This window comes from Aeromonas sp. S19(2024) (genome assembly GCF_041402625.1).
Lineage (GTDB): Bacteria > Pseudomonadota > Gammaproteobacteria > Enterobacterales > Aeromonadaceae > Aeromonas > Aeromonas caviae.
The window spans coordinates 1-56,296 of record NZ_JBGLQU010000008.1; the positions used below are offsets into that span (position 1 = coordinate 1).

At 62.5% G+C, this 56,296-nt stretch carries 53 protein-coding genes, 2 tRNA genes and 1 pseudogene (1 of these 56 cut by a window edge); 34 read left to right on the top strand and 22 right to left on the bottom strand.

Annotated features, from left to right (window positions below; all coding sequences use genetic code 11):
* Positions 1–32: 32 nt before the first annotated feature.
* The 4 genes from ACB037_RS15410 to yjjG all read left to right on the top strand — a co-directional run bounded on the left by ACB037_RS15410 (position 33) and on the right by yjjG (position 2,625).
* Positions 33–109, top strand: a tRNA-Met gene (locus ACB037_RS15410).
* A 96-nt stretch (positions 110–205) separates the two neighbouring features.
* Positions 206–282 (top strand) — tRNA-Met (locus ACB037_RS15415).
* A gap of 144 nt (positions 283–426) precedes the next feature.
* Positions 427–1,911, top strand: coding sequence for a leucyl aminopeptidase family protein (locus tag ACB037_RS15420; protein ID WP_180906907.1), 1,485 nt, complete (start codon positions 427–429; stop codon positions 1,909–1,911).
* A gap of 33 nt (positions 1,912–1,944) precedes the next feature.
* Positions 1,945–2,625 (top strand): pyrimidine 5'-nucleotidase, encoded by a 681-nt coding sequence (gene yjjG / locus ACB037_RS15425; protein ID WP_042879264.1) that lies wholly within the window; start codon positions 1,945–1,947, stop codon positions 2,623–2,625.
* A 70-nt stretch (positions 2,626–2,695) separates the two neighbouring features.
* Here the strand turns inward: yjjG and ACB037_RS15430 are convergent, their stop codons facing one another.
* The 4 genes from ACB037_RS15430 to elyC form a co-directional block, all read right to left on the bottom strand.
* Positions 2,696–3,952, bottom strand: a complete 1,257-nt coding sequence (locus ACB037_RS15430; protein ID WP_371175534.1) for an amidohydrolase — start codon at positions 3,950–3,952, stop codon at positions 2,696–2,698.
* A 1,308-nt stretch (positions 3,953–5,260) separates the two neighbouring features.
* Positions 5,261–6,232, bottom strand: a complete 972-nt coding sequence (pfkA, locus tag ACB037_RS15435; RefSeq protein ID WP_010674852.1) for a 6-phosphofructokinase — start codon at positions 6,230–6,232, stop codon at positions 5,261–5,263.
* A 143-nt stretch (positions 6,233–6,375) separates the two neighbouring features.
* Positions 6,376–7,131, bottom strand: a complete 756-nt coding sequence (gene tpiA / locus ACB037_RS15440) for a triose-phosphate isomerase (RefSeq protein ID WP_371175535.1) — start codon at positions 7,129–7,131, stop codon at positions 6,376–6,378.
* Between the two features lie 135 nt (positions 7,132–7,266).
* Positions 7,267–8,052 carry an envelope biogenesis factor ElyC gene (elyC, locus tag ACB037_RS15445; RefSeq protein ID WP_336569493.1) on the bottom strand — a complete coding sequence of 262 codons (786 nt, stop codon included), beginning with the start codon at positions 8,050–8,052 and terminating at the stop codon, positions 7,267–7,269.
* 128 nt (positions 8,053–8,180) lie between these two features.
* Here elyC and cmoM point away from each other — a divergent pair, with 128 nt between their 5' ends.
* From cmoM to ACB037_RS15495, 10 genes are all read left to right on the top strand, one after another.
* Entirely contained in the window at positions 8,181–8,957 is a 777-nt protein-coding gene (cmoM, locus tag ACB037_RS15450; RefSeq protein WP_263308922.1) for a tRNA uridine 5-oxyacetic acid(34) methyltransferase CmoM, read from the top strand.
* Positions 8,958–9,071: 114 nt separating this feature from the next.
* Positions 9,072–10,391 (top strand): chromosome partition protein MukF, encoded by a 1,320-nt coding sequence (gene mukF, locus ACB037_RS15455; protein WP_039040724.1) that lies wholly within the window; start codon positions 9,072–9,074, stop codon positions 10,389–10,391.
* Positions 10,372–11,109, top strand: a complete 738-nt coding sequence (mukE, locus tag ACB037_RS15460; RefSeq protein ID WP_029314572.1) for a chromosome partition protein MukE — start codon at positions 10,372–10,374, stop codon at positions 11,107–11,109. The genes mukF and mukE overlap by 20 nt, the downstream gene beginning before the upstream one ends.
* A gap of 45 nt (positions 11,110–11,154) precedes the next feature.
* Positions 11,155–15,582, top strand: coding sequence for a chromosome partition protein MukB (gene mukB / locus ACB037_RS15465; RefSeq protein ID WP_371175536.1), 4,428 nt, complete (start codon positions 11,155–11,157; stop codon positions 15,580–15,582).
* A 150-nt stretch (positions 15,583–15,732) separates the two neighbouring features.
* Positions 15,733–16,119, top strand: coding sequence for a septal ring lytic transglycosylase RlpA family protein (locus tag ACB037_RS15470; RefSeq protein WP_042017161.1), 387 nt, complete (start codon positions 15,733–15,735; stop codon positions 16,117–16,119).
* 288 nt (positions 16,120–16,407) lie between these two features.
* Complete coding sequence (locus ACB037_RS15475) at positions 16,408–16,881, top strand: cupin domain-containing protein (protein ID WP_039040728.1); 474 nt, start codon at positions 16,408–16,410, stop codon at positions 16,879–16,881.
* Positions 16,882–16,898: 17 nt separating this feature from the next.
* On the top strand, positions 16,899–17,384 hold the full coding sequence (locus tag ACB037_RS15480; RefSeq protein ID WP_371175537.1) for a GNAT family N-acetyltransferase: 486 nt from the start codon (positions 16,899–16,901) through the stop codon (positions 17,382–17,384).
* Between the two features lie 265 nt (positions 17,385–17,649).
* The gene (locus ACB037_RS15485) at positions 17,650–17,958 is read left to right on the top strand and encodes a putative quinol monooxygenase (protein ID WP_010674842.1); all 309 of its coding nucleotides are present in this window, start codon (positions 17,650–17,652) and stop codon (positions 17,956–17,958) included.
* A 92-nt stretch (positions 17,959–18,050) separates the two neighbouring features.
* The gene (locus ACB037_RS15490) at positions 18,051–18,272 is read left to right on the top strand and encodes a hypothetical protein (protein WP_323956074.1); all 222 of its coding nucleotides are present in this window, start codon (positions 18,051–18,053) and stop codon (positions 18,270–18,272) included.
* A 38-nt stretch (positions 18,273–18,310) separates the two neighbouring features.
* Positions 18,311–18,802 carry a histidine phosphatase family protein gene (locus tag ACB037_RS15495; RefSeq protein WP_371175538.1) on the top strand — a complete coding sequence of 164 codons (492 nt, stop codon included), beginning with the start codon at positions 18,311–18,313 and terminating at the stop codon, positions 18,800–18,802.
* Positions 18,803–18,875: 73 nt separating this feature from the next.
* On the opposite strand, the gene ACB037_RS15500 is transcribed toward ACB037_RS15495, so the two are convergent.
* The 4 genes from ACB037_RS15500 to ACB037_RS15515 form a co-directional block, all read right to left on the bottom strand.
* The gene (locus tag ACB037_RS15500; protein ID WP_371175539.1) at positions 18,876–19,466 is read right to left on the bottom strand and encodes a hypothetical protein; all 591 of its coding nucleotides are present in this window, start codon (positions 19,464–19,466) and stop codon (positions 18,876–18,878) included.
* Positions 19,467–19,587: 121 nt separating this feature from the next.
* The gene (locus ACB037_RS15505) at positions 19,588–19,791 is read right to left on the bottom strand and encodes a hypothetical protein (protein WP_039040737.1); all 204 of its coding nucleotides are present in this window, start codon (positions 19,789–19,791) and stop codon (positions 19,588–19,590) included.
* Positions 19,792–19,914: 123 nt separating this feature from the next.
* Entirely contained in the window at positions 19,915–20,550 is a 636-nt protein-coding gene (locus ACB037_RS15510) for a LysE family translocator (RefSeq protein WP_182936271.1), read from the bottom strand.
* A 520-nt stretch (positions 20,551–21,070) separates the two neighbouring features.
* Positions 21,071–21,649 (bottom strand): alkylphosphonate utilization protein, encoded by a 579-nt coding sequence (locus ACB037_RS15515; RefSeq protein WP_039040739.1) that lies wholly within the window; start codon positions 21,647–21,649, stop codon positions 21,071–21,073.
* Between the two features lie 182 nt (positions 21,650–21,831).
* Between ACB037_RS15515 and ACB037_RS15520 the strand changes: the two genes are divergently transcribed.
* The 6 genes and pseudogenes from ACB037_RS15520 to ACB037_RS15545 form a co-directional block, all read left to right on the top strand.
* The gene (locus tag ACB037_RS15520) at positions 21,832–23,025 is read left to right on the top strand and encodes a methyltransferase (RefSeq protein ID WP_371175540.1); all 1,194 of its coding nucleotides are present in this window, start codon (positions 21,832–21,834) and stop codon (positions 23,023–23,025) included.
* A 188-nt stretch (positions 23,026–23,213) separates the two neighbouring features.
* Positions 23,214–24,659: a chitinase gene (locus ACB037_RS15525; protein WP_371175541.1), complete on the top strand. Its 1,446-nt coding sequence runs from the start codon at positions 23,214–23,216 to the stop codon at positions 24,657–24,659.
* 122 nt (positions 24,660–24,781) lie between these two features.
* Positions 24,782–25,147 (top strand): VOC family protein, encoded by a 366-nt coding sequence (locus ACB037_RS15530; RefSeq protein WP_042863909.1) that lies wholly within the window; start codon positions 24,782–24,784, stop codon positions 25,145–25,147.
* Between the two features lie 207 nt (positions 25,148–25,354).
* Positions 25,355–25,753, top strand: a complete 399-nt coding sequence (locus ACB037_RS15535; protein ID WP_041211468.1) for a GFA family protein — start codon at positions 25,355–25,357, stop codon at positions 25,751–25,753.
* A gap of 29 nt (positions 25,754–25,782) precedes the next feature.
* Entirely contained in the window at positions 25,783–26,010 is a 228-nt protein-coding gene (locus ACB037_RS15540; protein ID WP_319888351.1) for a DUF4287 domain-containing protein, read from the top strand.
* A 124-nt stretch (positions 26,011–26,134) separates the two neighbouring features.
* Positions 26,135–26,251 (top strand): annotated as a pseudogene (locus ACB037_RS15545) (ATPase); the annotation flags it as partial.
* Positions 26,252–26,558: 307 nt separating this feature from the next.
* On the opposite strand, the gene smrB reads toward ACB037_RS15545, so the two are convergent.
* Positions 26,559–27,083, bottom strand: a complete 525-nt coding sequence (gene smrB, locus ACB037_RS15550; RefSeq protein ID WP_041211465.1) for an endonuclease SmrB — start codon at positions 27,081–27,083, stop codon at positions 26,559–26,561.
* A 65-nt stretch (positions 27,084–27,148) separates the two neighbouring features.
* Here smrB and prmB point away from each other — a divergent pair, with 65 nt between their 5' ends.
* Both prmB and aroC read left to right on the top strand, forming a co-directional pair.
* Positions 27,149–28,084, top strand: coding sequence for a 50S ribosomal protein L3 N(5)-glutamine methyltransferase (gene prmB, locus ACB037_RS15555; protein ID WP_371175542.1), 936 nt, complete (start codon positions 27,149–27,151; stop codon positions 28,082–28,084).
* Positions 28,085–28,100: 16 nt separating this feature from the next.
* On the top strand, positions 28,101–29,189 hold the full coding sequence (gene aroC / locus ACB037_RS15560) for a chorismate synthase (RefSeq protein WP_045524914.1): 1,089 nt from the start codon (positions 28,101–28,103) through the stop codon (positions 29,187–29,189).
* An 87-nt stretch (positions 29,190–29,276) separates the two neighbouring features.
* On the opposite strand, the gene ACB037_RS15565 is transcribed toward aroC, so the two are convergent.
* Entirely contained in the window at positions 29,277–30,095 is an 819-nt protein-coding gene (locus ACB037_RS15565) for a substrate-binding periplasmic protein (protein ID WP_371175543.1), read from the bottom strand.
* Positions 30,096–30,400: 305 nt separating this feature from the next.
* Here ACB037_RS15565 and ACB037_RS15570 point away from each other — a divergent pair, with 305 nt between their 5' ends.
* Positions 30,401–31,801 carry a DEAD/DEAH box helicase gene (locus ACB037_RS15570; protein ID WP_128295930.1) on the top strand — a complete coding sequence of 467 codons (1,401 nt, stop codon included), beginning with the start codon at positions 30,401–30,403 and terminating at the stop codon, positions 31,799–31,801.
* Between the two features lie 86 nt (positions 31,802–31,887).
* Here ACB037_RS15570 and ACB037_RS15575 read toward each other — a convergent pair whose 3' ends face one another.
* The 4 genes from ACB037_RS15575 to cra all read right to left on the bottom strand — a co-directional run bounded on the left by ACB037_RS15575 (position 31,888) and on the right by cra (position 35,712).
* Positions 31,888–32,577, bottom strand: coding sequence for an RES family NAD+ phosphorylase (locus ACB037_RS15575; protein WP_371175544.1), 690 nt, complete (start codon positions 32,575–32,577; stop codon positions 31,888–31,890).
* A complete protein-coding gene (locus tag ACB037_RS15580) occupies positions 32,577–32,981 on the bottom strand; it encodes an antitoxin Xre-like helix-turn-helix domain-containing protein (protein WP_316287549.1) in 405 nt (134 codons plus the stop codon). The genes ACB037_RS15575 and ACB037_RS15580 overlap by 1 nt, the downstream gene beginning before the upstream one ends.
* Positions 32,982–33,224: 243 nt before the next feature.
* Positions 33,225–34,418 (bottom strand): aromatic amino acid transport family protein, encoded by a 1,194-nt coding sequence (locus tag ACB037_RS15585; protein WP_041211460.1) that lies wholly within the window; start codon positions 34,416–34,418, stop codon positions 33,225–33,227.
* 307 nt (positions 34,419–34,725) lie between these two features.
* Positions 34,726–35,712, bottom strand: coding sequence for a catabolite repressor/activator (cra, locus tag ACB037_RS15590; RefSeq protein ID WP_371175545.1), 987 nt, complete (start codon positions 35,710–35,712; stop codon positions 34,726–34,728).
* 307 nt (positions 35,713–36,019) lie between these two features.
* Between cra and fruB the strand changes: the two genes are divergently transcribed.
* The 3 genes from fruB to fruA are packed head-to-tail and all read left to right on the top strand — an operon-like array spanning position 36,020 to position 39,830.
* Positions 36,020–37,120, top strand: a complete 1,101-nt coding sequence (gene fruB, locus ACB037_RS15595) for a fused PTS fructose transporter subunit IIA/HPr protein (protein ID WP_010674822.1) — start codon at positions 36,020–36,022, stop codon at positions 37,118–37,120.
* Positions 37,120–38,109, top strand: coding sequence for a 1-phosphofructokinase (gene pfkB / locus ACB037_RS15600; RefSeq protein ID WP_128314079.1), 990 nt, complete (start codon positions 37,120–37,122; stop codon positions 38,107–38,109). The genes fruB and pfkB overlap by 1 nt, the downstream gene beginning before the upstream one ends.
* On the top strand, positions 38,106–39,830 hold the full coding sequence (gene fruA, locus ACB037_RS15605; protein ID WP_371175546.1) for a PTS fructose transporter subunit IIBC: 1,725 nt from the start codon (positions 38,106–38,108) through the stop codon (positions 39,828–39,830). Before pfkB ends, fruA begins: the two co-directional genes overlap by 4 nt.
* Positions 39,831–39,912: 82 nt before the next feature.
* Here the strand turns inward: fruA and ACB037_RS15610 are convergent, their stop codons facing one another.
* Positions 39,913–40,164: a DUF1289 domain-containing protein gene (locus ACB037_RS15610; protein ID WP_039040754.1), complete on the bottom strand. Its 252-nt coding sequence runs from the start codon at positions 40,162–40,164 to the stop codon at positions 39,913–39,915.
* 150 nt (positions 40,165–40,314) lie between these two features.
* On the opposite strand from ACB037_RS15610, the gene mltA reads away from it, so the two are divergent.
* Positions 40,315–41,466 carry a murein transglycosylase A gene (gene mltA / locus ACB037_RS15615; protein WP_042863900.1) on the top strand — a complete coding sequence of 384 codons (1,152 nt, stop codon included), beginning with the start codon at positions 40,315–40,317 and terminating at the stop codon, positions 41,464–41,466.
* 133 nt (positions 41,467–41,599) lie between these two features.
* On the opposite strand, the gene yfaE is transcribed toward mltA, so the two are convergent.
* The 5 genes from yfaE to ubiG form a co-directional block, all read right to left on the bottom strand.
* Positions 41,600–41,920 (bottom strand): class I ribonucleotide reductase maintenance protein YfaE, encoded by a 321-nt coding sequence (gene yfaE / locus ACB037_RS15620; protein ID WP_042863899.1) that lies wholly within the window; start codon positions 41,918–41,920, stop codon positions 41,600–41,602.
* 48 nt (positions 41,921–41,968) lie between these two features.
* Complete coding sequence (nrdB, locus tag ACB037_RS15625; RefSeq protein WP_042017109.1) at positions 41,969–43,102, bottom strand: class Ia ribonucleoside-diphosphate reductase subunit beta; 1,134 nt, start codon at positions 43,100–43,102, stop codon at positions 41,969–41,971.
* A 79-nt stretch (positions 43,103–43,181) separates the two neighbouring features.
* Complete coding sequence (nrdA, locus tag ACB037_RS15630; RefSeq protein ID WP_010674815.1) at positions 43,182–45,449, bottom strand: class 1a ribonucleoside-diphosphate reductase subunit alpha; 2,268 nt, start codon at positions 45,447–45,449, stop codon at positions 43,182–43,184.
* A gap of 588 nt (positions 45,450–46,037) precedes the next feature.
* Positions 46,038–46,724: an HAD family hydrolase gene (locus ACB037_RS15635; RefSeq protein WP_029314563.1), complete on the bottom strand. Its 687-nt coding sequence runs from the start codon at positions 46,722–46,724 to the stop codon at positions 46,038–46,040.
* Complete coding sequence (gene ubiG / locus ACB037_RS15640) at positions 46,724–47,440, bottom strand: bifunctional 2-polyprenyl-6-hydroxyphenol methylase/3-demethylubiquinol 3-O-methyltransferase UbiG (RefSeq protein ID WP_043155501.1); 717 nt, start codon at positions 47,438–47,440, stop codon at positions 46,724–46,726. The genes ACB037_RS15635 and ubiG overlap by 1 nt, the downstream gene beginning before the upstream one ends.
* A 199-nt stretch (positions 47,441–47,639) precedes the next feature.
* Between ubiG and gyrA the strand changes: the two genes are divergently transcribed.
* The gene (gene gyrA, locus ACB037_RS15645; protein ID WP_042017103.1) at positions 47,640–50,387 is read left to right on the top strand and encodes a DNA topoisomerase (ATP-hydrolyzing) subunit A; all 2,748 of its coding nucleotides are present in this window, start codon (positions 47,640–47,642) and stop codon (positions 50,385–50,387) included.
* Between the two features lie 304 nt (positions 50,388–50,691).
* The gene (locus tag ACB037_RS15650; RefSeq protein ID WP_164882096.1) at positions 50,692–50,865 is read left to right on the top strand and encodes a hypothetical protein; all 174 of its coding nucleotides are present in this window, start codon (positions 50,692–50,694) and stop codon (positions 50,863–50,865) included.
* Positions 50,866–50,871: 6 nt separating this feature from the next.
* Here ACB037_RS15650 and ACB037_RS15655 read toward each other — a convergent pair whose 3' ends face one another.
* Entirely contained in the window at positions 50,872–51,927 is a 1,056-nt protein-coding gene (locus ACB037_RS15655; RefSeq protein ID WP_268452479.1) for a PA0069 family radical SAM protein, read from the bottom strand.
* Between the two features lie 174 nt (positions 51,928–52,101).
* On the opposite strand from ACB037_RS15655, the gene ACB037_RS15660 reads away from it, so the two are divergent.
* Positions 52,102–52,692, top strand: a complete 591-nt coding sequence (locus tag ACB037_RS15660) for a tetratricopeptide repeat protein (protein WP_371175547.1) — start codon at positions 52,102–52,104, stop codon at positions 52,690–52,692.
* A 3-nt stretch (positions 52,693–52,695) separates the two neighbouring features.
* Here ACB037_RS15660 and ACB037_RS15665 read toward each other — a convergent pair whose 3' ends face one another.
* Entirely contained in the window at positions 52,696–52,908 is a 213-nt protein-coding gene (locus ACB037_RS15665; protein ID WP_045524900.1) for a hypothetical protein, read from the bottom strand.
* A 325-nt stretch (positions 52,909–53,233) separates the two neighbouring features.
* Between ACB037_RS15665 and thrS the strand changes: the two genes are divergently transcribed.
* The 4 genes from thrS to rplT form a co-directional block, all read left to right on the top strand.
* Positions 53,234–55,162: a threonine--tRNA ligase gene (gene thrS / locus ACB037_RS15670; protein ID WP_010674801.1), complete on the top strand. Its 1,929-nt coding sequence runs from the start codon at positions 53,234–53,236 to the stop codon at positions 55,160–55,162.
* 21 nt (positions 55,163–55,183) lie between these two features.
* Positions 55,184–55,714, top strand: a complete 531-nt coding sequence (gene infC / locus ACB037_RS15675; RefSeq protein ID WP_185219337.1) for a translation initiation factor IF-3 — start codon at positions 55,184–55,186, stop codon at positions 55,712–55,714.
* Positions 55,715–55,800: 86 nt separating this feature from the next.
* Positions 55,801–55,998, top strand: a complete 198-nt coding sequence (gene rpmI, locus ACB037_RS15680; RefSeq protein ID WP_005300673.1) for a 50S ribosomal protein L35 — start codon at positions 55,801–55,803, stop codon at positions 55,996–55,998.
* A gap of 15 nt (positions 55,999–56,013) precedes the next feature.
* Positions 56,014–56,296: the 5' portion of a 50S ribosomal protein L20 gene (gene rplT / locus ACB037_RS15685; protein ID WP_010674800.1), read on the top strand. It continues 74 nt past the right edge of the window; 283 of the gene's 357 nt are visible here — the first part of the coding sequence; it begins with the start codon at positions 56,014–56,016; its stop codon lies beyond the right edge, outside the window.

The window sequence follows — 56,296 nt, forward strand, 5'->3', positions numbered from 1 at the left end:
CTCTGCTTTTTGTGGTGGCAATGCAATTCGGACGCGGGGTGGAGCAGCTCGGTAGCTCGTCGGGCTCATAACCCGAAGGTCGTCGGTTCAAATCCGGCCCCCGCAACCAACTATTTGTATTCATGGCGAGCGCATAGTGCTGCGGTGGAGACGAAGACAGCAAGAAGCAACTGCTCTGCTTTTTGTGGTGGCAATGCAATTCGGACGCGGGGTGGAGCAGCTCGGTAGCTCGTCGGGCTCATAACCCGAAGGTCGTCGGTTCAAATCCGGCCCCCGCAACCAACTTCTGACTGTTTTTCTTCTGCATTACCTCGCGGATTCCCTCCGGCATCTGTTGCTTGCACACAATAATGTGTGTTTTTCCGATCCCTCTCGCCATTTGTTCGGTATCATCCTGCTTTCTGTTCATGGATGAGGCCGCACCTTGTGATGACCCCTTTTAGCTATTCTTCTCCCCAAATCACGATGCAGAGCACCTCCCTCGCCGAGGTAATGGCAGGGCCGACTGCCGTCAAACTCCTGCTCATTGCCGACTCAGCGCGCGATACCCTGCTGGCGACGCCTCCCTTTGCCGCCGTGGCAACCCAGATAGCCCTGGGTCAGAAGGCCCCCTATTCCCTCGACGACAGTCAGGGGCTGCAACGGGTGATCTTCATGGATGCCCGCCCGGTCCTGGATCATCGGCTCTACAAGCAGGTGCGCAGCTGGGTGGGCTCGCTGGCGGGTCTCAAGGCGACGCACCTGGCGCTCCATCTTGAGGGCTTTGACGATGAGCATCGCGCGCAACTGGCAAGGGTGGTGCTCGCCTGCCTGCTCGCCGCCGATGTGACCCTGCCGACCCAGAAACGGAGTGAGGCGACAAGACCGGGTTATCAGCAGTTGCAACTTTCCCCCCCTTGCGAGCTGGACATGGCCCGCCTGAGCGCAGAAGCCGAAGGCAACGGTCTGGCTCGCCACCTGGCGGTGCTACCAGCGTCCGAGCTCAATGCCCGTCATTACCGGGCCTATGCCCGGGAGCTGGCGCAGCAGGAGGGGTGGCAGTGGCAGGAGTTTGATGAGGCGAGCCTGGCACGGATGGGGGCTGGCGCCTTCCTGGCGGTGGCCCGTGGTTCGGCGGACGGCCAGGCCGCCATCGTCAGGCTCAGTTACTGTCCGGCCAACCCGCTACGCCGCGTCGCGCTGGTGGGCAAGGGGATCTGCCACGACTCCGGTGGCTACAACCTGAAAGTCGGTGGCAGCATGTATGGCATGCACCTGGACATGGGGGGCAGCGCGGTGGCCCTTGGCACACTGCTGGCCATCAGCCGGGCGAAACTCCCCATTGAGGTGCACTGCTGGCTCGCCATCGCCGAGAACCACATCGGCCCGCAGGCCTTCCGGCCCGGTGAGGTGGTGACCGCCCTCAACGGCACCACCATCGAAGTGGTGGACACCGACGCCGAGGGTCGCATGGTGCTGGCGGATGCCCTGACCTTGGCGGCCGGGGACAAACCCGACTTGCTGATCGACTATGCCACCCTGACCGGCGCCTGCAAACGGGCGCTCGGCAGCCGTTACAGCGGCGCCTTCACCAACCGCCCCGAGTGGCTCACCACTCTGATAGCGCTGGGACAGCAGAGCGGGGAGCGAGTCTGGCCCTTCCCCCTGGACGAGGATTACGATGACAACCTCGATAGCGAGTGGGCCGATCTGTTACAGTGCGCGCCGGGCGCCTCCCCGGATCACATCGATGCCGCCCGTTTTCTCACGCGCTTCGTGCCCGCCGAGCTTCCCTGGTTGCACCTCGACCTGAGTGGTTTTCGCAACAAGGGGGGCAATGGCGTGGTGGGCAGCGAGGTAACCGGCTTTGGTGTCAGGTTGACCCTGACCCTGCTCGACAGCCCTCTGGGGATGGGTGCGCCCGACGCATGACAACGTGGCCAAGCACAATCAATAAGGACAAGCGTGAAACAAGCAAGCTATGACTGGGTGCTGTTCGATCTGGACGAAACCCTGCTCGATTTTCCGGTCGCCAGGGCGCTGGAGCGGACCCTGCAGATCTACGGCGTGGCGCCGACTCCCCCCAAGATGGCGGAGTACCATGCGCTCAATCAGCGGCTCTGGCAGCAGTACAACTCAGGGGAGATTGACGCCACCCACCTGCAGCAGACCCGTTTTTCGCTCTTTGCCGAGCAGGTCAACGTGGCGCCCATGGCGATGAACGAGACCTTCCTGCAGCAGATCATCGCCCTGAGCGTGCCGCTGGAGGGGGTGGAGGAGACCCTGCAGGCCCTGAAGAGCAAGGTCAGAATGGGGATCATCACCAACGGCTTCAGCCTGCCCCAGCGCGGGCGCCTCGACAAACTGGGTTGGAACAGCTGGTTTGAGCCTCTCGTTATCTCTGACGAGGTGCAGGTGACCAAGCCGGCGGCGGCCATCTTCCAGCATGCCCTGGCGCAGATGGGTCAGCCGAGCCCGGCGCGGGTGTTGATGGTGGGGGACAATCCCAAGACCGACATCGCCGGTGCCGCCGCCCAGGGGCTTGCCACCTGCTGGTACAACCCGGGACGGGAGACAGTCCCGTGCGAGGCGACCCACGAGATCCACCACTTCGCCCATCTCTGCGCGATCGTGCTGGGAGAGTAGGTCCCCATGTCCGCAAGGATGTAAAAAAACAAGGCAGCCCATGGGCTGCCTTGTTTGCATCCGGCCTCTGCTAGCGGCCGAGGCGGGCGAGCAGCCAGGCCTCCAGCAAGGCCACTCCGGGGGCCAGCACGGCTTCGTCGAAGTCGAACTCCGGATGATGGTGGGGGGCCGCGAGGTTGGCTCCCAGGATGAAATAGGCGGCTTCGCCGCCGTGCTGCTGTACCCGCTCGATGAGGAAACCGGCATCCTCGCTGGCCCCGAAGCGGCGGGTGTGGATGGTATCAAGGGAATTCCCCTCTGCGAGAGGCACGATTTCCTCGATGAGGGCTGGGCTGTTCTCGATGCCGATCGCTTCCCCCTGTTTGCGGATGTGGTAGGTCGCGCCCTGCATCAGGGCCGCCCCCTCCACAATCTGCTGCACCTGATTGAACATGTAGTCGTTGAGGGCCGGCGTCGCGCCACGGGTCTCCCCCATCAGGTGGGCATGGCCCGGGATGACGTTGCGCCCACTGCCGCCGTTGAGCTGCCCCACGTTGATGCGGGTCATGCCGTCCCGATGGCGGGGAATGCCGAGCATGGCGGTGGTGGCCATGCAGGCCGCCGCCAGGGCATTGTGGCCCGCGTTGGGCTCGAGCCCCGCATGGGCAGCTTGCCCCATGAACTCCACGTCGAATTTGGTTGAACAGAGAAACTCGGTGGGGTTGACCACCAGCTCACCGCTGCTCGCGTGAATGCCGATGTGCAGTGCCAGCAGGGCGTCCACATCGTCGAGCTGCCCCCCTGCCGCGAGCGCCTTGCCGCCTCGGCAGCCCTCTTCAGCCGGCTGGAAGAAGAGCTTGATGCGGCCAGTGAGGCGATCAGCGAGGGCCGCGATCCGCTCGGCCAGCACCAGCCCGATGGCGGTGTGACCGTCGTGGGCACAGGCGTGCATCCAGCCCGGGTTGGCGGAGTGCCAGCCTCCCTGGCCGGGCAGGTGTGACGCCTCCTGGCTCTCTTCGACCTCCACCGCATCGATATCGAAGCGAAACGCCAGGGTGGGGCCGGGGCGCCCGCTCTCCCAGAGTCCCATCACGCCGGTGAGTGCGTCGATCCGCGTCATCCACTCCGGATGCGCCCCCTGGTGCAGGGCACGGGCCTTCTGGGCCTGGATGTCTATTTCCCGTCCCATGATGAGGGTGCTGGCGAGCAGTTGATCCCCCAGCATGATGGAGAAACCGAGTTCACTGAGGTGTTGGGCGATGAGGGTGGTGGTGCGAAATTCACACCAGGCGGCTTCGGGGTGACGATGAAGGTCGCGGCGCCAGTGGCGCAAGGCATCCTGAGTCATGGTGGTTCCTGCGTGGCAAATCCAGCGGCCATTGTGACGGGCAGGGGGGCAAGAGTAAATCCCGCAGGGGGAGATGCGGCAAGGGGAGCCCGGGCTCCCCTTGAAAGATGGCATGGATGTCGACGAGGTCGTTTTGTGCGCGCAGATCGCGCTCAATGATGGCTTGGTATCATCCTTTGCCAGAGCGCGTCAAAAACCCATGTTGCAGTCTGTTTTTTGAACCACCCCTCTGGTGGTAGAGGTGGCTGATGGCTGATTGACCGACTTAGAGCTGTGCCAGCGACGGCATGGAGACGGCAACCAGAGTGAAAAACACGGTGAAAACGGCGGTAACTACGAACTCTTTCATGATTTTATCTCCCTTGGTTGGCTCATGATGGAACCAAGATACCACAACAGAACGATAAAACAACGAAAAATGTAATTATGAGGCGAAAATGGTTTGGCGGTGAAATATGGCTGTATTTTTCCAAGTTTAAGGGTATTTTTTGTCCTGGGAAGGGTTTCATGGTGATACCAGTGAAAGGGGATGCATATAAAGTCTTTAAATACATTGAGTTATGTTGATTTTATGACTCTCTCCTTGGAGGTTCCGATTGGCTTCTTTGTGGTGATCTCCATTTTTAGTCAGCAAAATGGCCTGCGGGATGCGCCGATTGGTGTCGCCATAGGGAGGTTGGTGGCTGTCAGCCAGGTTTTGTCATCCCATGTCATGTTTTCTCACGACTTGTGTCCCAACCCCAGTCTGCAAGGCTGTTGCCAGCCAGGGTTATCCGATGAAGGCTCAATTTTCTGCTCATCCCAAACAGGCTGAGAGCAAAAAGAGTACGGAAAAACGACAAAAGGGCCGCCAAAGGTGCATGGAAGGGAAGGGGGAAAGCGGGAAAATGGGGGTTCGATCTTCATGGGGCCTTGGGTGGCCGGAAGCCCCGTTTTTTGCTGTTTTCTTGGGGGGGCGAGCCACAGGGCCCGCGCGCAGGGGAAGCGGGAGATATCGTCGGCCCACCCGGGTGGCTATATGGCGCCAGTGTGATGGGATGAAGGGCAGGGGAGGCCTGGCGCAGGGCCGTGGCACTGCGCCACCAAGGCCTTTATCCATACCCGTCGCGAACAAGGTGAGCAAGCAGAAAAGCGGGGGAAAGAAGTAAAGGAGAAGGTCGTGGGGTCAGAGGCTCAGGGCCGCCGGGCAAGGGGTAAGACATGGCGACAGTGGCCAGTGGATAGCCGGGCCCCCGCAGAGGGAGGAGGGGGTGAGGAGCCCGCATAAAAAAACCCTCCAGAGGAGGGTTTTTTGTCAGACCACAGCCTTTAGAACAGGGTGGTGGAGAGATCGTACAGCTCCTGGTTGAACGGGCGCTTGAGGTTCTCGATGCAGTCGATGATGTCGTGGTGCACCATCTCGTTGCCCTGAATGCCGACGCAGCGGCCACCCTGGCCCGCCAGCAGTTGCTCGACGGCGAAGGCACCCATGCGGCTGGACATGATACGGTCACGGGCAGTGGGAGAACCGCCACGCTGGATGTGACCCAGGATGGTGGCGCGGGTTTCGCGGCCGGTCATGGCCTCGATGTCTTTTGCCAGGGCGTTGACGTCGGTGACGTGCTCGCAGATGGTGATGATGGCGTGCTTCTTGCCCTTGGCTTCCCCTTCCTTGATCTGTTGCAGCAGCTTCTCCTTGTCGAAGGCCACTTCCGGCACGATCACGTACTCGGCACCACCGGCAACGGCGGCAGACATGGCCAGATCGCCGCAGTGGCGGCCCATGATCTCGACCACGGAGATGCGGTGGTGGGAGCTGCAGGTGTCGCGCAGGCGGTCGATGGCGTCCACGACCACGTTCAGGGCGGTATCAAAGCCGATGGTGAAGTCGGTACCGGCGATATCGTTGTCGATGGTGCCCGGCAGGCCGATGCAGGGGAAGCCCTCCTCGGTCAGCTTCTTGGCACCCATGTAGGAGCCGTCGCCGCCGATGACCACCAGGGCGTCGATGCCGTGTTTCTTCAGGTTTTCGACCGCTTCGGCACGGACTTTCGGATCCTTGAAGGCGGGGAAACGGGCGGAGCCCAGGAAGGTACCGCCACGGTTCACGACGTCGGAGACGCTGTGACGCTCGAGCTTGACGATACGGTCCTGGTGCAGACCGAGGTAGCCATCATAGATGCCGTAAACTTCCAGGCCATGATGCAGACCGGCGCGCACCACGGCGCGGATGGCTGCGTTCATACCCGGTGCGTCACCACCACTGGTCAAAACACCAATACGTTTGATTTGTTTGGTCATGAGTGCCTCTGGATCTGAGTTGTCGAAAATCAAGATTCTGAAAAATACGGCTGGCCGCTTTTACTATATCGGCTTTCCTATGGCGAGAGGGTCCATAGGAAAGCGATATGCAAAGAGGGGCGGGGCCCCTCTTTGCTTGGCGCTTACTTGGCTGCGCCAGCGATGATCTGGGAGAAGTCGTCCACTTTCAGGGACGCGCCACCCACCAGGCCACCGTCGATGTCCGGCTGGCCGAACAGGTCGGCAGCGGTGGCGCCAGTCACGGAGCCGCCGTACAGGATCTGTACCTTGGCAGCCACGGCTGCATCAAAACCGGCCAGGTATTGACGGATGTGAGCATGCACGGATTGTGCGATCTCCGGGGTGGCGGTCTTGCCGGTGCCGATGGCCCATACCGGCTCGTAAGCGATGACGGCGTTCTCGAAGGAGGCGATGCCGCAGCGATCGATCACGGCCTTGAGCTGGGTCTCGACCACCTGGTTGGTGGTACCGGCTTCGAACTGGGCCAGGGTTTCACCGATGCACAGCACGGGGATCAGGCCGCCCTTCTGGATGGCTTCGTACTTGGCAGCCACCACGTCGTCGGTCTCTGCGTGCAGGGTACGACGCTCGCTGTGACCGACCAGGGAGTAGGTGCAGCCGAAGGCTTTGAGCATGGAGGGGGCGTTTTCGCCGGTGAAGGCGCCGGACTCGTGAATGTCGGCGTTCTGGGCACCGTAGGCGATCTTGCTGCCGGCGGTCAGCTGTTCAACCAGACCCAAAAAGATAACCGGCGGGCAGACGGCCACTTGCACGGAAGGATGAGCGGCAGCGGCCGGGGTCAGTCCTTTGATCAGGGCTTCTACAGAAGCCTTGGTGCCGTTCAGTTTCCAGTTACCCATTACCAGGTGCTGTCTCATCTTCTATATCTCCTAGGCATTTGATTGCGCAACATTATATGAATTGAACCGAGCCCAAGATAGCTGACCCGGCGGCAAATGACGTAATTTTTTTTCGCTTTCCTGATCCAAATCAGGAATGCAAGGCGCGATTGCTCACTCGGTGACCTGCCCACGCAAACGGGCCCACCATACCCCAATCCACTCGTGAATGGCAGCCTCGGAATACATCAGATAACGCCCCTTGGGGAGGTAGCTGTAGAGGGGTTGCGGCTCCTGACTCTGCTTGGCGGTGTAATCGGTGGGAGCCGGCACCGCATCGAGTCCCTGACTGCGATAGAGGGCCATGGCCCGGGGCAGGTGGGTGGCCGAACTCACCAGCGCCACCCGCTTGCCGTTGAGGTGGGCGGCGATGCTGACCGCCTCGTCATGGGTGTCTTTGTTGTTTTCAAACAACGTCATGCGCGCGCGCGGGATGCCAAGGCTTTCCGCCATGCGGGCGTTGACCTCGGCGTTCGACAGGGGATCCCCGGCCACGGCACCGGAGAAAACCAGCTCGGCCTCTGGATAGGCCAGGGCCAGGCGAACCCCTTCCAGGGTGCGCGCCAGGGAGATGTTGTTTTGCCAGGCGCGCTCTGGGATGGCCGGATCGCTCACATGACCGTTGCCCAGCACGACGATGGCCTGGATGTCAGGATGCTGGCTCACCTCGAAGGGGAGATAGGTCTGCTCCAGGCTGCGGGCCAGCTCGTAGCTCACCGGCCGCGTCCCCATCAGGGCGATGATCACCAAGGAGAGGGTCGCCAGCAGCCTGCCGCTTTTTTGAAAGCGGGTGAACCAGAGCAGCACGAGCGCCAGCACCAACAAGGAGAGAGAGAAGGGGAGCGGCATCAGCAGATGGCCCAGCCATTTCTTGATGACAAAGAAGTTGAGCTCGAACACGACAGACACGTCCTTGAGTTTTCAGCAAATTCGGGATGTGACAGAATACCCCTCTTTTTTCCTGTGGCCCAATCCTGTGTGGTTCCTCCTGCGGCCCTCATGGCGGGGCGGTCGAAGATGAGTGTGTCTTGAAGCAAGATCAGAGTTTTGACGGGCGCGCGGACAAGTTCGCTCGCAACATTTACGACTCCACCAAGGGGCGCATTCGCACCACCATTGTCTGGAGTGACATCGAAGCCTGCCTGGCGCGCCTGGGCAACCGGCCGCTACGCATCCTGGATGCCGGCGGCGGCTTTGGCTACTTCGCCCAGAAACTGGCGGCCATGGGCCATCAGGTGGAGCTGTGCGATTTGTCGGCAGAAATGCTGGATCTGGCCCGGGAGCAGATCGCCCAGAAGGGGTTGGAAGACAGAATTCGTCTCATCCATTGCCCCATTCAGGATCTCAAGCAACACGTGACCGGCACCTTCGATCTGGTGCTCTGTCACGCGGTACTGGAGTGGCTCGCCGAGCCGCGCCAGACCTTGCTGGGTCTGTTCCCTTTCGTCAAGGCTGGGGGCATACTGTCGCTGCTTTTTTACAATCGTCACGGCCTCCTGTTCCAGAGCCTGGTGGTGGGCAATTTTGACTATGTGCGCCTGGGCCTTCGCAAGAAACGCCAGACTGCCCTGACTCCCACCAATCCCCAGTTGCCGGAGCAGGTCTATGACTGGATAGGCCGGGGGGGATTGCGGATCATCGGCAAGACCGGGGTGCGCGTCATCCACGACTACATGCGCCACAAGCAGGATCAGGTCGAGAAGTTCGAGGACTTGCTGGCCATGGAGCAGCAATATTGCCGCCAGGAGCCCTTTGTTTCCCTGGGGCGCTACATCCATGTGATGGCCCAGAAACCGGCCGGTTGAGACCCACCGGCGTGAATACGATGCGGGATCCAGCCGCCGGGGCGCCACCGACCCCGGCCTATATCACCACGGCGGGCGAAGACCTGCCGACTATAACAACGAGATGATAACGTCATGATGAGTACATCCCGTACCCTGCCAGAGACGGTGGGATGGGTCAGACAGGAGGGGTTGGCGCTGAACCTCCCCACCGACAGGCTGGCCTTTCTGATAGCGATCAAGACGCTCTCCGAGGACGAGTCTGATCTCTCGGAGGCCGCGCTGCACGATGCCTTTGGCTATGTCAGCAGTGCCTTCGGCCAGATGGACGAGACCCTCACCGGTCGCGCCAACAACGCCATCAACGATCTCATTCGCCAGCAACTGCTGTCGCGTTTCACCACCGACATGGTGGCGGGGGAGAGCCTCTACCGCCTGTCGCGCCTTGGCATGAGCATCGTCGATTTCTTCATGGATCAGCGCCAGGTGGACTCCATCAAGCTCTCCATCCTGCTCGAGCACCTGGCGGCCGAGCTCGACACCGCCCGCAAGGCGGCGCTCGAGACCAACACCCGGGAGCAGTGGGACGCCGAGGTGCTGCCGCGCCTCTCCTTCTCCCTGGAAGAGACGCTCGGGCGCATCGATCTCACCCAGCGCGCCATGGACGAGCAGCAAAACCAGGTCAAGAGCGAGATCGCGGCCCTGCTGACCCAGAACTGGGTCGATGCCATCCACAGCTGCGAGAAGCTCCTGCACGAGACCGGCCAGACCCTGCGCGAGTTGCAGGACACCCTGGACGCCGCCGGCCACCGCCTGCAGGCGGGGCTGCTCAACATTCAGGAAGCGGCCCAGGGGCGTGATGATCTGTTCCACGTCGAGGAGCTGACCCACGCCCTGCAGGGGCGTCTGGACGTCATCACCGCCTGGGGCCAGCAGTGCATCGAGCTCTGGTCCCGTTATGACAGGCACGTTCACAAGTTCATCCGCAACGCCATCGACATGGACAAGAACCGCGCCTTCAGCCAGCGGCTGCGGGAATCCATCCGCAACTTCGAGCAGCACAGCTGGTTGTTGCGGGTGGCCGAAGAGCCCCGTTTGCTGGAGCTGCGGGATGAAACCATCGCCATCCACGACGAGGAGGTGACCGGCGAGGTGCCCCTCGAGATGGAGTACGTGGAGATGGTGGACATCAACCAGGAGCTGGCGGAGCGCATCGAGCGCTACCTGGCCCGCTACCCGGAGCAGGGAGATCGGCTGGATCTTGCCGACGTGCTGCGGGAATACCTGCTTGACTACCCGGCTCATGCCCACTTCGACGTGGCGCGCCTCCTGATCGATCAGGCCGTGCGTCTCGGCCATGCCAGCGGTGAGCGCGAACACCACCGCCAACCCGCATGGAAACCCATCAACCAAGCTGGATCCAAGGTTCAGGCCTATGTCATCGATCAATACTGAATTCCCCTTGCCCCTGCGTCTCGCAGAGGCCATCGCCAACCCCTTGTTTCCGCGCATCGACACCGCCCTGCGCTCCGGTCGCCACATCAGTGCCGACGAATTCGAGCAGCACTCGGCCCTGGTGGAGTACCACCAGGAGCTGGAGATCTTCTACGGCCGCTATCAGGTGGAACTCATCAAGGCGCCGGAAGGCTTCTTCTACCTGCGTCCGCGCCCGAGCGCCGACATCGGAACAACAGTGCTATCTGAGCTCGATATGCTGGTGGGCAAGGTGCTCTGCTACCTGTTCCTGAGCCCGGACAGGCTCGCCTCTGAAGGGGTGTTCGCCATGGGCGAGCTGCAAGAAGAGGTGCTGAGTCTGGCGGACGAGAAGCAACTGCTGCGCATGGTCAACAGCCGCTCCGGCGGCACGGATCTGGACAAGAAGAAGCTCCTCGAGAAGATCCGCACCTCCATGCGTCGCCTCAAGCGCCTCGGGATGATCACCCCCCTTGGCAACAGCGACAAATTCCGGGTCAACGAATCCGTGTTCCGCTTCGCCGCCGATGTGCGCTCCGACGAGGATCCTCGCGCGGTGCAACTGCGGATGATCCAGGAAGGGGAGGCCATTTTCCACGACGACGAGATGCCGAGCAGCGATTCCCTGTTCGAGGATATCGAAGAGGATCTGGACGAAGAGCAGCTGGAGCTGGAGGTGGAAGATGATCTGCAACGTTAATGTGCCGGCACTGATGGTGTCTGCCGGTTTGATGGAGAGTGTGGCGTGAGAGGCAAATTCAAATCCCTGACCATGGTCAACTGGAACGGCTTCTTCGCCCGCACCTTCGATCTCGACCAGCTGGTCACGACCCTGTCCGGCGGCAACGGCGCGGGCAAGTCCACCACCATGGCGGCCTTTATCGCGGCCCTCATTCCCGACCAGTCACTGCTTCACTTCCGTAACACCACGGAGGCGGGCTCCTCCAGCGCCTCCCGCGACAAGGGGCTCTACGGCAAGCTGCAGCGCGGCCACTGCTATTCGCTGCTGGAAGTGATGAACAGCCGAGAGCAGCGGATCTGGGTCGGCGTCCACCTCGAACAGGTGGCCAACCGTGACAACAAGGTCAACATCACCCCGTTCGCCCTGGTGGATGTGCCCGAGCACCTGGCGCCCACGGATCTGCTGCTGGAGAAGCTCGACGACGGCAAGGGCCGGGTACGTGCCTTCGCCGATCTGAAGGGGGCGGCAGCGGAGCTCGGCGCCATCAAGGTCGCCAAGTTCAATACGGTGACCGACTATCACAACTTCATGTTCGAGTTCGGCATCACCCCGAAGAAACTGCGGGATCAGAAGGATCGTGGCAAGTTCTATCGCCTGATCGAAGCCTCCCTCTACGGCGGTATTTCGTCTTCCATCAGCCGCTCCTTGCGTGAATACCTGCTGCCGGAGAACTCCGGGGTACGCAAGGCGTTCCAGGACATGGAGGCGGCCATCTACGAGAACCGCCGCACCCTGGAAGCCATCAAGGAGACTCAGGGTCAGCGGGATCTCTTCAAGAACCTCATCACCGAGACCACCCACTATGTGGCCGCGGAGTATGTGCGGGGCGCCGCCGAGAAGAGCCGCCTCTCCGAGCTGGCCCTCAAGGCACGCTCTGAGCTCGCCGGCAAACGCCGCCTGCTGGCCGAGGAGAAGCAGCGCGCCATCTATCTGGCGGACGAGGTGGATCAGCTCACCAACCGCGAGAAGCTCCTGACCGACGAGCTGGAGTCCGCCGCCGAGCACCTGGCCAAGGTGATGGCGGCCGTGGCCCTACAAAAGAAGATTGCCCTCTATCGCGCCGATCTGGCGGAGCTCAACGACAAGCTGGAGCAGCAGCAGGCGGTGGTGGAAGAGATCCACGGCCAGTTGCTGGAAGTGGAAGAGCGCAAGGAGCTGGCCCAGGCAGAGGTGGACAGCCTCAAGACCCAGCTCGCCGACTATCAGCAGGCGCTCGATATCCAGCAGACCCGCGCCATCCAGTACCGTCAGGCGGTGCAGGCCCTCGATGCTGCCCGCGAGCAATGCGAGTTGCCGGGGCTCGAGCCTGCGCAGGCGAGCGACACCCTGCATCAGTTCCGCGCAGCCGAGCAGAGCCTCACCAGCCGGGTGCTGGGGGCCGAGCAGCAGTTGGCGCTGGCAAAAGCCGCGGTGGCCGAGCACCAGGCCGCGCTGACGCTGCTTTTGAGCATCGCCCCCGAGACAGTGCGCGAGGCTGCCTGGCCTACCGCGCAGGGGCTGCTCAAGCGTCATATCGAGGACAAGGCCCGCGTCAGTCAGGGGCAGGGGCTGCGCGTCGCCCTGGCTCGCCTCGAGAAAGAGAGCGAAAGCCAGAAGACGCTCTTGCGGCTGCGAGACGAGCTGGCCCAGGCGTCTGGTCAGCACATTGCCAGCCAGGACGAGCTGGAGATCTTCCTCGAAGCCCAGCGCACCCGCCAGGAGGAGCTAGCCGAGCAGCAGGCGGAGGCCAATCAGCGCCGCGCCAGCCTCGAGCATCAGGGCACTCAGCTGGGCCGCGATATCGCGGAACTGACCAAGCTGGCCCCGCGCTGGCTCAAATCCTTTGAAAAACTCGAGCAACTACGCGAGCAGAGTGGCTTGGCCTTGGCCACCGCCGAAGAACTCTCTTCCGGCATGCAGAGCGTGCTCGACAAGGAGCGGGAGTTCGAGCAGGAGAGCAACCGCATTCAGGGCCAGAAACAGGCGCTGGAGCTGCAAATTCGCAACCTGCAGCTGGGGGCAGGCGAGGCGGATCCCCGTCTTGCCCGCATCGCCGAGCAGGTGGGGGGCGTGCTGCTCTCGGACGTCTATGACGACATCTCCATCGACGATGCCCCTTACTACTCCGCGCTCTACGGCCCGGCTCGCAGCGCCCTGGTGGTGCTCGACCTCGAAGGCGCCATCGAGCGGCTGAAAAAGCTGGAAGATTGCCCGGAAGATATCTACCTCATTCAGGGCAACCCCGACTCCTTTGACGAGGATCTGGTGGAAGCGGACGAGCTGGGGGACGCCGTGCTGGTGCGCACCAGCAAGCGTCAGGTGCGCTTCTCCCGCTACCCCGAGCTGCCGCTGTTTGGCCGCGCCGCCCGGGAAAAACGGATCGAGCAGCTCGATCTTGAGCGGGAAAACCTCATCGAGGGCTACGCCAAGGCCGCCTTCGAGCAGCAGAAGTATCACCGTCTCTACGGGCATTTTCGCGACTTTATCGGTCAGCATCTGGATATCGCCTTCCGCCCGGACCCCGAAGCGGAAGTGCAGGCCAAGCAGCACGAGCAGCGCAAGCTGCAAGAAACCATCGCCGAGTGCGACAAGCAGCTGAGTGATGCCAAAGCAGCCGCCGCCCAGCTGACCCGCCATATCCAGCTGGTGCAGGGGATGCTGCCCTTTGCCCACCTGTTTGCCGAGGCAGACCTGGCGGCCCGCCTCGAGGCGGCTCACGCCGATGTGGAGGCGCTTAAAACAGCCGAAGCCTTTATCGCCAGGCACGGCAAGGCGCTGGAAAAACTCGAGACCCAGGTGCAGGTGCTGCGCCAGGATCCCCAGGATCTGGCGGCCCTGCAGGCGGCCTTTGACGAGGTGAGCGACCTGCTGGCCGAGCAGAAGCGCCGTTGCTACGCCCTCGATCAGCTGGTGGCCCGTCTGCCGCACTTTGCCTATCAGGATGCGCAAGATCTGCTGGGCAAGGCGTCCGAGATGAGCGAGCGACTCAAAGAGAAGCTCAAGGCGGCAGAGCTTGCCGCCCGCACCGCCGGTGAGCAGCACAAGCAGATCACCCAGCGCCACACCGAGGCGCTGCAACTGCGCACGGCGCTCGATTCCAGCGCCTCGGCCAAGGGGCAGACCCTGGCGGAGTTCGAGCAGGAGCTGGCGGCCATGGGGCTGACCCTGTCGGATGACATGGAAGAGAAGGCCCGTGCCCACAAGAAAGAGATTGAAGAGCTGCTTATCCGCACCCGGACCCGCCGCACCAGCGCCGAGGCCCAGTTGCAGGTGTGCAAGCGCGAAATCGAGTCCCTTGGCGGTCGTCTCAAGCTCGAAGGCAAGGATTACTACAGCGCCCGCAAATCCCTGGTGGGTCACAAGGCGAGCTGGTCGCGGGTGGTGCGTCTGGCACGGGAGACCGACGTCGAGAAGCGTCTGAACAAGCGCGAGCTGGCTTATCTTGACAGCGACGAGCTGCGCTCCATGTCGGACAAGGCCCTCGGCGCCCTGCGGGTGGCGGTGGCCCAAGACGAGGCCCTGCGCGATGCGCTGCGTCTGTCGGAAGGCAACCGCAGCACCGAGCAGAAGGTCGCCTTCTATGTGCAGGTCTACCGTTACCTGAAAGATCGCATCCGCAACGACATCATCCGCTCGGACGATCCGGTGGAAGCCATCGAGGAGATGGAGATCGAGCTGGCGCGCCTCGCCGACGAGCTCAAGCAGCGGGAAACCCATCTGTCCCTCTCCTCCCACGAGGTGGCGGCCAAGATCACCAACATCATCCGCCGGGAGCAGAACCGCATCCGGGTATTGAACCAGGGCCTGCAGAACATCGCCTTCGGTCTGGTGCGCGGGGTGCGTCTCAACGTCAATATCCGCGAGGCCCACACTCGCCTCCTGACCGCACTCGCCGATCAGAGCGCCATGCACAACGATCTTTTCGCCGACAAGGAGCTCAGCTTCTCCGAGGCCATGGCCAAGCTCTTCCAGCGTCTCAACCCGCAGGTGGAGCAGGGGGAGCGCAACTATCAGGTGATGGGGGACGTGCTGCTCGACTATCGCAACTACCTGGAGCTGGAGATCGAGGTGCAGCGCGGGGCTGACGGCTGGCTGCGTGCCGAGAGCGGCGCCCTCTCCACCGGCGAGGCGATCGGCACCGGTCAGGCCATCCTCTTGATGGTGCTCATCAGCTGGGAGGAGGAGTCCCGCCGTCTGCGCGGCAAGGACATCGCTCCCTGCCGCCTGTTGTTCCTGGACGAAGCGGCGCGGCTTGATGGCAAATCCATCGCTACCCTGTTCGAGCTGTGCGAACGCCAGGATATGCAGCTCCTCATCGCGGCGCCCGAGAACATCAGCCCCGAGAAGGGCACCACCTACAAGCTCATCCGCAAGGTGCAGGGCAAGCACGAACATGTGCATGTGGTGGGGCTGCGCGGCTTTGGCTTCGCCGACGACAAGCTTATCGCCTGACCCCTTCCCCTGACAGGGGCTGACGGAGCGATACGCAAAACGGGAGGCCTGGGCCTCCCGTTTTCCATGGGAAATGTGAGAGAGTAGGCCCCTGTTAACGGAAGCCCGACTGGCGATGCTGGTCGCTCTGTCCCATCGAGGAAGCAACGCATGACGACGCGACAAAAAGGGCTGCTGGCCTCCCTGTGCCTGCTGCTGGCCGCCTGCAGCAGCCAGCCTGATGCAGGCAGTGCGGGCAACTGGCGAGGCTATACCCAGACGGGGCTCGCCTCCTATTACGCCGATCGCTACCACAACAAGCGCACCGCCAGCGGGGAGCCTTACCAGCGCCACGCCAACACCGCCGCCCACATGACACTGCCCTTCGGCGCCCTGGTGAGGGTCACCAACCTTGCCAACGACAAGAGCGTGGTGGTGCGGGTCAACGACAGGGGTAACTTCCCCCGCGGGCGCATCATCGATCTCTCCAGGGCGGCGTTCAGCGCCATCGGCAATCCCCGATCCGGGCTTATCAAGGTCAGGATTGAGGTGCTCTAGTCACCGGGTCTGCATGTGCTGGTGCCCCTCCATACCCGGGCCGCTGGAAGAGGGCATTTCCCGGTGATCGCGGGCCATCTTCTTCATTCCATTGGTGAGGTCGCCAACGTGACTTCCCATTTTCCGGTGTGCCATTAAGATAGCCAAACGAAAATCAGGGCGTCTTTGCCATCTGGCGGCAACCGGGCATGGCATGGTGTGTGAGACACCCTTTCAACCCCCTGCCCATGTTTCGCCGCTAAGGAGCAGGCTATAAAGAGAGACGTCATTCACAGGGAGGATCAGAACATGACTGACAAGCGTGCCATTCAGGCAACGGCCATCCCCGAGCACAAGGCAAAGTCCCTCTATCCGGAGCCCTTTGCCTCCCTGGTCAAGCACCGCACCCGGCGCAGGCTGGGGGATCATTTCGGCCTTGCCAATTTCGGGGTCAACCTGACGACCCTGGCACCGGGGGCCATCTCGGCGCTCAAGCACCATCACGGCCTGCAGGACGAGTTCGTTTATGTGCTCTCGGGCAATCCCACCCTGCGCCACGGGGAGGAGGAGTACCGGATGTCGCCGGGGGAGTGCATCGGCTTCAAGGGGGGCAGCGGCCTGGCCCACCAGTTGCTCAACCACGGTGAGGTGGACGCTGTCTATCTCGAGGTGGGGGACAGGCTGCCAGGGGATACCGTCGACTATCCCGACGACGATCTGGCCCTGGTACAGGGTGCCGATGGCGCCTGGTCAGCCAGACACAAGGATGGCAGCCCCTACTAGGGGCGCCTCTTCGGGCAATGAGAGAGACCTCCATGGTGTTCAGCTCCTTTTCTGCTGTCAGGGCAGAGGATTTTCTGCCGCTGCTCAACGACGAGACGCTGCGAAAGCACCTGATCCCTCACCCGCTTTTCGATGTGGCCGGGGTGCGCGACTGGATGGCGTACAAGCTGGGAATTGACGCCCGGCCAGGTTGTCGCGTGCGAGCCATCTTCCTCGACGGCACCCTGGCGGGGTGGTGCGGTATCCAGCCCGATGACGAGGGGGTGGAGCTTGCCATCGTGCTCGCCAGGGCCGGCTGGGGAAGCGGCGTGGCGATTTTCAACGAGATGATGGGGTGGGCGAGGGAGCTTGGCCATCGGACGATACTCTTTCACTTGCTGGATACCCGCCCGCCTTATCTGTCCCTCGCCAGACGGGCCATCTGGGTGAGGAAAACGCGCCTGGGCGAACACCCTTTCACCACCTATTGCCTTGACGTTGAGCGCTGGTCTGCAGGCCCTTAGCCTAGACCAGGGGGCAGCAAGCCGTGCCGCCTCCTGGCGGGTCCCGTTGCCACCCTTTGCGCCATGATCCCTCCCGCTCGTTTGTTCCTCCGTGCACGGCGTGGTTATCCACCCCGTTGAACACAGTGTTCATTCTGCCCCCCTATATGGCCCCCACCGTCCTGCCTACACTGGGCAACGTCTGATGGGGGCGCATCCGGCAGTATAAATCGCTGTCCAGGTTGCACTCTCTGGCGTATTGACGATGTACAACGGAGAAAACTGGATGAAAAAAGAGACAGACAAACTGGTATCGATCGCGGTGCTCAAGGCCCGTGACGGCATGGGAGAGCGCCTTCGCGATGCCCTGCTTACCTTGATTGGCCCCACTCGCCAAGAGCCAGGCAACCTCGATTACGTGCTGTTCGAGTTGAAGGATGAACCCGGTACCTTCTACATGCGGGAAGCCTTCGTGAGTCAGGCCGCCCTGGATGCCCACTGTGAGACCGCGTATTTCCAGGCTTTCGCTCGCCAGGCGGACGAACTGCTGGCCGAACCCCTTCGGCTTGTCTTCATGGAAGAAGTGAGCCCCTGATCCTTGCCGCAGAGCCCGATGCTCCCCTCATCGGGCTTTTTTCCTTCAGCCTCGCTCCCGGCAATCGCATCTACCTGCTCGGCTGCGTGGCCATGGCCCTCAACCCCATCCTGATCAAGCGCTGCTACCGGGGGGAGTCCTTCCTCCACCTGACCGGCTGGACCCTCATCTGCGCCACTGTGCTGCTCACCGGCATGCTGACCGGGGAGACAGTACACTGGGAGCAGGTAGGCTGGGGAGGAGGGGGTGTGCTGCTGACCATGGTGGTCATGGTGCTTCTGCCCCTTCATGCTGGCAAACGTGGGGCGGTCTGAGGGGCTGCCTGTGGCCCTGATCAACCAGGGAGTGCGTCATGAGAAGAACCCTGATCCTGGTACGCCATGGCAAGTCGAGCTGGGAGGACGCGTCTTTGTCTGACCGCGCTCGTCCGCTGGCGGCGCGCGGGCTGCGCGATGCGCCCCTGATGGGGGCTCGTCTGGCGCGCCTGGGGGTGAAGCCCGATCTCATCCTCTCGAGCCCCGCCTGCCGGGCCCTGACAACCGCCCGGCTGCTTGCCGGGGAGCTGGGTTATTCCACGAACCGCATCGCCATCGACGAGGGCCTCTACGAGAGCGATGCCGGGACCCTTCTCGGGGTGGTGGGGGCGCTTTCAGATGCTCTCGCCTGCGTGCTGCTGGTGGGTCATGATCCTGCCTTCACCGACCTGGCCCATGGCTTTTCCTCCGGTATCACTCGCATGCCGACCTGCGCCGTCGCCCGATTCACCTTCGATGCCCCCTCCTGGTCGGCGCTCTCGTCCTGCTCGCCGGTGATGGCCGTGCTGGACTTCCCGAAGAAGGGGTAGAGGGGGCGTGGGTTGCAAGCAGGCAGAAACGACAAGGGGAGCCTCGGCTCCCCTTGTCGTGATGGTGACGGGGTCATTTGGCCGCGATGGGCCCCTTGGTGCCCGCGTCGTTGTCGACCCAGCCATCTTCTCCCTTGAGGTGGCGATCCCCCTGGATGGTGTAGATGACCATGCCCTCCTTGAACACCAGGGCGCCGTCGGATTTCCTGGCACTGACCTGCTTGTCGTTGACCCACACCTGATCCTTGTCATCGATGCGGATGTTCGCGACCGTGGCGCCCGTCTCGGGGAAGGTGGCGACCCAGTTGCCGGCGTAGGGGCTGGCGCTGGCCGCTGCGGGGGCGGCGCCAAATCCGGCGGCGGCGTTCTCGGCCTTGCTCTTGTTGATGTCACAGCCGTTGAGCTCGCTCACCTGGGTACAGCCTGAGCGCTCCAGCTTCTGCTCATAGCTCATGTTCAATCCGCCTTCGTCGGCCGGGGCGGCGGTGCCAAATCCTGCCTTGGCGTTTTCCGCCTTGCTCTTGTGAATATCGCAGCCCTGGGCTTCGGTCACCTGGGTGCAGCCGGAGCGTTCCAGCTGCTCGGCGTATTTGTGGTTGATGGCGTGAACCTGGGCGCTGCCCAACAGGGTGAGGGTCAGGATGAGCGCGGTCTGTCTGAACATGATCAATACCTCTGGCAATGGGTCATTCGGGCTTGCCGCTCCCTGGGCGGCAAGGGGTTTGCGTTGGCGAGCTGCAGCCCTCTCTCACCATAGCAGGAGGGAGAGAAAGACGATGCCTGCGTCAGCTCTGGGGAATGCGGACCCCCTTGTCGAGGTAGAGGCTGCTGTAGTGGGCGCGGTGGGTGACGAACATCACCTGATGGCGACTGCCATCGGAGAGAATGATGAAATCACCGGCCTGTGCCGGGCTTTGCAGGCGGATCTCGTGTTCGGGGGCCGTCAGCTTGTCGGCCTCCTCCCGGAAGGTGAGGGTGTAGGAATACATATGGCGCTCCACCGCAGGCTCATATACAGACACGCCTACAACTCTAGCCCCGGTGGCCGGGATCCGCGGCGCCCAAGCGGCGCCGATGGTGCAGATAATGTCAGCCGCGGTGAGGCACAGGGATCAGGGACGACCACTGAGCAGGATGGCGCCGCCCAGGGTGATGAAGAGCCCGCCGGTGATGCGGCCAACGAGGCGCTCGCTGCGACCTGGCTTGAAGTAGCGACCGGCGCGCCTGGCCAGGGCGACATAGCACAGATGCACCAGGCTGACGATGGCGCAGATGGTCAGGTACATGGTGATGAACTGCAGCGTGAGCGGACTCTGGTGATCGAGGAACTGGGGCAGCAGGGCGCAGAGGAAGACGATGGTCTTGGGGTTGCTGGCGGAGACCAGAAAGGCTTCTCGCAACAAGGAGAGGGTGGTTCTGGTGCGTCCCCGAGCGGTGGAGGGAGAGAGCCCTTGGCCACCGGTATTGGCGGCGCGCAGCGCCTTGTAGCCCAGATACACCAGATAGCCACCCCCCGCCAGCTTGAGGGCGACAAAGAGGGGAGGCAGGGTTTGCAGCAGGGCCCCCACCCCCATGGCGACCAGACCGATGAGGATGGCCTGGCACCCCAGGTTGCCGAGGATGCTGACAAGGGCGGCGCGCCAGCCGTGTTGCAGACCGTTCTTGACCACCAGCAGCACATTGGGGCCAGGGGTCAGGGTCGCCAGCAGATAGGCCAGCGCAAACAGCATCCAGGTATTGGGGTTCATGAGCACGTCCTTGGCGTCAAAGCAGGCATGATGCCAGCCTCTTTGACGAGTCGTCCAGCGGCGTCTCTCCCGGCCCCGAAGAGGATTCAGGGGAGAGCAATCAGGTGCAGCATGGTCTGCGGCTGGAAATGCAATAGGCAAGGATATGTATAAAAAAACCGCCATCAGGCGGTTTTAATGGTTGTCAGCCCCTATTTCAGGGCTTTTTTCAGCTTTTTGATCTTGCCTTCGTGCTTGGCGATTTTCGCCTGGCGGGCGGCGATCTTCTTCTTGATCTCTTTCTTGCTGGCCATGGGGCGGCTCCTTGGTCTCGTGGGCGCCATGGGGATCAGGGTGCCCGGGGTCTTTCCATGCGTGCCGGGAAGGCCCTCTCCGTTGGCGCACTGACAGTCAGGGGAGGGGCATACCGCGGAACTGGTTTGCAGGATAGTCCAGTTTCCCGCGGGTGCCACCCGAACGGCAGGAAACAGAGGCAACAAAAAAGCGCCCCTGGGGGCGCTTCTGGCTTGAAGGGTCGGTATCAGGCCTTCTTCAGGTAGGCGGCCACCAGCACGATCTGCATGCCGTTGACCTTGCCCTCGATGTGCAGCGGGTTGTTGGTCAGGCGAATGCCCTTGACCAGGGTGCCGCGCTTGGCGGTGAAGCCGGCGCCCTTGACGTCCAGATCCTTGATCAGGGTGACGGAGTCCCCTTCCACCAGCACGGCGCCATTGGAGTCGACAGTCGGTACGCTGTCGTCATCGTCGCTGGTCACGCCGGCGTCTGCCCAGGCCTTGACCTCGTCTTCCATGTACATCATGTCCAGCATGTCCTGGGCCCAGAGCTCGCCCCGGGCGACGAGGGCCTTCAACTGGCGCCAGGCCATCACCTGCACCGCCGGCACCTGGCTCCACATGCTGTCACCCAGGCAGCGCCAGTGGTTCACCTCCGTGGTGTCCGGCTGCTCCAGCTGGCCGCGGCAGGTGGCGCAGAGGGCCACGCTGTGGTCGTCGTCGCTGGCGGGGGAGTGCGGCACCGGGAAGGCAGTCAGCGCATGTTCTGCGCCACACAGCTCGCATTTGGCATTTGCACGGGCTTGCAGGATGGCATTGATGGTCATGATTGGGTTCCGTTTATAGGGGTAAAGCGGCTCGCCGTGGCGGGCTGCGCGAATGAGGGGCCGGAATATAGCACAAATCCCTGCTTTTTGTCAGGCTACCAGCGGCGCACAGGCGAGTGCTTTTTGACGGCAGATCGCTAGAATGAGCCTCCCTTTTTTTTGCGCCAAAGGACAGGTTCACCGTGCTGGCCCACCGTTTTCGACAACTGGACTGCTTGCTCACCGCCGAGCGACGCTGGTGGCAATACCAGCCCTATCACCACTTGGGGATCGCCTTTGCCCGCGAGGCGCCAGCCCTTGCGAAGTGCCTGGCAGCCCTGACCCTTGACGAGATAGCGCACCTCGATGGGGACATGGATGCGCTCTGCACCCTGCTCGCCCCCTGGATCCCGGCGGGGGCCGAGTTGCAGGCCCTCGGCGAGCTTGCCCCTTTCGCCCCCGAGCCCGTCCAGTGCGCCAGGGCCATGGCGATGTACATGCCGGGACGCAAGCAGGGGCAGATAGAGGCCTTCACCGGCTGCCTGCCCCCCCACCAAGGTCCCTATCTGGAGTGGTGCGCCGGCAAGGGGCATCTGGGGCGCCTGGTGTCGCTGCACCGTGGCGCCGAGATCCTGAGCCTGGAGTGGCAGGGGGCGCTCTGCGAAGAGGGGCGGCGGCTCGCCGCGCGCGACGGCGCCAACATGCGGTTCGTGGAGGCGGATGCCTTTGCCGCCGAGTCCGGGGCCCTCATCGCCCCGGACCATCACGCCATGGCGCTCCATGCCTGCGGCGATCTGCACACCCATCTGCTGACGCGGGTGGCCGAGGGGGGCGCCCAGGGGGTGACCCTCTCCCCGTGTTGCTACCACCTCATCAGGGGAGAGCACTATGCGCCCCTCTCCCGGGCCGCCAGGGCCAGTGCCCTGCGCCTTGGCAAGAGCGACCTGAAGCTGCCGCTGCAGGAGACGGTGACCGGCGGCGCCCGCATCGCCCGGTTGCGGGAGCGGGAGGTGGTGTGGCGCCTCGCCTTTGACTGCCTGCAGCGCCAGGTGCGCGGGGTGGATGAGTACCTGCCGGTGCCCAACCTGCAAAAGAGCCTGCTGACCGGGGGCTTCGAGGATTTCTGCCACTGGGCCGCCGAGCGCAAGGGGATGAGCTTGCCCGCGGGGCTTGACTACGCCGCCTTGCTGGCACAGGGGGAGCGCCGTTTTGGCGATGTCGCCCGCATGGAGCTGGTGCGCCACCTGTTTCGCCGCCCCCTGGAAATCTGGCTGCTGCTCGATCGCGCCCTCTTCCTCGAGGAGCAGGGCTACCGGGTCGAGGTGGGCACCTTCTGTCCCAAACCCATGACCCCGCGCAATCTGCTGATCCGGGCGGTGCGCGCAGGGGGGATCTGAGCAAGCGTCCGGACAGGTCGGATGGCTGCGGCCGCAAGACCAGGGGCTGGATCCCCCTGCAAACGAGCGCCATCTGAGTGCAGGGAGGCATGGCTCACAATTTCGCCAAATTCTTAATTCTTGTCGTGAATTTAGTTGTCAGGATGCCTATGCTCGCCCTGACATTTTCAAGACAAGGATGGTTACCCATGTTCATGCTCACGCGTACCGCCTGCCTGGTTGCCCTCGTCTGGGCGCTGCCCGGCCAGAGCGCCATGACAATCCAGCCCGATCCCCAGAACAGCGGCGGCTATGTGATGGCGGCGGCGGATCTTGCCAGTGCGGCCCAGGCCAAGACCGCCAACCCCATGTACGGGATCTGGTCCCACGCCCTGGCCACCCGGCCCAACACGGTGGTGGAGGCCATCGTAGCCCGCGCCCCCGGCAACCCGGACAACGTCAAGCGGGTCGAGCGGGTCTTCACCGAATCGGACTGGGAGTTCCTGACCCAGATGGCCGCCCCGGAGTACACCTACGAGCGCTTCCTGCGGGCGGTGGGCAAGTTCCCAGCCTTCTGCGGCGACTACACGGACGGGCGCAATGCGGACGCCATCTGCAAGAAGTCCATCATCACCGCCTTCGCCCACTTTGCCCAGGAGACCGGCGGCCACATCGCCAAGGAGAATGTCTCCGACAACCCCCTTGGGCTGGAGGAGTGGCAACAGGCCCTGGTGCACGTGCGGGAGATGGGCTGGTCTGAGGGGCAGACCGGCTACACCACGGGGTGTGGCCAGAGTGACTGGCAGAACCGGCGCTGGCCCTGCAGCACCGATCAGGGCTATTTCGGTCGCGGCGCCAAGCAGCTCTCCTACCACTTCAACTACGGCGCCTTCTCCGAGGCCATGTTCGACGGCGACGCCACCGTGCTCCTCAACAACCCCGGGCTGGTGGCGGACTCCTGGCTCAACCTCGCCTCCGCCATCTGGTTCTTCCTGACGCCCCAGGCTCCCAAACCCGCCATGCTGCACGTCATCGACCGGACCTGGGTGCCCTCCCAGCGTGAGCTGGCGGCGGGCATCGGCTACGGCTTTGGCACCACCATCAACATCATCAACGGTGGCATCGAGTGCGGCGAGCAGAACAAGAACAAGGGCCAGCCGGTCAACCGCATCCGCTACTGGGAGGGGCTCGCGGCCCACTACGGGATCCCGCTGCTGGCGGACGAGAAGAACACCTGCTGGCAGCAGACCCCCTATGGCAGCCTCAACCTCAACGGCGCCAACGACGTGCTCTACACCAACTGGGACGGCAACTGGAAATACTACCCGGACAGACCCGGCGGCTACTCCTTCGAGTGTGATCTGGTGGGGTACCAGACCGCCTATTCGGCCCTGGTGCCGGGGGATTACGAGAAGTGCGTGACCAACTTCTACGGCTCCCACGCCAGCTGGCCCAAGGTACGGGTGGTGGCCACGCTGGATCCGGCCCCGGTCGACCCCGGCACGCCGCCGGTGGACGGGGTACCGGCCTGGGAGGCAGGCAAGGTCTACACCGCGGGCAACAAGGTGAGCCACAAGGGGATCATCTATCAGGCCAAGTGGTGGACCCAGGGCAACGAGCCGGGCAAGGGCGACCCCTGGGCACCGGTGACCTGAGAGTCAGTACAAGCGCAAGCACCCCGGGGAGGCCGCGCGCCTCCCTTGTTGATCGCCGCGCTGGCTTGTTGCGCCTCTTTTGGCACTGATAGCCTGCGGGTTCACACCGAGGGAGGATGACCATGAACATCGCCATTCATTTTGAAATTCCGGTACAGGATCTGGAGAGAGCCATTCGCTTCTATGAGGGGGTCTTCGAGACGGTGCTGGAGCGGGTGCAGATCGATGGCAACGAGATGGCGCTCTTTCCCCTGGAAAGTGGCACGGCGGGCTGCTCCGGCGCCCTGGCGAAGGGGGAGAGCTATGTGCCGAGCCTGGATGGCACCCGGATCTATCTGCGGGTGCCTGACATTGAGGGGACCATGGCCCGGGCGCTGGCATCGGGCGGGGCCTGTCTCTATCCCGTCACCCGGGTCGGGGAGGGCCTCCGGGTGGCGGAGTGTCGGGATTGCGAGGGGAATCGCATCGCCTTGCAGGAGGGAACCTGACCATTATTTATCCGGTGCATGGGGTGTGTTGAGTCATTCACTCGATGAATAAAGAGGGGGATTTTCCCGCTCCGGGAGCCTCAGACCCGCGGTGAGGCTCCGGAATGGTCAGTTGCCGCCCCCCGGATCCCGTGCTACTTCATCTGGTGCGGCAAGAAGGCGAGCACCCGTTCGCCCGGTCTGTCGCCCCAACTCTCAGGAGGCATCATGGAAGGACATTGTCTGTGTGGCGGGATCACCGTGTCGAGCGGCGATCACAAGGAGGTCAACCTGTGTCACTGCGCCATGTGCCGGCGCTGGTCAGGGGGACCCATGTTCGCGGTGCACGGGGGCAAGGGCGTGCGGTTCACCGGGATGGCCCCGGTGGCCTACCGCTCGTCGGAGTGGGCGGAGCGCGGATTCTGCCCCACCTGCGGCACCCATCTTTTCTACCATCTGTTGCCGACGGACGAGTACATCCTCTCTGCCGGCCTGTTTCAGGATCAGGGGTTCGAGCTCACCGGGCAGATCTTCATCGACGAGAAACCCGACTTCTATGCCCTCAAGAATGACACTCCGACCCTGACCGGACAGCAGGTGTTCGAGCAGTTCGCCCCCAAACCCTGAGCCTGAACTCACCCCGAGGAGAAGCCATCATGGATGAACAACCGAAGGTGAAGGGGCCTGCCTCCTATTTTCCCGCCATCGAGCAGAAATACGGCCGGCCCATCGTCCACTGGCTGACCCTGCTGGCAGGGCGGGAGGAGCGCAAACACATGGCCCTGGTGGCCTGGCTCAAGGACGAACACGCCATGGGTCACGGCCATGCCAATGCCCTGGTGGCCCACTTTTTGGCGCAGCCCGATGCGCCCGGCGTGGCATGACAGTGCCACAGTGCAAAACGTGCAGGAAAGCCAGAGGAGCAGAGAGATGAAGATAAGCGTCAGCGTCTGGGTTGCCAGGCCGATTGCCGATGTGTGGCAGGGCTGGAACACCCCCGCCAGCATCATGGCGTGGAACGCCGCCTCCCCGCAGTGGCACTGCCCCCAAAGCCGGGTGGATCTGCGGGTGGGTGGGCGTTTTTGCCACCACATGGCGGCGCGGGATGGCAGCACGGGGTTTGATTTCGAGGGGACCTTCACCGAGGTCACCGCGCCGACGGGGCTCGGCTACGTCATGGACGATGGCCGCGAGGTGAGCGTGCGGTTCGTGGCAGAGCAGGGGGCACCCGGGTGGAGGAGCGGTTCGATGCCGAGTCCCTGCACAGCGGCGAACAGCAGCGGGTGGGGTGGCAGAGCATCCTGGATAACTTCAAGCGCCATATGGAAGCCGCCGGCTGACCCCTGTGGGGCGCCAAGAAAAAACCACCAGCAAGCTGGCGGTGGTTTTTTTTATGGCGTTCGCCCGGGGCAAGGCGGGGCGGGGAAGGGGGTCACTCCTCGATGTCCAGCAGCACCAGGATGGCGCTCTCGCCACCCCACTCCCGCGGCGCCTGGTGAAAGGCGCGCACAGCGGGGTGCTGGGCCAGCCAGCTCGGGATGCGCTGCTTGAGGATGTGCTTGCCGATGCCGTGCATCACCGAGGCGACGTGGATGTTCTCTTTTCGGCACAGGGTGAGCAGGGCCGCCAGCTCCTGCTTGGCCTGGTGCTGGTTCATGCCGTGCAGATCCAGATAAATCTCCGGCGGGTAGCTGCCGCGCTTGAGCTTTTTCAGCTCGAATTTTGACACGTCGTCGCGCACGTAACGGGTCGGCCCGTCCGCCTCGAGATGGGGCTGGTACTCGTCGCTGAAAAAGTGGTCAACCCCAAGCTTTTCGCGGCTCTCGCGCACTTCGCGTTTCTGCTTGACCGGGCTTGAGGAGGCCCTTATGGTATCTTGCTTAATTTTCCGGGTACCTTTGACAGCATCACGAAACAGCAGGCTTTCCTCGTCTGTGAGTGAGGGCGTTTTTTTCATCAGGTACTCGTCTTGCTCGCTGTATAAAATTCTCGGGCCGGATATTACTCGACTTGGAGGTGGATTTGGACAAGATATTTATCGATGAGGTGGTTGCCGAAATGCACACCATCCAGGACATGTTGCGCTGGGCCATGAGTCGTTTCAACGACGCCGGGATCTTCTACGGACATGGTACCGACAACGCCTGGGATGAGGCCGTGCAACTGGTGCTGCCCGCGTTACATCTGCCGCCGGACGTGGATCCGGGCATGCGCCACTCCCGCCTGACCACCAGCGAGCGCCACCGCATCGCCGAGCTCATCATCCGCCGCGTGCAGGAGCGCATTCCGGCGCCCTACCTGACCAACAAGGCCTGGTATGCGGGCTGGGAATTCTACGTGGACGAACGGGTGCTCATTCCGCGCTCCCCCATCGCCGAGATGGTGGCCAACCGCTTCGCCCCCCTCCTGAAAGACGAACCGACCCGGATCATGGACTTGTGCACCGGCTCCGGCTGCATCGCCATCATCATGGCCCACGAGTTCCCCCATGCGGAAGTGGATGCCATCGACATCAGCGTCGATGCCCTCAACGTGGCCGAGCGCAACATCAACGATCACGGGCTGGAGCAGCAGGTCATCCCCATTCGCTCCGATCTGTTCCGGGATCTGCCGGCCGGTGACAAGTACGATCTCATCGTCTCCAACCCGCCCTACGTGGACTCCGAAGACATGTCGGATCTGCCGGAGGAGTTTCGCCACGAGCCGGAGCTGGCCCTGGCGTCGGGCTCCGACGGCCTCAAGCTCACCAAGCGTCTGCTGGCCAATGCCGCCGACTTCCTGAAAGAGGATGGGGTGCTGGTGGTCGAGGTGGGCAACAGCATGATCCATCTGGAAGCCCAGTTCCCCGAGGTGCCCTTCACCTGGGTCGAGTTCGAAAACGGCGGCCACGGCGTCTTTGTGATGACCCGCGCAGAGCTCGAGCAGTACCAGGCCCATTTCGCCATTTACAAGAACTAAGCAGCAAGGAGCATTCATGGCAGGGAACAGTTTCGGCCAACTCTTTCGGGTCACCACTTTCGGCGAGAGCCACGGTCTGGCGCTGGGCGCCGTGGTCGACGGCTGCCCGCCGGGGCTGGAGATAAGCGAAGACGATTTGCAGGGGGATCTGGACAGGCGCAAGCCCGGTACGTCCCGCTACACCACCCAGCGCCGCGAGGCGGACGAGGTGAAGATCCTCTCCGGGGTGTTCGAGGGCAAGACCACGGGCACCTCCATCGGGCTGCTCATCGAGAACACCGATCAGCGCTCCAAGGACTATTCCGAGATCAAGGATCTGTTCCGACCCGGCCACGCCGACTACACCTATCACCAGAAGTACGGTCAGCGTGACTACCGTGGCGGCGGCCGCTCCTCCGCCCGCGAGACCGCCATGCGGGTCGCGGCGGGGGCCATCGCCAAGAAGTACCTGAAACAGGTGCACGGCATCGAGATCGTGGGTTTTCTCTCCCAGCTCGGCCCCATCAAGGCGGAAGGGTTCGACGAGAGCCAGATCGAGCAGAACCCCTTCTTCTTCCCCGATGCGGGCAAGCTGGAGGCGCTGGATGAATACATGCGTGCCCTCAAGAAAGAGGGCAACAGCGTGGGGGCCAAGGTGTGCGTCGTGGCGCGCAACGTGCCGGTGGGCCTTGGGGAGCCGGTGTTCGACCGCCTCGACGCCGACATCGCCCACGCCATGATGGGCATCAACGCGGTGAAAGGGGTGGAGATCGGTGACGGCTTCGCGGTGGTGGAGCAAAAAGGCTCCGAGCACCGGGACGAGATGACTCCGACCGGCTTTGCCAGCAATCATGCGGGGGGCATCCTGGGGGGCATTTCGTCGGGTCAGGATATCGTGGTGAGCATGGCCCTCAAGCCCACCTCCAGCATCACGGTGCCGGGCAAGACCATCACCACCAGTGGTGAGGCCACCGAGATGATCACCAAGGGACGTCACGACCCCTGCGTCGGCATCCGTGCCGTGCCCATCGCCGAGGCCATGCTGGCCCTGGTGCTGATGGATCACCTGCTGCGCCACCGTGCCCAGAACCAGGGCGTGCACACCCAGACCCCGCAGCTGCGCTGATCATGCTGCGGGCAGGGTGAGTGATCACCAGATACCACAAGGCGACCCCAGGGTCGCCTTTTTCATGGATTTTTGCCGGCGTCGGCGTCAGGGGGCCGATGGCGTCGAGAGCGATGGGGGCCGGGTTGCGTCCAGGCGGCAGCGGGGCGGCGCAAAGGCGGGGTCCGGTGAGGGCAGGGTGGCGATGGCGGCATCGATGCGGGCGAGCGCCTCATCGTTCACGGCCTCTTTGGCGAACATCAGGCGCACCGGCTGCTGGTGCAAGAGCACCTGACACTGGATGGCGTCGCTCGCCCCGAGCTGGCCGAGCCGGTAGCGGGCGTACTGCCACTCCATGATGACGCCGTCGAGGCGGCGCGCCAGCAAGAGGGTGAGCAGCCTGTCATCGCTGTTGTATTCACTCGCCTGCCCGAGGGCAGGGCACTCCTCGTTCATCGGCAGGGGGCGGGTACCCCGCAGCTTGCCAAGTCGCAGCCCCTTGGCCTGGCAGAGGGTTGCCAGCTCGGTGAACCCTTGCCAGCTATCGGGCTCTCCAGCCTGCGGGCGCTGGCTCAGCAGCACGAAGCTGGCGCGCCGATAGGGTGCGGAGAAGCGGGCGAACCGCTCCCGCTCGGGGGTTTTCAGGGCGCCCATGGCCACGTCCAGCTGCTGGCGTTCCATGAGGTAGAGGGCCCGGGCCCAGGGGAGGTTGCGAAAGGCGGGCTCCACGCCTGCCTTGCCCAGGATCTGGCGGGTCAGGGTCACGTCCAGTCCGCCGAGGGTGCCGTCGGCAGCGATTTGACTGAAAGGGGGCCAGTGGCTCCAGGCCACCGACAGGGTCTCCCTGGCGACGAGGGGCGGGGCGAAGAGCAGGGGCAAGACGAGGCCCAGCATGCGCCGGGCGGTGGGGGTGAACTTCCGTTTCAATCAAAACCTCCTGTTCCGTGTATCGCGCCGTCCCCGGCAGGCTGTGCAGGGGCTTTGATACATACGGCGATTCGGGCCATTTTGTCCTGCCTTTGTCGCTATTTCCAGCCGCGCTGGGAGGTGCATCACATTTTCCTCGTCTAAGTGCGCCAACTCCGTTAGACTGCGCCTCTATTCTTTCCCCTTTGCTCTGCTCCCCGGGGAAATCGTTGTTTTCTCTATAGGCCCGGATCCTGTGAGATGGCATCGGCTCAGCAGAGGAGCCCCACCACGATCTTTGGCGCCCCTATCCCTAGCAGGTAACTATGAGTTTTACTTCCCTCGGTCTGGCCGAACCCTTGTTGCGTGCCGTTGCCGAGCAAGGCTACGACACCCCGTCTCCCATTCAGCAACAAGCGATCCCGGCGGTACTGGCTGGCCGTGATCTGATGGCCGCCGCCCAGACCGGGACCGGCAAGACCGCAGGTTTTACCCTGCCGATGCTGCAGCGTCTGACTGAAAGCAAGCGCAAGGTTTCCCCGAATCGCATCCGTGCCCTGGTGCTGACCCCGACCCGCGAGCTGGCCGCCCAGGTGGGCGAGAGCGTGCGCAACTACGGCAAACACCTGCCGATCCGCAGCCACGTGGTATTCGGCGGCGTGAGCATCAACCCCCAGATGATGGCGACCCGCCGTGGTCTGGACGTGCTGGTGGCCTGCCCGGGCCGCCTGATGGATCTCTACAACCAGAACGCCGTCAAGTTCGATGAAGTGGAGATCCTGGTACTGGACGAAGCGGATCGCATGCTCGACATGGGCTTTATCCGCGACATCCGCCGTATTCTGGCCCTGCTGCCGAAGAAGCGCCAGAACCTGCTGTTCTCTGCCACCTTCGCCGACGAAATTCGCGAGCTGGCCACCGGTCTGCTGGACAACCCGGCGGTGATCGAAGTGACCCCGCGCAACAGCACCGCCGAGCGCATCGAGCAGCTGGTACACCCCTGTGACAAGGCCAACAAGATTGCCCTGCTGAGCCATCTGGTCACCAGCAACGACTGGCAGCAGGTGCTGGTGTTCACCCGTACCAAGCACATGGCCAACCGCGTTGCCGAGACCCTCGACAAGAACGGCGTCAGCGCCGCCGCCATCCACGGCAACAAGAGCCAGGGTGCCCGTACCCGTGCCCTGGCCGGTTTCAAGGATGGCAGCGTCAAGGTGCTGGTGGCGACCGACATCGCCGCCCGTGGTCTGGACATCGACAAACTGCCGCAGGTGGTCAACTTCGAGCTGCCGAACGTGGCGGAAGATTACGTGCACCGTATCGGCCGTACCGGTCGTGCCGGCGCCGCCGGTCACGCCATCTCCCTGGTCGCGGCCGATGAAGGCAAGCTCATCAAGGCCATCGAGCGGCTGACCAAGCAGAACATTCCGTGCGAGCAGGTGGCCGGTTTTGAAGCCTCCCGCGAGACCCTCGACAACATCGCCCGTGGCATCGGCGCGCCGCTTCGCAAAGAGCCGCGGGATCCGAGCGAGCAGCGCCGTGCGCCGCGTCCGCAAGGTCAGGGCCAGCGTCAGGGTGCCGGTCGTTCTGCCAACGGTGGCAATGGCGGCGGTAACCGCTCCGGCAACGGTGGCAAGCCCAAGCCCCAGGGCGGTCAGCGTCCGGAAGGCGGCGCCGGCAAACCGGCCCAGGCCCGTCGTCCGCGCCGCGCCAGCCACAACCAGTAAGCGGTCAGGGAGCCAGGCTCCCCCACTGTTCGGTTGATACAAAAAGCCCCGCCAATCTGGCGGGGCTTTTTTTGTCCTGGTAGACGCTATTCACCGTAGAGGCGGATTTCCAGCACATGGGTGATGGCCTCGCCGCTCCAGTGGTACTCCAGATGACGGGCGTGGTCCACCCGGCTGACCAGACGGGGGCGATAGAGCACGTGACAGTCGTGACCGGGGTGGCGCACCGAGCGGTAGTGGATGCCGTCCGCCCCGGCGACCTTCTGCTCCCGGGCGAAGGCCTGGGCGGGGCCGTAATCGGTGGCGTGATAGAGGGGGCCTGGCAGAAACGCCGGGCCCGTGATGTCGATGAGGCTGGCGCTGAACTGCGCCTGGATCACCCGCATCTGCACCTTCTGGGCCGGCTCCCGGGTGTACCCGAAGATCCGCTCCCTGTGGTAGACCGTCTCCTTGATGCCGGTGTCGAGGGAGGGGGCACAATAGTAGCCGCCAAAGTCCCCCGTGGTGAAACGGGCACCCTCGGGATTGAGGTGGGTGAAGGCGCCCATCACATAGCTGCCGCCGGGCAGCCCCACCAGCCAGTCTTCCCTGGGCACCCGCATCAGCTCGCCCGCCTCTTCCCTCAGCCTGTCGTTGGTCAGAGCCTCTACGGCCCAGACCGCCTCCAGCTCGTCGGCGGTAGCGACGTCTTCATAGAGGCAGATGGGGGGAAAGCGGCTCGGAATGATGCGATAGGCGCAGGCATTGTGGAAGGTGCGCAAGGGCAGGGAGGACATCAGGCCATCTCCCCGCGCCAGGCGTGCAGCCGGGTGGCCACTTCGTAAAGATCGGCCACCCGCCCACCCTGCATGACCTCCATCGCGCTGCGCCCGGCGAAGAAGGGGTGGCTGTTGGGCTTGCGCACCCAGCCATAGATGCTCTCATCCAGGCTGAACAGCAGCCGCAGGCTCTTGTGGATGTTGAGCAAATAGCTCATCCGCTCCTGGAGATCGGCGCTCAGCCGAATGCCGCCGCTGGCCTCCTTGTACTTGTTCAGGGTGGAGCGGGAGGTAATGCCAAGCAGCCTGAGCTGTTCATCCGTGCTGCACTGCCATTTGTCCATGATGCGAAACACCACGGGCAGGGCCTTGCTGGGATCGACGGCGGGCTGTTGCCGGGGGAGAGATGCGGTGGCGGCCATGTTGCCTCCCGGGTTGGCGTGCCAGACGGGCACGGGATCGTGGGTTGTCTGCTAAGCAGTGTAGGGCAGGGGCGCAGTCATGTACATATCTATACATGGTTGCACTCAAATGTTCATTATTGGATGGGTTTCGCGAGGAGGGGCGCGGGTCGGCCAAGTGAGCCCGTGCCAATGAAACGCCCCGCCAACTGGGTTGGCGGGGCGTGTCTCTTTGCGGCGTTTCTGTTTGTCGGGTCGGGGAGATCAGAGGGCGGGCAGCAGCCCCATGCTGACGCTGACCTGCACCCCGACGATCAGTACCCCCATGGCACCGGCCAGACCCAGGGCCAGTACGCCGCCTGGGACGCGGTAGTGGTCTGCCTCGGCCTGCTTGCGGCTCTGCCACACCAGGGCCACCGGCAGCAGCACCGCCAGCACCGCCAGCGCAATGGCGGCGTAACCCAGCGCCATGATGAAGCCTTGCGGGAAGTAGAGGGCGAACAGCAGGGGCGGCACGAAGGTGATGAGGCCGGTCTGGGTGCGGCCCTGCCAGTTGTCCTTGCGACGGGTCACCTTGGCCATGAAGTCGAACAGTCCCAGGGTCACCCCGAGGAAGGAGGTGGCCAGCGCCAGATCGGCGAACAGATGCATCGCCTGGTTGAAGGCGGGCCAGCTCACCAGGCCACCGACGTTGGCCAGCAGGCTGTCCAGGGCGCCGCCGGTCTGGATCAGGGATTGCTGGCCCAGCAGCCCCAGGATGGCGACCTGCCACAGCACGTAGAGCACGAGCGGCAAGGCGGAGCCCCACACGAAGACCCGGCGCAACTGCCTGGGGTTGTCCCCGAGGTAGAGCATGACGCTCGGGATGGAGCCGTGGAAGCCGAAGGAGGTGAAGATCACCGGCAGGCCCGCCAGCAACAAGCCTTCCCCGAGGGGCATGGAGAGCAGGTGCTGCCCCTGGGCGCGGGGCAGCAGCAGCGCCAGCACCGCCACCATGATCACCAGCTTCACGGTGAACATCAGGCGGTTGAGGTAATCCACCTGCCTGGTGCCGACGCACACCATGCCGCCAAACAGCAGGGTAAAGACCCAGGCCGCCTGCTCCTGGCCGAGGGGAAGGCCGGCATCGGCCAGTGCCTGGGCCAGCAGGCTGCTGCCGCCGCTGATGTAGGCGGAGGCCAGGGCGTAGAACAGCATCAGGATGCAGAAGGAGGCGATGCCCTTGCCCCAGGGGCCGAGCAGGTGATCCGCCAGCTGGTGCAGGTACCACTTGCCGGTGCTGAGGCTGGCTTCCACCTGCAGCATGGCGGTGAAGGCCATCAGGGCCCAGAGGCCGATCATCAGCATCAGGGTGGCGGGGCCGCCCAGGGACGAGGAGGCCAGCGGCAGGGCCAGCATGCCGGCGCCTATGGTGGTGCCGGCAATCAACAGGGTACAACCCAGGGTCTTGGTATTCATGTCATCCATCCGAAAGTGAGGGGCGCTGTTGCAAACAAGAGAGAGCCAGTTGGCTGTGTCGGGGGACGCCTCCGGGGAAAAGCCGGAGGCTAGCAATATCGGAGTGGAGACATCGTTACGAACAGCCGCAGGTTGTAAAACAGGGTTGCCACGTTAGCCGATTAAAATATCGAAAACAAGCGGGATTGAGCGAAGGTTCTACTGTGAAAGGCGCTTGTGTGGAAATAAATGATGACAGTTGTCTGGAGTGGATGGCGTAAAAACACGCAAAGGCGACCGTGGTCGCCTTCGGCACGTCCGTTTCGCGTCAGCGGCGGCGTTTGAGGGTACGGCTCACATAGTGCAGGCCGCTCTGGTAGTCGCCATTGACCGCCTTGAGGGCCAGCGTCAGGGCCTGGCTTGCCAGGGCGTCGTGCTGCTGGGGCAGGGAGTTGATGCCAAAGGGGAGGAAATCGAGCAGGCGGTCATCCCCGAAGGTAGCCATGGCGAGCTGGCTCATGTTGGCCTCCTGCTCCAGCAGGTAGTCGAGCACCCCCTCCATCAGGATGTAGGAGGTGGTGATCAGCGCCTCGGGCAGTTGGCCGAGCTGCTGATGGAGCGTCTTGATCAGGCGATACCCTTCGGTGCGCGAGAAGTGGGCCCCTTCACACAAGTGGCGGGTCGCACTGTGACTGGCAATGGCCTGTTCGAAGCCCGCTTTTCGTTCCTGACTGATCGTCAGTTCCGGCAGTGCAGTGATCAAGGCGATATGACCGATGGCCGGGGTGAGCAGGGAGGCGGTGAGGTCCAGGCTCGCCTTCTGGTTTTCACTCGCCACGGTGACGAAGTGCTCGGTGGCCATGGCACGGTCGATGGCGAGGATCTGCACGCCCCGGGACTGCTGCTCCAAGTAGAAGGGATCCGCCGGGGGGAGGCAGCTTGCCACCAGGAGCGCGTCCACATGGCGGCTCACCAGCATCCGGGCAAGCTCCTTTTCGGTGTCCGGATCGTCCTCCGAGCAGACGATGAGCAACTGATATCCCTGGGTGCGAGCCCCTTGCTCCAGGCGCTTGGCGAGCTTGGCGTAACTGGCGTTTTCGAGGTCGGGCAGGATGAAGCCGAGGGTGCGGGTCTGGCCGCCGCGCAGGGAGGCGGCGCGGCTGTCCGGCTGATAGTTGTGGGCATGGACCACGGCCATCACCTTGTCGCGGGTTGCCTGGCTGATGCGGTATTGATCGGCCTTGCCATTGATCACATAGCTGGCGGTGGTGCGAGAGACACCGGCCAGCGCGGCGATTTCATCCAGTTTCATCATGTTGGCTCTGTTTGAGTTGCAAGGCCCGCGCCGGTTCCTGGTTGGGGCGCCGAAAAGTGTGCGCGGGATCATATCATTGAAACGTACTTTCTGCGGGATCTTGAACAATGCGCTGAAACGATTCAGTCTGAGTGTAAGTGAAACGATTCAGCTTGTCAGTAACGGATGATTATCTGCACTTGGAAATGGGTTCCGGCTCACCAAAGCGAGAGATCACCGTCTATTGTCAGCAGGCAAGTTACCCGAAAATCGAGTTGAGTTGAGCCGGTACGCCGCGAGGTGAAGCCGGACCTGATGGAGAATCTCTATGTTGAAGTTGGCGCGACAGCAAATCCTGCTGGGACAATCGGTGACGACCAAGGCGGACGCCATCGCCCTGCTGGCAAGCAAACTGACCGACGCCGGTCTGGTTGAAGCAGGTTACGTGGACGGCATGCTGGCGCGGGAAGCGCAGCACGCCACCTATCTTGGCAGCGGTATCGCCATTCCCCACGGCACCACGGACACCCGTCATCTGGTGAAGAGCACCGGCGTCATGGTGGCCCAGTTCCCCCACGGCATCGAGTGGGACGAGGGGCAGATTGCCTACGTCGCCATCGGCATCGCCGCCAAGTCCGACGAGCACCTGGGGATCTTGCGCCAGCTCACCCACGTGCTGGGTGACGAGCAGGCTGCAGCCCAGCTCAAGGGGGCGACCGACGAAGAGACCATCATCAATATCCTGACTGGCGCGACTGCCGCCAAAGAGGTGCAATACCTGACCCTGGCGGACTTCCCGGCCGACGACCAGGACCAGTTGCTGCTGGGGGCTGCGGCCCGCGCCAAATCCGCAGGCTGGGGAGACGCCGCCATGGTGAGCGCCCTCCTGGCCAGCCAGCCTGTTCACCTGGGGGAGGGCATCTGGCTGGCCCGTGCGCAAGCGGCCCAGACCGGTTGGGTGCTGGCCACACCGAGCACCCCGCTGAACGTCGGTGAATTGCCGGTCAGCGCCCTGCTGCTGCTGTGCGCCGCAGATAGCGGCCATCTGCCGCAACTCGAGAATCTGGCCAAGCTGGCCGCAGCCGGCCAACTGGCCACCCTTTCTGGCAGCGATGGTCTTGCCATGTTGCAGGCGGGTCCGGCGAGCGGGCTGTCCGAGACCTTCACCATCATCAACCCCCACGGTCTGCACGCCCGTCCGGGCGCCATGCTGGTCAAGGTGGCCAAGGAGTATGAATCCGACATCCGCGTCGCCAACCTCGATGGCAGCGGTGAAGCCGTCTCTGCCAAGAGCCTGATGAAGGTGATCGGGCTTGGGGTCAAGTGCGGTCATCGTCTGGCGTTTCGCGCCGAAGGAGCGGATGCCGAAGCAGCCCTCAAGGGCATTGGCGAAGCCATTGCCGCGGGTCTTGGCGAGGGGGCGCACTGATGGACATAGTGACCATCACCCTTAACCCTGCGCTCGATCTCACCACCCGTCTGGAGGCCATGCACCCTGGCGAGGTCAATCTGGTGAGCGAGGCCAACTTGCGCGCCGCGGGCAAGGGGATCAACGTCGCCATGGTCTTGAAAGATCTCGGCCGTGACGTAGGCCTGACCGGCTGGCTCGGCGAGGGCAACCAGCAGAGCTTCGTCTCCCTGTTCGAGGAGCGTGCTCTTGCCGATCACTTCGTGCGCGTGGCGGGCGACACCCGGATCAACGTCAAGATCTCCGAACAATCCGGCCGGGTGACCGATCTCAATCTGCCGGGACTCGCCGTGCAGGAAGGTGATGTCAGCGCCCTGGAGGCGGCGCTGGAGCGACTGGCTCCCCACACCGACTGGTTCGTGCTGGCGGGCAGCCTGCCCAAAGGGGTGGCCCCCGATTACTGCGCGCGCCTCATTCGCCTGCTCAAGGCCAAGGGCAAGCAGGTGATCTTCGATTGCAGCGGCGCGGCGTTGAGCGAAGGGATCAAGGCGGCGCCGACCCTGGTCAAACCCAACCTGGAAGAGCTGAGCCAGTGGGCGGGTCGCCCCGTGAAGACCCTGAGCGAGCAGGCCGAGTGCGCCCGCGCGCTGCAGGCAAGCGGGATCCCCAACGTGGTGATCTCCAATGGTGCCGACGGCCTCATCTGGTTTGCACCGGATGCCACCTGGCAGGCGATTCCGCCGCGCATGGAGGTGGTCAGCACCGTGGGTGCCGGCGACTCCCTGGTGGCGGGCCTGGTCCATGGCATGAGCCTGGACTGGACGCCGGAGCAGACCCTGCGGCTGGCCACCGCCGTCTCGGCACTGGCGGTGAGCCAGGTCGCGGTCGGCTTCAACGATATCAATGTGCTCAAACCGTTACTCGAGCAGGTGCGCGTACAGCGTCTGGATGATCTGGCACCGACTCAACCCCAACCCCATTTGATGGCTAACTCAGGAGATGCCCAATGAAAGCAATTCTGGTTACGGCTTGCCCGGCGGGCATTGCCACCAGCTTTCTCGCTGCAAAACGGATAGAACAGCAGGCCAAACTGGCTGGCTGGGAGCTCACCCTCGACGTCGACTCCAGCGTGCAGCCCCGTCAGGTTCCCTCGAAAGAGCAGATTGCCGCCGCCGACCTGGTGCTGGTCGTTGCCAGCGCACCGGTGGATCTGGCCGCCTATGACGGCAAGTCGCTCTATCGGGGCGACATGGATCTGGCGCTCCAGGATCCCGCTGCCCTGCTGGAAACCGCGCGAAGCGGTGCCAGCGTCTATCGCCATGAGGCGGCACCTGTGGTTGCCAAACCGGCCAGCGGTGCCAAGCGCATCGTGGCGGTGACGGCCTGCCCGACCGGGGTGGCCCACACCTTCATGTCGGCCGAGGCCCTGGAGACCATGGCCAAGCAGCTGGGTCACCAGATCCGCGTCGAAACCCAGGGCTCGGTCGGTGCCCAGAATACCTTGACGGCGGACGAGATTGCCGCCGCCGATCTGGTGTTCCTCGCCACTGACATCGAGGTGGACATGGCGCGCTTTGACGGCAAGCCGGTCTATCGCACCAGCACGGGGGCTGCCCTGAAGAAAACCCGGGCCGAGCTCGACAAGGCCTGGACCGAGGCGAAGATCTATCGCCACAGCGGCGCGGCCGCGGTCAAGAAAGAGGAGAAGGCGGGCCCCTACAAGCACCTGCTGACCGGCGTCTCCTTCATGCTGCCCATGGTGGTGGCGGGGGGCCTTATCATCGCGCTCTCCTTCATCTTCGGCATTGAAGCGTTCAAGGAAGAGGGGACGCTGGCCGCGGCCCTGATGAAGATCGGTGGCGGCTCCGCCTTCGCCCTGATGATCCCGGTGCTGGCAGGCTACATCGCCTACTCCATCGCCGACCGTCCGGGTCTGGCGCCCGGCATGATCGCCGGTATGCTGGCAAGCTCGCTCGGCGCCGGTTTCCTTGGCGGCATCGTCGGCGGCTTCCTCGCCGGTTACAGCGCCAAGTTCCTGAGCGACAAGGTGCGCCTGCCGGTCACCCTGGAAGCCCTCAAGCCCATCCTCATCATTCCGCTCTTTGCCAGCCTGTTCACCGGTCTGGTGATGATCTACGTGGTGGGTGGCCCGGTGGCGGGCATCATGAACGCCATGACCGAGTTCCTCAACAACATGGGCTCTGCCAACGCCGTGCTGCTGGGTGTCATCATCGGCGCCATGATGTGCTTCGACATGGGTGGCCCGGTCAACAAGGCGGCTTATGCTTTCGGTGTCGGCCTGCTCGCCTCCAAGACCTATGCCCCCATGGCAGCGGTCATGGCCGCCGGCATGGTGCCTGCACTGGGGATGGGGATCGCGACCTTCCTGGCCAGCAGAAAGTTCATCAAGGCGGAGCAGGAAGCGGGCAAGGCCTCCTTCGTGCTGGGTCTGTGCTTCATCTCCGAGGGGGCCATCCCGTTTGCCGCCAAGGATCCCATGCGTGTCATCCCGGCCTGCATGGCGGGCGGCGCCCTGACCGGTGCGCTCTCCATGCTGTTCGGCTGCGAGCTGGTGGCACCCCACGGTGGTCTGTTCGTGCTCTTCATCCCGAACGCCATCAGCCATGTGATGATGTACATCCTGGCGATCGCGGCCGGTTCTCTGGTGACCGGGGTGGCCTACGCCATGCTCAAGCGTGGCGAGGAGCAGGCCAAGCTGGCGACCGCCTGAGAGCGTCACGGCGTGACACACCCTTCATGACAAGGCGGCCCTGGGGCCGCCTTTCTTGTTGAGGGGAGGGGCAACGTGGGATTTAAAAATCCCAGCCCGGCGGGGGCGGCGGATCGGCCGCCTCTGCGGCCTGCGCCTTGCGGCGAGCGGCCTCGACCCTGGCCTTGCGGCTGCGGCACAGGCGCATCACCTCCTGCTGCTGGGCAGGGGTCATGGCAAGCCAGTTGAAACGCTCCTCGCGACTTCGCAGGCATCCCTTGCAATACCCCTTGTTGTTCAGTTCGCAGACCCCGACACAGGGGCTCTGGAGCGGGAAGATTTCGAGCTGTTCCATCCATGACCTCTCACACCTTGTCACCTTGTTATAACCCAGAAGATCACGGCAGGAGAAATCCGTCGTCAGGGGCGTGAAGGCGTTTGCTTTCCCCGGGCAATTTTGGCATCTTCCCCGCCGTGCAAGACACTCGGTGTTATATGAGGACATATGAATAGACATGCGTACTGGTTGGCCGCCGCCGTGGTGGGGCTGGCCGGTTGTGCGGGCAACCCTGAACCGGTCAAGGTGCCCCAGAAGAAGGCGGAATCCGGATGTTTTCTGAACTGCGAGATCCCTGTGAATCTGGGCAAGCAGTATCTGGATGGTGCCCTGCCGGGGGATCTGGTGCGGGTGGAGCGGGTCAACAGCCGCGCCCGCGCCGATTACAGCAAGTTCGGTCCCCAGAGCCGGATGGTGATGGAACGCTCCGGCCGCATGGCGAGCCGCTATGGGGAGCTCTACCGTCAGCTCTCACGCTGGGTCGCCAATGGGGGCAATCCCGCCCATATCACCCAGTACGGCATCAGCCTGGCGCAGCTTGGCGGTGCCGACCGCATGGGCAACGTGCTCTTCACCGGCTACTACTCGCCGGTGCTGGAGGTGCGCCATCGCCCGGACGCCCAGTACAAGTATCCCATCTATGCCATGCCCAACTGCGGCGGCCGCTGCCCGAGCCGGGCCGAGATCCACCGGGGGGCGCTGGCCAACCGGGGGCTGGAGCTGGGCTACAGCAAGTCCCTCATCGACAACTTCCTGATGGACGTGCAGGGTTCCGGCTTCGTTCACTACGGCGATGACGACCGGTTGCAGTACCTCGGTTACAGCGGCAAGAACGGCCACGGCTATGTCAGCATTGGCCGGGTGCTCATCGACCGTGGCGAAGTGCCCAAGGAGCAGATGTCCATGAAGGCCATCAAGGAGTGGGCCAATCGTCAGCCGGAGGAGAGCGTGAAGGAGCTGGTGGAGCAGAACCCCTCCTATGTCTTCTTCGAGCGCCGTCCCACCAATGACGTGGTGGGGGCTGCCGGCATTCCGCTCTTGCCCATGGCGGCGGTGGCTGCCGACAAGACCCTGCTGCCGATGGGCACCCCCATCCTCGCGGAAGTGCCGCTGCTGGACAAAGCAGGCAACTGGACCGGCAAGCACCAGCTGCGCCTGCTGATTGCGCTGGATGTGGGGGGCGCGGTGAAGAAGGGGCACCTCGATCTCTACCACGGCATGGGGGAGAAAGCAGGTGTCGCGGCCGGTCATTACAAGCACTTTGGCCGGGTCTGGAAGCTGGGTCTGCACCACGGGCCGACTGCCGCTCCCTGGTTGTAATGCCCCCGGGTTGTAATGTAAGAGGGGCCATGGCCCCTCATTTCCCTCAAGAGACGGGAGATTCCCATGAAAAAAGCCGCCGGAGCAATCCGGCGGCTTTTTGTTTGCAGGGCAGATCTGGCGACAAGGGCCGTCAGCCCTTTCGGATATCGAGCTTGATGGCGCCCACCGGCTGGCAGCAGCAGGGGAGGCACTCCCCCTGGGAGACAAAGGCGAGCGGGACGGCGGCGTAGTGCACCTTGCCCGCCAGCAGCGGGGTGCGGCAGGCGCCGCAATAGCCGCTGCGGCACTGGAACTCCACGTGATGGCCGTGGCGCTCCAGGGTCTCCAGCACGCTCTCGCCGGGATGGGGGTGCAGCACACCGTCCAGGGTCTGTACCTGGGGGGCTTGCCCCTCCGGTGCCGTGGTGGCGGTATGCAGGGGCGCGTTCAGGGTGGCGGTGGCGTCACTCACGGACGTCGCTCTCCCGTATCATGGTCTGCCAGCAGAGGTCGCCTTGCATCACAGCTCGAAGTCACCCAGATCGTCGGCGTGCACTTCACTGTCTATCTGACCCACCAGATAGGAGCTTACTTCCACTTCCTGGGGCGCCACCTGCACGTTGTCGGAGGAGAGCCAGGTGTTGATCCAGGGGATGGGGTTCTGCTTGGTGCCGGCAAAGGCCGGTTGCAGGCCGACGGCCGCCATGCGCAGGTTGGTGATGTATTCCACGTACTGGCAGAGGATGTCCTTGTTCAGGCCGATCATGGAGCCGTCCTGGAACAGGTACTCGGCCCACTCCTTCTCCTGCAGGGCTGCTTCCTTGAACAGCTCGAAGCAGGCCTGCTCGCACTCGACGGCGATCTCCGCCATCTCGGGGTCGTCGTTGCCACTGCGCATCAGGTTCAGCATGTGCTGGGTGCCGGTCAGGTGCAGCGCTTCGTCACGGGCGATCATCTTGATGATCTTGGCATTGCCCTCCATCAGCTCGCGCTCGGCGAAGGCGAAGGAGCAGGCGAAGCTCACGTAGAAGCGGATTGCTTCGAGGGCGTTGACGCTCATCAGGCACAGGTAGAGCTTCTTCTTGAGCTCCCGCAGGCTGATAGTGACTTCGCGATCCCCGATCCGGTGGGTCCCCTCACCGTGCAGGTGATAGACGGAGGTGGCCTCGATGAGATCGTCATAGAAGTGGCTGATGGAGCCGGCGCGCTTCAAGATCTGCTCGTTGGTCACGATGTCGTCGAACACCTGGCCCGGGTTGTTGACGATGTTGCGGATGATGTGGGTGTAGGAGCGAGAGTGGATGGTCTCGGAGAAGGCCCAGGTCTCGATCCAGGTCTCCAGCTCCGGGATGGAGACCAGGGGCAGCAGGGCCACGTTGGGGCTGCGGCCCTGAATGGAATCCAGCAGGGTCTGGTACTTCAGGTTGGAGATGAAGATGTGCTGCTCGTGGGGCGGCAGAGCCTGGAAGTCGATGCGGTCGTGGGAGACGTCCACCTCTTCCGGGCGCCAGAAGAAGGAGAGCTGCTTCTCGATCAGCCGCTCGAAGATGTCGTGCTTTTGCTGATCATAACGGGCCACGTTGACCGACTGGCCGAAGAACATCGGCTCCTTGAGCTGATCGTTTTGGGTCTGGCAAAAAGTAGAGTAAGCCATGGTTCGAATGCCGTGAAATAGGGAAAACAGGAGGGCGGGAGCTTGATGCTCCCGCCCGGTTTATCAGTGCGTTTCGCGGTTAGATCTTGCAAGCCCCGCCAGCGCAGCCGTCATCTTGCAGATCGGTCTGGGTGTCGTCGGCACCATCACGGGTGTTGTGATAGTAGAGGGTCTTGAGACCGTATTTGTAGGCGGTCAGCAAGTCTTTGAGCAACTGCTTCATCGGCACCTTGTTGCCTTCGAAGCGGGCCGGGTCGTAGTTGGTGTTGGCGGAGATCGCCTGATCCACGAACTTCTGCATGATGCCGACCAGCTGCAGGTAACCGTCGACGCTCGGCTGTTTCCACAGCAGCTCGTACTGATCCTTCAGGCGATGATACTCCGGCACCACCTGCTTGAGGATGCCATCCTTGGAGGCTTTCACCGACACCAGGCCGCGGGGCGGCTCGATGCCGTTGGTGGCGTTGGAGATCTGGCTGGAGGTCTCGCTCGGCATCAGGGCGGTCAGGGTGGAGTTGCGCAGACCCACGGTCTTGATCTCTTCGCGCAAGGTTTCCCAGTCCAGGTGCAGGGGTTCATTGCACAGGGTGTCCAGATCCTTTTTATAGGTATCGATGGGCAGGATACCCTGGGCATAGGTGGTCTCGTTGAAGGCCGGGCAGGGACCGAACTCGCGGGCCAGTTGCACGGAGGCTTTCAGCAGGTAGTACTGGATCGCCTCGAAGGTGCGGTGGGTCAGGGCCAGACCGGAACCATCGGAGTAGCGGGCACCGTTTTTCGCCAGGTAGTAGGCGTAGTTGATGACGCCGATCCCCAGAGTACGGCGGTTCATGCTGCCCTTCTTGGCTGCCTTGAGCGGGTAGTCCTGATAGTCGAGCAGGGCGTCCAGAGCGCGCACGGCCAGTTCGGCCATCTCTTCCAGATCTTCCAGCTTCTCGATGGCGCCCAGGTTGAAGGCGGAGAGAGTGCACAGGGCAATCTCGCCATCCTCGTCATCCACGTTGTTGAGCGGCTTGGTGGGCAGCGCAATCTCGAGGCAGAGGTTGGACTGGCGCACCGGTGCCACGCTCGGGTCGAACGGGCTGTGGGTGTTGCAGTGATCCACGTTCTGGATGTAGATGCGACCGGTACCGGCGCGCTCCTGCATCATCAGGGAGAAGAGATCCACCGCCTTCAGGGTCTTCTTGCGAATGGCCGGATCCTGCTCGTACTTGACGTAGAGCGCTTCAAACTTGTCCTGGTCCGCGAAGAAGGCGTCATAGAGGCCAGGTGCATCGGACGGGGAGAACAAGGTGATATCGCCGCCCTTGATGAGGCGCTGGTACATCAGCTTGTTGATCTGCACGCCGTAGTCCATGTGACGGACCCGGTTCTCTTCCACGCCGCGGTTGTTCTTCAGTACCAGCAGGCTCTCCACCTCGGTGTGCCACAGCGGGTAGAACAGGGTGGCCGCACCGCCGCGCACGCCGCCCTGGGAGCAGCACTTCACCGCAGTCTGGAAGTATTTGTAGAAGGGGATGCAGCCGGTGTGGAAGGCTTCGCCGCCACGGATGGGGCTGCCCAGACCACGGATGCGACCAGCGTTGATGCCGATGCCGGCGCGCTGGGAAACGTAGCGCACGATGGCGCTGGCGGTGGCATTGATGGAATCCAGGCTGTCGTCGCACTCGATCAGCACGCAGGAGCTGAACTGACGGGTCGGGGTGCGCACGCCGCTCATGATCGGGGTCGGCAGCGAGATCTTGAAGGTCGAGACCGCATCATAGAAGCGCTTGATGTAGTCCAGACGGGTATCTTTCGGATACTTGGAGAAGAGGCAGGCCGCTACCAGGATGTAGAGGAACTGCGGGCTCTCGTAGATCTCGCCGGTGACGCGGTTCTGTACCAGGTACTTGCCTTCGAGCTGCTTGACCGCCGCGTAGGAGAAGTCCATGTCGCGCCAGTGATCGAGGTAGCCGTTCAGCTCCTCAAATTCCGCCTGGGTGTAGTCTTCCAGCAGGTGCTTGTCGTACTTGCCCATGTCCACCAGTCTGGCGACGTGCTGATACAGGTGGGGCGGCTCGAACTGGCCGTAGGCCTTCTTGCGCAGGTGGAAGATGGCCAGACGGGCAGCCATGTACTGGTAGTCCGGGCTTTGCTCGGAGATGAGGTCAGCAGCAGCCTTGATGATGGTCTCGTGGATGTCGGCGGTACGGATACCGTCATAGAACTGGATGTGGGACTTGAGCTCCACCTGGGAGACCGACACGTTGTCGAGCTTCTCGGCAGCCCAGTCGAGCACACGGTGAATTTTATCCAGATCGATGGGTTCTTTGTGTCCGTTACGCTTCGTCACAAACAAGTTCATTGGCTGATGACCCCTTTCATTGATACCTGCCGGTATCGGTTGATTCCCGAAAAGCCATCGCACAATGGCGCAACCCGGCTCCGTCTGTCGAGGGAAACTGGGCAGGGATTGTGCGATGAATCACAAGATGTAGTGTTATTTTTAATGCGAACTACAAGATAGTGAGGTCGATGCGGTAATGCAATCTGTGGATAACGCATTAGCTGTGGATAAATTGTGGGTGTCGGGACGGGAGTTAGTGGACGCTCACAGCGAACGGGTTTTCATGCGTCCGATCCGTCAAATGCAAGTCCGGCGATCGAAGATGGAAAATTAAAATAACTTTTTTTGCTTGCGAAAGCAGGGTGTTTTTACTAGCAAATCCGGCCTGCTCATCCCTTGTGCAATCAGGGTCAAAAGGTGTCCTGTTACGCCGTTCGGGGGGTTGCCAAGCCTGTAAAAAGAGGGATCGTCCGGGATCCCTCTGGTGTGCTGCGGGGGGAGCTGTGCGCCGGGGCCGATGCTCGCACTGCCATCGGGACATCATCAAAGTTGCCCCGCAGATCCACCTCTATCCGGATGCCTTGTCGGTCATGGGCAATGAACGTGTCAGCTCAGCTCGTAACGCAGCCAGTGGTGCAGGGCCTGCACGGTATCAAAGTGAAGATCGGCGCCCCAGAGGGCGGGATCCTCGTCATCATTGAGATAACCCCAGCCAGCCACCGCGGTACGCATGCCGGCATTGCGGCCAGCCTCGATGTCGCGCACGTGATCCCCCACATAGAGACACTGGCTGGCCGCGATGCCGAGGCGTTCGCAGGCAAAGAACATGGGGGCGGGGTCGGGCTTGCGCACCGGCAGGGTGTCGGCGCTCACGGTCACGCCGCAACTGGCGAGTTCGGGCAGGGCTGCCAGGAGCGGTTCGGTGAGAAAACCCGGCTTGTTGGTGACAATGCCCCAGGGCAGCTTTTTCTCGTCGAGCCACTCGATGAGATCCACCATGCCTTCATAGGGGCGGGTGCCGACGCAGAGGTTGGCGGCGTAGTAGTCGAGCAGGGCGGTGCGAAGGCGGGTGGCCCCCAGCTCCTCCAGCAGCTCGTCCCCAAGACCGGCCCTGAGCAGCCCGAGGGCCCCGTGGGAGGTGGTCTGGCGGATGATGTCGTCAGAGAGCGGAGCAAAGCCTTCGCTTATCAGCACGTGATTGACGGCGGCGCCAAGGTCTGGGGCGGTGTCGAGCAGGGTGCCGTCCAGATCAAACAGCACGCAGCCAAGGGGCATCGGGTGAGGTGTGCTCATCAGCCTTGCTCCGGGCGCTCGAACGCCACCATGTAGTTGACGTCGACATTCTTGCCGAGCTTGAAGCTGTTGGAGAGCGGGGCGTAGTGAACGCCACTCATGTCCCGCACCAGCAGGCCCGCCGCTTCCCCCATGCGACAGAGTTCGGCGGGAGTGATGAACTTCTTGTGATCGTGAGTGCCCTTGGGGACCATCTTCAACAGGTACTCGGCCCCGAGGATCATCATCAGATAGGCTTTGGGGTTGCGGTTGATGGTGGAGACGAACACCTTGCCCCCCGGCCGCACCAGGGTGGCGATGGCGCGCAGCACCGAGGCCGGGTCCGGCACGTGCTCCAGCATCTCCATGCAGGTAACCACGTCATACTGGCCAGGCGCTTCATCGGCGTGGGCTTCGGCTGTGATCTGGCGGTACTCGAGCTCCACACCTTGTTCCAGCGCGTGCAGGCGGGCGACGCCGAGGGGTTCCTTGCCCATGTCGATGCCGGTGACCCGGGCCCCCCGGCGGGCCATGCTCTCGGAGAGGATGCCGCCACCGCAGCCGATGTCGAGCACGCGCTTGCCAAACAGGCCGCCGCTCTTGTCGGTGATCCAGTCAAGGCGCACCGGGTTGATTTGATGCAGCGGCTTGAATTCGCCCTCCATGTCCCACCAGCGGGAGGCGATGGCTTCAAATTTGGCGATTTCTGTCAGATCGACATTGGCATCACTATTCATGTTTTGATGATCCTGTGGCAAGGCGCGCAGCGGGCTGGGCGCGCGCAATCTATTGTCCTGGCGCGCATTATAACGGACCGACCTCGTCGCACCAGCCCGATGTGCTCATCGGATTTGTGGCTTAATGTATTTGGCTCAGTGTGTTACCATGTCGCGCTGTTTAAGCCAAAGAACAACTAATTAGGGATTAAGGCTTTCTATGAGCGATCTGGCCAGAGAGATCACGCCGGTCAACATCGAAGAAGAGCTCAAGAGTTCCTATCTGGATTACGCCATGAGCGTGATCGTAGGACGAGCTCTGCCGGATGTGCGTGATGGCTTGAAACCGGTTCACCGCCGCGTTCTGTATGCAATGAACGAGCTGGGGAACGACTGGAACAAGCCCTACAAGAAATCGGCCCGTGTGGTCGGTGACGTAATCGGTAAATATCACCCGCACGGCGACAGCGCCGTGTATGACACCATCGTCCGCATGGCGCAGGATTTCTCCATGCGCTACATGCTGGTCGACGGTCAGGGCAACTTCGGTTCGGTGGACGGCGACAACGCCGCGGCCATGCGTTACACCGAAGTGCGGATGGCGCGCATCTCCCACGAGCTGCTGGCCGATCTGGACAAAGAGACCGTGGACTGGGTGCCGAACTACGACGGCACCGAGATGATCCCGGCTGTCATGCCCACCAAGGTCCCCACCTTGCTGGTCAACGGCTCCTCCGGTATCGCGGTGGGCATGGCGACCAACATCCCGCCTCACAACCTCACCGAGATTGTCAACGGCTGCCTGGCGCTGATCGAAAACGGCGACCTCACCATTGACGAGCTGATGACCCATGTCACCGGCCCGGATTTCCCCACCGGCGGCATCATCAACGGTCGTTCCGGCATCGTGCAGGCGTACCGTACCGGTCGCGGCTCCGTCTATGTGCGGGCCAAGGCTGAAGTGGAGGTGGACGAGAAGACCAGTCGCGAGACCATCATCGTCCACGAGATCCCCTATCAGGTGAACAAGGCTCGCCTGATCGAGAAGATCGCCGAGCTGGTCAAAGAGAAGAAGATCGAGGGCATCAGCGCCCTGCGCGATGAGTCCGACAAGGACGGCATGCGCATCGTCATCGAGATCAAGCGCGGCGAGTCCGGCGAGATTGTGCTGAACAATCTCTACAAACACACCCAGATGCAGACCACGTTCGGCATCAACATGGTGGCGCTGGACAACAACCAGCCCAAGGTGATGAACCTCAAAGAGATCCTGGATGCGTTCCTGCTGCACCGCCGTGAAGTGGTGACCCGCCGGACCGTGTTCGAGCTGCGCAAGGCGCGGGATCGGGCGCACATTCTGGAAGGGTTGGCGGTGGCATTGGCCAACATCGACCCCATCATCGAGCTCATTCGCCACAGTGCGACCCCGGCGGATGCGAAAGCCGCCCTGGTAGCCAAGGGCTGGGAGCTCGGCAACGTGGCCGCCATGCTGGAAAAAGCGGGCGACGACGCGGCGCGGCCCGAGTGGCTGGAGCCTGAGTTCGGCATCCGTGAAGGGCAGTACTTCCTGACCGAGATCCAGGCCCAGGCCATCCTTGATCTGCGTCTGCACAAGCTGACCGGCCTCGAGCACGAGAAGATCCTGGAAGAGTACCAATCTCTGCTGGATCTCATCGCCGAGCTGCTGCACATCCTGGCAAGCCCGGAACGCCTGATGGAAGTGATCCGTGACGAGCTGCTGGCCGTGCGCGAGCAGTACGGCGACGAGCGTCGCACCGAGATCAGCATGTCCAGTGCCGAGATCAACATCGAAGATCTGATCACCCCGGAAGACGTGGTCGTTACCTTGTCTCACCAGGGCTATGTGAAGTATCAGCCGCTCTCCGACTACGAGGCCCAACGCCGCGGTGGTCGTGGCAAGTCGGCCACCCGGATCAAGGAAGAGGACTTTGTGGAGCGTCTGCTGGTGGCCAACACCCACGACACCATTCTGTGCTTCTCCACCCGTGGCAAGGTCTACTGGCTCAAGGTGTATCAGCTGCCGGAAGCGTCCCGTGGCGCCCGCGGTCGTCCGATCATCAACCTGCTGCCGCTGGATGAGGGTGAGCGCATCACCGCCATCCTGCCGGTGAAAGAATATGACGCCGACAAGTATGTCTTCTTCGCCACCGCCAACGGCACCGTGAAGAAGACCAGCCTGTCTGACTTCAGCCGTCCGCTCTCCTCCGGTATCCGTGCCATCAACCTCAAAGAGGGTGATGAGCTGATCGGGGTGGACATCACCGATGGCAGCAACGAGATCATGCTGTTCTCCGATGCGGGCAAGGTGGTTCGCTTCGCGGAAGGCAGCGGTCGCGCCGATGCCGATGCCACTGACGAAGTCGACACCGACGACGACGCCGGCAACGATGATGATGGCAGTGACAACGGCGAAGGCACCGAAAGCAAGGGCACCTTCAAGGGCGTACGTCCCATGGGTCGTACCGCTGCCGGTGTGCGCGGCATCAAGCTGGGCGCCGGTGACAAGGTGGTCTCCCTCATCGTGCCCCGTGGCGATGGTGCCATCCTCACCGCCACCGAGAACGGCTACGGCAAGCGCACCGCGCTGGACGAGTACCCGACCAAGAGCCGGGGTACCCAGGGCGTCATCTCCATCAAGGTGGATGAGCGCAACGGCAAGGTGATCGATGCGATCCAGGTCGAAGATACCGACCAGATCATGCTGATCACCAACGGCGGTACCCTGGTTCGTACCCGGGTGTCCGAGGTGAGCGTCATCGGCCGCAACACCGGCGGTGTGCGTCTGATCCGTACCGGTGAAGACGAGACCGTGGTCGGCCTGCAGCGTGTTGCCGAGAGCGATGAAGAGGAAACCGAGGCCCTGGCTGTTGAAGGGGAGGTGTCTGAAGGCACCGACACCGCAGCGGACGCTGGCGCCGTCGATACCGGGGAGGCGAGCGACGAGTAATCGTCCCCCTTTGTCCGGTGCAAAAGAGCGACCTTGATGGTCGCTCTTTTTTTGTCCGCCTCACCGCAGGCTCTCCCCGTCCTTGTGCTTGCCCAGCAGCTCTCTTCTCTGGTGCCCGGCTCCGTCTGCCGTGCATGCAGCCCTGCCTGCCACGGCGTCATATTCCTGATATGCAGGGTTGACCCCATCGCATCAACATGATTCCTTCACTCGGCTGTCATGGCCCTGTCATGACTGCCAGCCATGCTGCCTGCGTTGAATGAGGCCACCACAGAGGCAGGCATCGCTTGCCAGGAGCACTGTTATGACGAGCTGGGTAATGTGGGAGATCTGGTGGAGCCGGATGTGGGGAGGGCAGGAGAAGGCGCGCCTTAGGGTGGATGAGGAGGAGGTGGCGCACGAGCCATCACGCCTGCCTGCGGAGCTGATTGCACAGCGCCATCCAGCGGGGAGCTGCCCGCCGAGACCACGGGGCTGACGGCGCTCAGAACAGACGCAACTGCTCGCCCGGGCGGATGAAGGCGGCTGTATTGAGTGCTACATGGCGCTTGCCCAGTTGCAGCCGCCTGCTGATCAGGCGAAAGCGCTGGGCGAGCAGGTCGGCAAACTGTCCTTCACCTCGCATGCGGCTGCCAAAGGTGGCGCTGTTGAGTGCGCCACCCCGGCTTGCCCGCAGCTGGTTGAGGATCGCCTCTTTCTGGCCGGGATAGTGCGTATCGAGCCAGTCGCAAAAGAGGGTGGTGAGCTCGTGGGGCAATCGCAGCAAGATGTAATCCGCACAGCCCGCCCCGGCGTCGACGGCGGCCTTGATGATCTGTTCCAGTTCAGGCTCGTTGAGCCTGGGGATCATGGGGGCGGCGAGCACGCCGACCGGCACACCGGCCTTGGCCAGTCGTTCGATCACCTTGATCCGCCCAACCCCCGTGCTGGCCCTGGGCTCCAGCTGTCGCCTCAGCGTCTCATTGAGGGTGGTGACCGACACCATCACCTGGCATAACCCTTCCCGGGCCAGCTCGGTCAGCAGATCGAGGTCGCGCAGGATCATGGCGCTCTTGGTGATGAGCCCTACCGGATGGCGATGAGCCAGCATCACCGTCAGGAGTTCGCGAGTCAGGCGATAGTGGTGCTCGATGGGTTGATAGGGATCGGTATTGGCCCCCAGCACGATGGTTTGTGGCTGATAGGCTGGCTTGGCAAACTCCCGTCGCAGCAGCTCGGCAGCATTGATTTTGGCAAACAGCTTGCTCTCGAAATCCAGCCCGGGGGAGAGCTCAAGGTAGGCGTGGCTGGGTCTGGCATAGCAGTAGATGCAGCCATGCTCGCACCCCTGATAGGGATTGATGGAGCGACCGAAGGGAAGATCCGGCGAATCGTTGTAGCTGATGATGCTGCGGGCGCTGATCTCCGTCACCTCGGTGCGGGGAGCGCTGGCGGCAAATGCCGCGTCCCAGTCGCTCTGACTCCAGCCGTCGTCAACAGGTTCGATTTGCGGGCCGCTGAAGCGGTGCTCGACATTGTGGTTCGCGCCTCGTCCTGCCATCACATCACCAATGCACTGTTTATATATACAGTTATTTTGCTGTGTAGCCCGTCAAACTGCAAGTTCGCAAAGAGCGACCCCATGAAAGAGGGTGAACCCAGGTGATCTCCTGCTTGATCTGTTGCTACATTTCGTTTACATAGACGAAATGCGAACCAGATCACGGAAAATGTCATGCAACCTACTATCGCCCGCTGGCTCTTCATCGCCCTCATTGCGCTGGTCATCTGGCGTCTGAGCCCGCTCTCCACTGAGCAGGAGCTGGCGGCGGCCAACCGCGCCTGGCGGACAGGGCACTTTGATGAGGCGACCCGGATCTGGACGCCGCTGGCGGAGCAGGGCCAGCCACGGGCACAGGCGCTGATGGGTTGGAGCCATGAAGTGGGGCAGGGGAGCGAGCAGGATATGGATCGCGCCATCCGACTCTATCGTCAGGCTGCGCAGGCGGGGGACGCTTTCGGCCAGTATCGGCTGGGAGAGGTCTATCTGCGCGGGGCCGGGGTGAAGCGGGATCTGCATGAGGCGTTTCGCTGGATGGAGCTGGCAGCCAGGAACGGTGATGTGCCCGCCATGCTGAAGGTGGGCATCCTGCACCTGATGGGGGTCAACGGGCGGGTTGAACTGGCCGAGGCGAAGCAGTGGCTCTATCAGGCCTCGCAAAAGGGCAACAAGATGGCACTCCAGGTGTTGCAGGAGATGGCGCTGGCCGAGGAGGGGCGCAGCGCCTTCGATTTCAATGGCCACTCTTTTCTGAACGCCAGCTAGGGATCAACGGCTGGCGGTGACTTTGCCGGGCGTCACGTCGGTGACATAGAGGGTACTGCGCTCGGCACTGTGGACGATGCTGCATACCTCCCGCTTGCAGCCATCGCCCAGGATCACCAGCTCACCGATATGGACGGGACAGTGAGTCGTGAGAAGGTGATCCGGATGAACCAGCTTTTCTGCATGCTCCGGAAATGAAATGTCGTAGGTGTACATCATGCTCTCCTTGCTTTGGCTGACGCCTCAATCTGGTACAGGGTATGGCAGCAGAAGGGCGCCCTCGCAAGTAGGACAGGTTGACACCCGCGCTTAGACGGTATGCAAAATCGCCAAGACAGCTTGTCTGGGTTGTCGCGTCTGATACAATCCCCCGCTGTACCTCTCAATGGATGGCCTTGCACACGCCATATGGTGTGCCACTGCCGTGTACCAACCGTATTGTGAACGGTGAAACTCGGGAGTGAACAGCTGGACATGAAAGGGTTTCTCCAACCTGCATGTGGCCTTTGGTAGGGGTCACCACTGTATAAGGAAACACCTAATGCCAATCATTACTCTGCCTGACGGCAGCCAACGTCAATTTGCCCACGCCGTTTCCGTTATGGATGTGGCCGCGGACATCGGTCCCGGTCTCGCCAAGGCGTGCATTGCCGGTCGGGTAAACGGTGAACTGGTGGATGCCTGCGAGCTGATCGAAGCCGATGCCTCCCTGGCCATCATCACCGCCAAAGACGAAGAAGGTCTGGACATTCTGCGCCACTCCTGTGCTCACCTGCTGGGTCATGCCATCAAGCAACTCTGGCCCCAGACCAAGATGGCCATCGGTCCCGTCATCGACAACGGTTTCTACTACGACATCGATCTCGACCGCACCCTGACCGACGAAGATCTGGCTGCCCTGGAAGAGCGCATGCTGGCGCTGGCCGCCAAGGATTACGACGTCATCAAGAAGAAGGTCTCCTGGCAGGAAGCGCGCGACGTGTTCGAAGCCCGTGGCGAGACCTACAAGGTCGAGATCCTGGATCAGAACATTGCCCGTGATGACCAGCCCGGTCTGTATCATCACGAAGAGTACATCGACATGTGTCGCGGCCCGCACGTGCCCAACATGCGTCATTGCCACCACTTCAAGTTGCAGAAGATGTCCGGCGCCTACTGGCGCGGCGACTCCAACAACAAGATGCTGCAGCGCATCTACGGCACCGCCTGGGCCGACAAGAAGCAGCTCAAGGCCTATCTGCAGCGTCTGGAAGAGGCCGCCAAGCGCGACCACCGCAAGATCGGCAAGCAGCTCGACCTGTACCACATGCAGGAAGAAGCGCCGGGCATGGTGTTCTGGCACAACGACGGCTGGACCATTTTCCGCGAGCTGGAAACCTTCATCCGTGGCAAGCTCAAAGAGTACGACTATCAGGAAGTGAAAGGCCCCTTCATGATGGATCGCGTGCTGTGGGAGCGTTCAGGTCACTGGGAGAAATACGCCCAGGCCATGTTCACCACCCAGTCCGAAAACCGCGAGTACGCCATCAAGCCGATGAACTGCCCGGGTCACGTGCAGATTTTCAACCAGGGTCTGAAATCCTACCGCGATCTGCCGTTGCGCATGGCCGAGTTCGGCTCCTGCCACCGCAACGAGCCGTCAGGCTCCCTGCACGGCCTGATGCGGGTACGGGGTTTCACCCAGGATGACGCCCACATCTTCTGTACCGAAGAGCAGATCATGGAAGAGGTGTCTGCGTGCATCCGCATGGTCTATGACGTCTACGGTACCTTCGGTTTCGAAAACATCGTGGTCAAGCTCTCGACCCGTCCGGAGCAGCGTATCGGCTCCGACGAAGCCTGGGATCGTGCCGAGGCCGCGCTGGCCGAGGCGTTGGAACTCAACGGCCTGAAGTACGACCTGCAACCGGGCGAGGGGGCTTTCTACGGTCCCAAGATCGAGTTCACCCTGCACGATTGCCTTGATCGTGCCTGGCAGTGTGGTACCGTGCAGCTCGACTTTGCCCTGCCGGGCCGTCTTGGCGCCACCTATGTGGGCGAAGACAACGAGCGCCACATCCCCGTGATGATCCACCGCGCCATTCTGGGCTCGCTGGAGCGCTTCATCGGGATCCTGACGGAAGAGTACGCCGGTCTGTTCCCGACCTGGCTGGCTCCGACCCAGGCCGTGGTCATGAATATCACGGATAACCAGGCCGATTATGCGGTGAAAGTTGCCAAGGCATTGAATGATGCGGGCCTTCGCGCAAAAGCGGACTTGAGAAATGAGAAGATTGGCTTTAAAATCCGCGAGCATACTTTGAAGCGAGTACCCTTCATGCTGGTCTGCGGCGACAAAGAAGTAGAAGCCGGCAAGATTGCAGTGCGTACTCGTAAAGGGGCTGACCTGGGCTCTTATCCTGTTGAAGAGCTGATTGCTCTGTTGACCCAGGAAGTTCAGACCCGCGGACAAAAGAAAGTGGAGGAATAAGCTATAAAAGGCGGAAAAAAACTGGGCAAGCAACCGCAAGCCCGCGCTCACCGGATCAATGAAGAGATCCGTCTGAAAGAAGTTCGTCTGACTGGTCTGGATGGTGAAGCCATTGGCATCACCTCCATCCAGGATGCCCTGAACTTGGCCCTTGAGGCCGGAGTGGATCTGGTCGAGATCAGTCCGAACGCTGAGCCGCCCGTTTGCCGGATCATGGATTACGGCAAATTCCTCTACGAAAAGAGCAAGACCACCAAAGAACAGAAGAAAAAGCAGAAAGTCGTCCAGGTCAAGGAAATCAAATTCCGTCCTGGCACAGACGAAGGCGACTATCAGGTAAAACTACGCAACCTGGTTCGCTTTCTGGAAGACGGGGACAAGGCAAAGGTCACTCTGCGCTTCCGTGGTCGTGAAATGGCCCACCAGGATCTTGGTATCAAGGTTCTCGAGCGCGTCAAGAACGATCTGGAAGAGCTGGCCGTAGTCGAATCGTTCCCGAAAGTCGAAGGCCGTCAAGCTGTGATGGTCCTCGCACCCAAGAAGAAATCTTAAGGCCCACAAGAAATTGACTCATGGGGCTGGCCCCATGAGTCGGTTCGCCTTGCGATTTTGTTGTCACTCACAATGCGGAGTATGAAATGCCGAAGATGAAAACCAACCGGGGCGCCGCAAAGCGCTTCAAGAAGACTGGCTCAGGTCGCTTCAAGTGCAAGCACAACCACCTGCGTCACATCCTGACCAAGAAGAGCAGCAAGCGTAAGCGTCAGCTGGGACCGAAGTTCTTTGTTTCCGCTGCCGACCACAAACGTGTTGTCGCTTGTCTGCCGTACGCATAAGGGGGGATGTGAAAAATGCCAAGAGTTAAACGTGGTGTGACCGCTCGCGCTCGTCACAAGAAAGTAATGAAAGCCGCCAAGGGTTACTACGGCGCCCGTTCCCGTGTCTACCGCGTAGCGGTACAAGCGGTAACCAAAGCTGGTCAGTATGCCTACCGTGACCGTCGCCAGAAGAAGCGTCAGTTCCGTCAACTGTGGATTGCACGTATCAACGCTGCAGCCCGTCAGAACGGCCTGTCCTACAGCCGTCTGATCGACGGTCTGAAGAAGGCTTCCATCGAGATCGATCGCAAGATCC

Excerpts from the sequence above, each read along its gene's own strand:
- ACB037_RS15430 (WP_371175534.1), bottom strand. The coding sequence starts at position 3,952 with ATGACTCAGGATGCCTTGCGCCACTGGCGCCGCGACCTTCATCGTCAC.
- pfkA (WP_010674852.1), bottom strand. The coding sequence starts at position 6,232 with ATGACCAAACAAATCAAACGTATTGGTGTTTTGACCAGTGGTGGTGAC.
- tpiA (WP_371175535.1), bottom strand. The coding sequence starts at position 7,131 with ATGAGACAGCACCTGGTAATGGGTAACTGGAAACTGAACGGCACCAAG.
- mukF (WP_039040724.1), top strand. The coding sequence starts at position 9,072 with ATGATGAGTACATCCCGTACCCTGCCAGAGACGGTGGGATGGGTCAGA.
- mukE (WP_029314572.1), top strand. The coding sequence starts at position 10,372 with ATGTCATCGATCAATACTGAATTCCCCTTGCCCCTGCGTCTCGCAGAG.
- ACB037_RS15470 (WP_042017161.1), top strand. The coding sequence starts at position 15,733 with ATGACGACGCGACAAAAAGGGCTGCTGGCCTCCCTGTGCCTGCTGCTG.
- ACB037_RS15475 (WP_039040728.1), top strand. The coding sequence starts at position 16,408 with ATGACTGACAAGCGTGCCATTCAGGCAACGGCCATCCCCGAGCACAAG.
- ACB037_RS15480 (WP_371175537.1), top strand. The coding sequence starts at position 16,899 with ATGAGAGAGACCTCCATGGTGTTCAGCTCCTTTTCTGCTGTCAGGGCA.
- ACB037_RS15485 (WP_010674842.1), top strand. The coding sequence starts at position 17,650 with ATGAAAAAAGAGACAGACAAACTGGTATCGATCGCGGTGCTCAAGGCC.
- ACB037_RS15490 (WP_323956074.1), top strand. The coding sequence starts at position 18,051 with ATGGCCCTCAACCCCATCCTGATCAAGCGCTGCTACCGGGGGGAGTCC.
- ACB037_RS15495 (WP_371175538.1), top strand. The coding sequence starts at position 18,311 with ATGAGAAGAACCCTGATCCTGGTACGCCATGGCAAGTCGAGCTGGGAG.
- ACB037_RS15500 (WP_371175539.1), bottom strand. The coding sequence starts at position 19,466 with ATGTTCAGACAGACCGCGCTCATCCTGACCCTCACCCTGTTGGGCAGC.
- ACB037_RS15505 (WP_039040737.1), bottom strand. The coding sequence starts at position 19,791 with ATGTATTCCTACACCCTCACCTTCCGGGAGGAGGCCGACAAGCTGACG.
- ACB037_RS15510 (WP_182936271.1), bottom strand. The coding sequence starts at position 20,550 with ATGAACCCCAATACCTGGATGCTGTTTGCGCTGGCCTATCTGCTGGCG.
- ACB037_RS15515 (WP_039040739.1), bottom strand. The coding sequence starts at position 21,649 with ATGACCATCAATGCCATCCTGCAAGCCCGTGCAAATGCCAAATGCGAG.
- ACB037_RS15525 (WP_371175541.1), top strand. The coding sequence starts at position 23,214 with ATGTTCATGCTCACGCGTACCGCCTGCCTGGTTGCCCTCGTCTGGGCG.
- ACB037_RS15530 (WP_042863909.1), top strand. The coding sequence starts at position 24,782 with ATGAACATCGCCATTCATTTTGAAATTCCGGTACAGGATCTGGAGAGA.
- ACB037_RS15535 (WP_041211468.1), top strand. The coding sequence starts at position 25,355 with ATGGAAGGACATTGTCTGTGTGGCGGGATCACCGTGTCGAGCGGCGAT.
- ACB037_RS15540 (WP_319888351.1), top strand. The coding sequence starts at position 25,783 with ATGGATGAACAACCGAAGGTGAAGGGGCCTGCCTCCTATTTTCCCGCC.
- smrB (WP_041211465.1), bottom strand. The coding sequence starts at position 27,083 with ATGAAAAAAACGCCCTCACTCACAGACGAGGAAAGCCTGCTGTTTCGT.
- aroC (WP_045524914.1), top strand. The coding sequence starts at position 28,101 with ATGGCAGGGAACAGTTTCGGCCAACTCTTTCGGGTCACCACTTTCGGC.
- ACB037_RS15570 (WP_128295930.1), top strand. The coding sequence starts at position 30,401 with ATGAGTTTTACTTCCCTCGGTCTGGCCGAACCCTTGTTGCGTGCCGTT.
- ACB037_RS15575 (WP_371175544.1), bottom strand. The coding sequence starts at position 32,577 with ATGTCCTCCCTGCCCTTGCGCACCTTCCACAATGCCTGCGCCTATCGC.
- ACB037_RS15580 (WP_316287549.1), bottom strand. The coding sequence starts at position 32,981 with ATGGCCGCCACCGCATCTCTCCCCCGGCAACAGCCCGCCGTCGATCCC.
- ACB037_RS15585 (WP_041211460.1), bottom strand. The coding sequence starts at position 34,418 with ATGAATACCAAGACCCTGGGTTGTACCCTGTTGATTGCCGGCACCACC.
- cra (WP_371175545.1), bottom strand. The coding sequence starts at position 35,712 with ATGATGAAACTGGATGAAATCGCCGCGCTGGCCGGTGTCTCTCGCACC.
- fruB (WP_010674822.1), top strand. The coding sequence starts at position 36,020 with ATGTTGAAGTTGGCGCGACAGCAAATCCTGCTGGGACAATCGGTGACG.
- pfkB (WP_128314079.1), top strand. The coding sequence starts at position 37,120 with ATGGACATAGTGACCATCACCCTTAACCCTGCGCTCGATCTCACCACC.
- fruA (WP_371175546.1), top strand. The coding sequence starts at position 38,106 with ATGAAAGCAATTCTGGTTACGGCTTGCCCGGCGGGCATTGCCACCAGC.
- ACB037_RS15610 (WP_039040754.1), bottom strand. The coding sequence starts at position 40,164 with ATGGAACAGCTCGAAATCTTCCCGCTCCAGAGCCCCTGTGTCGGGGTC.
- mltA (WP_042863900.1), top strand. The coding sequence starts at position 40,315 with ATGAATAGACATGCGTACTGGTTGGCCGCCGCCGTGGTGGGGCTGGCC.
- nrdB (WP_042017109.1), bottom strand. The coding sequence starts at position 43,102 with ATGGCTTACTCTACTTTTTGCCAGACCCAAAACGATCAGCTCAAGGAG.
- nrdA (WP_010674815.1), bottom strand. The coding sequence starts at position 45,449 with ATGAACTTGTTTGTGACGAAGCGTAACGGACACAAAGAACCCATCGAT.
- ACB037_RS15635 (WP_029314563.1), bottom strand. The coding sequence starts at position 46,724 with ATGAGCACACCTCACCCGATGCCCCTTGGCTGCGTGCTGTTTGATCTG.
- ubiG (WP_043155501.1), bottom strand. The coding sequence starts at position 47,440 with ATGAATAGTGATGCCAATGTCGATCTGACAGAAATCGCCAAATTTGAA.
- gyrA (WP_042017103.1), top strand. The coding sequence starts at position 47,640 with ATGAGCGATCTGGCCAGAGAGATCACGCCGGTCAACATCGAAGAAGAG.
- ACB037_RS15650 (WP_164882096.1), top strand. The coding sequence starts at position 50,692 with ATGACGAGCTGGGTAATGTGGGAGATCTGGTGGAGCCGGATGTGGGGA.
- ACB037_RS15655 (WP_268452479.1), bottom strand. The coding sequence starts at position 51,927 with ATGGCAGGACGAGGCGCGAACCACAATGTCGAGCACCGCTTCAGCGGC.
- ACB037_RS15660 (WP_371175547.1), top strand. The coding sequence starts at position 52,102 with ATGCAACCTACTATCGCCCGCTGGCTCTTCATCGCCCTCATTGCGCTG.
- ACB037_RS15665 (WP_045524900.1), bottom strand. The coding sequence starts at position 52,908 with ATGTACACCTACGACATTTCATTTCCGGAGCATGCAGAAAAGCTGGTT.
- thrS (WP_010674801.1), top strand. The coding sequence starts at position 53,234 with ATGCCAATCATTACTCTGCCTGACGGCAGCCAACGTCAATTTGCCCAC.
- rpmI (WP_005300673.1), top strand. The coding sequence starts at position 55,801 with ATGCCGAAGATGAAAACCAACCGGGGCGCCGCAAAGCGCTTCAAGAAG.